Origin of the sequence: Pantoea sp. B270, from assembly GCF_018726825.1 — a bacterium.
GTDB classification, from domain to species: domain Bacteria; phylum Pseudomonadota; class Gammaproteobacteria; order Enterobacterales; family Enterobacteriaceae; genus Pantoea; species Pantoea dispersa.
Map to the genome: position 1 here is coordinate 3020435 of NZ_JAHCSX010000001.1, position 57671 is coordinate 3078105.

48 protein-coding genes, 1 tRNA gene and 1 pseudogene (2 of these 50 running past the window's edge) are annotated in these 57671 nt (G+C 57.6%); 27 read left to right on the plus strand and 23 right to left on the minus strand.

Annotation, left to right across the window (positions count from 1 at the left end; genetic code table 11):
* Window positions 1-1524, plus strand: partial view of a dihydroxyacetone kinase subunit DhaK gene (locus tag KOL70_RS14345; protein WP_132465776.1) — the 3' portion only. It extends 117 nt beyond the left edge of the window; 1524 of the gene's 1641 nt are visible here — the last part of the coding sequence; its start codon lies off the left edge, out of view; its stop codon occupies window positions 1522-1524.
* A gap of 121 nt (window positions 1525-1645) precedes the next feature.
* On the opposite strand, the gene sbmA is transcribed toward KOL70_RS14345, so the two are convergent.
* Complete coding sequence (gene sbmA, locus KOL70_RS14350; RefSeq protein WP_021507809.1) at window positions 1646-2881, minus strand: peptide antibiotic transporter SbmA; 1236 nt, start codon at window positions 2879-2881, stop codon at window positions 1646-1648.
* A gap of 294 nt (window positions 2882-3175) precedes the next feature.
* On the opposite strand from sbmA, the gene KOL70_RS14355 reads away from it, so the two are divergent.
* The 4 genes from KOL70_RS14355 to KOL70_RS14370 all read left to right on the plus strand — a co-directional run bounded on the left by KOL70_RS14355 (window position 3176) and on the right by KOL70_RS14370 (window position 10845).
* Window positions 3176-3913, plus strand: a complete 738-nt coding sequence (locus KOL70_RS14355) for a gluconate 2-dehydrogenase subunit 3 family protein (protein ID WP_215480807.1) — start codon at window positions 3176-3178, stop codon at window positions 3911-3913.
* 2 nt (window positions 3914-3915) lie between these two features.
* Entirely contained in the window at window positions 3916-5700 is a 1785-nt protein-coding gene (locus KOL70_RS14360) for a GMC family oxidoreductase (protein ID WP_021507807.1), read from the plus strand.
* Window positions 5701-5711: 11 nt separating this feature from the next.
* A complete protein-coding gene (locus KOL70_RS14365; RefSeq protein WP_021507806.1) occupies window positions 5712-7031 on the plus strand; it encodes a cytochrome c in 1320 nt (439 codons plus the stop codon).
* Between the two features lie 196 nt (window positions 7032-7227).
* The gene (locus KOL70_RS14370; protein WP_215480808.1) at window positions 7228-10845 is read left to right on the plus strand and encodes an Ig-like domain-containing protein; all 3618 of its coding nucleotides are present in this window, start codon (window positions 7228-7230) and stop codon (window positions 10843-10845) included.
* 139 nt (window positions 10846-10984) lie between these two features.
* On the opposite strand, the gene KOL70_RS14375 is transcribed toward KOL70_RS14370, so the two are convergent.
* The 4 genes from KOL70_RS14375 to KOL70_RS14390 form a co-directional block, all read right to left on the minus strand.
* Window positions 10985-12394, minus strand: coding sequence for an MFS transporter (locus KOL70_RS14375; protein ID WP_058774914.1), 1410 nt, complete (start codon window positions 12392-12394; stop codon window positions 10985-10987).
* 186 nt (window positions 12395-12580) lie between these two features.
* Window positions 12581-14101, minus strand: a complete 1521-nt coding sequence (gene abgT, locus KOL70_RS14380; protein WP_058759275.1) for a p-aminobenzoyl-glutamate transporter — start codon at window positions 14099-14101, stop codon at window positions 12581-12583.
* A 184-nt stretch (window positions 14102-14285) separates the two neighbouring features.
* Window positions 14286-15725, minus strand: a complete 1440-nt coding sequence (locus KOL70_RS14385; RefSeq protein ID WP_215480809.1) for a M20 family metallopeptidase — start codon at window positions 15723-15725, stop codon at window positions 14286-14288.
* Window positions 15722-17035, minus strand: a complete 1314-nt coding sequence (locus tag KOL70_RS14390) for an amidohydrolase (RefSeq protein WP_215480810.1) — start codon at window positions 17033-17035, stop codon at window positions 15722-15724. Before KOL70_RS14390 ends, KOL70_RS14385 begins: the two co-directional genes overlap by 4 nt.
* 113 nt (window positions 17036-17148) lie before the next feature.
* On the opposite strand from KOL70_RS14390, the gene KOL70_RS14395 reads away from it, so the two are divergent.
* Together KOL70_RS14395 and yjdN are read left to right on the plus strand one after the other, a co-directional pair.
* Window positions 17149-18048, plus strand: coding sequence for a LysR family transcriptional regulator (locus tag KOL70_RS14395; protein ID WP_058770043.1), 900 nt, complete (start codon window positions 17149-17151; stop codon window positions 18046-18048).
* Between the two features lie 71 nt (window positions 18049-18119).
* Entirely contained in the window at window positions 18120-18557 is a 438-nt protein-coding gene (gene yjdN, locus KOL70_RS14400) for a VOC family metalloprotein YjdN (protein WP_058774910.1), read from the plus strand.
* A 45-nt stretch (window positions 18558-18602) separates the two neighbouring features.
* On the opposite strand, the gene KOL70_RS14405 is transcribed toward yjdN, so the two are convergent.
* The 3 genes from KOL70_RS14405 to KOL70_RS14415 all read right to left on the minus strand — a co-directional run bounded on the left by KOL70_RS14405 (window position 18603) and on the right by KOL70_RS14415 (window position 21814).
* On the minus strand, window positions 18603-19469 hold the full coding sequence (locus tag KOL70_RS14405; RefSeq protein WP_021507798.1) for a nucleoside-specific channel-forming protein Tsx: 867 nt from the start codon (window positions 19467-19469) through the stop codon (window positions 18603-18605).
* Between the two features lie 330 nt (window positions 19470-19799).
* Window positions 19800-21158: a HAMP domain-containing sensor histidine kinase gene (locus tag KOL70_RS14410; RefSeq protein WP_058759279.1), complete on the minus strand. Its 1359-nt coding sequence runs from the start codon at window positions 21156-21158 to the stop codon at window positions 19800-19802.
* Window positions 21155-21814 carry a response regulator gene (locus tag KOL70_RS14415; RefSeq protein WP_021507795.1) on the minus strand — a complete coding sequence of 220 codons (660 nt, stop codon included), beginning with the start codon at window positions 21812-21814 and terminating at the stop codon, window positions 21155-21157. Before KOL70_RS14415 ends, KOL70_RS14410 begins: the two co-directional genes overlap by 4 nt.
* Window positions 21815-22003: 189 nt before the next feature.
* Between KOL70_RS14415 and KOL70_RS14420 the strand changes: the two genes are divergently transcribed.
* The 3 genes from KOL70_RS14420 to KOL70_RS14430 all read left to right on the plus strand — a co-directional run bounded on the left by KOL70_RS14420 (window position 22004) and on the right by KOL70_RS14430 (window position 24695).
* Window positions 22004-22372: a helix-turn-helix domain-containing protein gene (locus KOL70_RS14420; RefSeq protein ID WP_021507794.1), complete on the plus strand. Its 369-nt coding sequence runs from the start codon at window positions 22004-22006 to the stop codon at window positions 22370-22372.
* Between the two features lie 108 nt (window positions 22373-22480).
* A complete protein-coding gene (locus KOL70_RS14425) occupies window positions 22481-23371 on the plus strand; it encodes a LysR family transcriptional regulator (protein WP_058770045.1) in 891 nt (296 codons plus the stop codon).
* Window positions 23372-23483: 112 nt separating this feature from the next.
* A complete protein-coding gene (locus KOL70_RS14430) occupies window positions 23484-24695 on the plus strand; it encodes an MFS transporter (protein ID WP_132465797.1) in 1212 nt (403 codons plus the stop codon).
* Between the two features lie 78 nt (window positions 24696-24773).
* Here KOL70_RS14430 and KOL70_RS14435 read toward each other — a convergent pair whose 3' ends face one another.
* Window positions 24774-27161: a glucose/quinate/shikimate family membrane-bound PQQ-dependent dehydrogenase gene (locus KOL70_RS14435; protein ID WP_215480811.1), complete on the minus strand. Its 2388-nt coding sequence runs from the start codon at window positions 27159-27161 to the stop codon at window positions 24774-24776.
* 282 nt (window positions 27162-27443) lie between these two features.
* Window positions 27444-28043: a hypothetical protein gene (locus KOL70_RS14440; RefSeq protein ID WP_215480812.1), complete on the minus strand. Its 600-nt coding sequence runs from the start codon at window positions 28041-28043 to the stop codon at window positions 27444-27446.
* Between the two features lie 418 nt (window positions 28044-28461).
* Here KOL70_RS14440 and KOL70_RS14445 point away from each other — a divergent pair, with 418 nt between their 5' ends.
* The 6 genes from KOL70_RS14445 to KOL70_RS14470 all read left to right on the plus strand — a co-directional run bounded on the left by KOL70_RS14445 (window position 28462) and on the right by KOL70_RS14470 (window position 35723).
* On the plus strand, window positions 28462-29700 hold the full coding sequence (locus KOL70_RS14445) for an MFS transporter (RefSeq protein WP_031279748.1): 1239 nt from the start codon (window positions 28462-28464) through the stop codon (window positions 29698-29700).
* Between the two features lie 310 nt (window positions 29701-30010).
* The gene (locus KOL70_RS14450) at window positions 30011-31432 is read left to right on the plus strand and encodes a sodium:solute symporter family protein (protein WP_125311526.1); all 1422 of its coding nucleotides are present in this window, start codon (window positions 30011-30013) and stop codon (window positions 31430-31432) included.
* 1 nt (window position 31433) lies between these two features.
* On the plus strand, window positions 31434-32624 hold the full coding sequence (locus KOL70_RS14455; RefSeq protein ID WP_215480813.1) for an exo-alpha-sialidase: 1191 nt from the start codon (window positions 31434-31436) through the stop codon (window positions 32622-32624).
* On the plus strand, window positions 32621-33298 hold the full coding sequence (locus KOL70_RS14460; protein WP_021507786.1) for an SDR family NAD(P)-dependent oxidoreductase: 678 nt from the start codon (window positions 32621-32623) through the stop codon (window positions 33296-33298). The genes KOL70_RS14455 and KOL70_RS14460 overlap by 4 nt, the downstream gene beginning before the upstream one ends.
* 208 nt (window positions 33299-33506) lie before the next feature.
* Window positions 33507-34475, plus strand: a complete 969-nt coding sequence (locus KOL70_RS14465; protein WP_058770050.1) for a glycosyltransferase family 8 protein — start codon at window positions 33507-33509, stop codon at window positions 34473-34475.
* Window positions 34476-35723: an O-antigen ligase family protein gene (locus tag KOL70_RS14470; protein ID WP_371824659.1), complete on the plus strand. Its 1248-nt coding sequence runs from the start codon at window positions 34476-34478 to the stop codon at window positions 35721-35723.
* Between the two features lie 29 nt (window positions 35724-35752).
* On the opposite strand, the gene KOL70_RS14475 is transcribed toward KOL70_RS14470, so the two are convergent.
* Entirely contained in the window at window positions 35753-36682 is a 930-nt protein-coding gene (locus KOL70_RS14475; RefSeq protein WP_058770051.1) for a glycosyltransferase family 2 protein, read from the minus strand.
* A gap of 205 nt (window positions 36683-36887) precedes the next feature.
* On the opposite strand from KOL70_RS14475, the gene KOL70_RS14480 reads away from it, so the two are divergent.
* On the plus strand, window positions 36888-37982 hold the full coding sequence (locus KOL70_RS14480) for a YncE family protein (RefSeq protein ID WP_021507782.1): 1095 nt from the start codon (window positions 36888-36890) through the stop codon (window positions 37980-37982).
* Between the two features lie 75 nt (window positions 37983-38057).
* Here KOL70_RS14480 and KOL70_RS14485 read toward each other — a convergent pair whose 3' ends face one another.
* From KOL70_RS14485 to KOL70_RS14495, 3 genes are all read right to left on the minus strand, one after another.
* Complete coding sequence (locus KOL70_RS14485; protein ID WP_127833588.1) at window positions 38058-38348, minus strand: DUF1330 domain-containing protein; 291 nt, start codon at window positions 38346-38348, stop codon at window positions 38058-38060.
* Window positions 38348-39229: a glutathione-dependent disulfide-bond oxidoreductase gene (gene yghU / locus KOL70_RS14490; protein WP_021507780.1), complete on the minus strand. Its 882-nt coding sequence runs from the start codon at window positions 39227-39229 to the stop codon at window positions 38348-38350. Before yghU ends, KOL70_RS14485 begins: the two co-directional genes overlap by 1 nt.
* Window positions 39230-39330: 101 nt before the next feature.
* On the minus strand, window positions 39331-40350 hold the full coding sequence (locus KOL70_RS14495; RefSeq protein WP_021507779.1) for a LacI family DNA-binding transcriptional regulator: 1020 nt from the start codon (window positions 40348-40350) through the stop codon (window positions 39331-39333).
* Between the two features lie 100 nt (window positions 40351-40450).
* Here KOL70_RS14495 and KOL70_RS14500 point away from each other — a divergent pair, with 100 nt between their 5' ends.
* A complete protein-coding gene (locus KOL70_RS14500; protein ID WP_215480814.1) occupies window positions 40451-41461 on the plus strand; it encodes a Gfo/Idh/MocA family oxidoreductase in 1011 nt (336 codons plus the stop codon).
* A 115-nt stretch (window positions 41462-41576) separates the two neighbouring features.
* Here KOL70_RS14500 and KOL70_RS14505 read toward each other — a convergent pair whose 3' ends face one another.
* On the minus strand, window positions 41577-42461 hold the full coding sequence (locus KOL70_RS14505; protein WP_021507777.1) for a sugar phosphate isomerase/epimerase family protein: 885 nt from the start codon (window positions 42459-42461) through the stop codon (window positions 41577-41579).
* Between the two features lie 320 nt (window positions 42462-42781).
* Here KOL70_RS14505 and KOL70_RS14510 point away from each other — a divergent pair, with 320 nt between their 5' ends.
* Window positions 42782-43801 (plus strand): LacI family DNA-binding transcriptional regulator, encoded by a 1020-nt coding sequence (locus KOL70_RS14510; RefSeq protein ID WP_215480815.1) that lies wholly within the window; start codon window positions 42782-42784, stop codon window positions 43799-43801.
* Window positions 43802-43830: 29 nt separating this feature from the next.
* Here the strand turns inward: KOL70_RS14510 and KOL70_RS14515 are convergent, their stop codons facing one another.
* Window positions 43831-44001, minus strand: a complete 171-nt coding sequence (locus KOL70_RS14515; RefSeq protein ID WP_193751842.1) for a hypothetical protein — start codon at window positions 43999-44001, stop codon at window positions 43831-43833.
* On the opposite strand from KOL70_RS14515, the gene KOL70_RS14520 reads away from it, so the two are divergent.
* Window positions 44000-44923 carry a TIM barrel protein gene (locus tag KOL70_RS14520; RefSeq protein WP_215480816.1) on the plus strand — a complete coding sequence of 308 codons (924 nt, stop codon included), beginning with the start codon at window positions 44000-44002 and terminating at the stop codon, window positions 44921-44923. The two genes, KOL70_RS14515 and KOL70_RS14520, sit on opposite strands and share 2 nt — an antisense overlap.
* A 10-nt stretch (window positions 44924-44933) precedes the next feature.
* Window positions 44934-46103: a Gfo/Idh/MocA family protein gene (locus tag KOL70_RS14525; protein ID WP_215480817.1), complete on the plus strand. Its 1170-nt coding sequence runs from the start codon at window positions 44934-44936 to the stop codon at window positions 46101-46103.
* A 94-nt stretch (window positions 46104-46197) separates the two neighbouring features.
* On the opposite strand, the pseudogene KOL70_RS14530 reads toward KOL70_RS14525, so the two are convergent.
* Window positions 46198-46452 (minus strand): annotated as a pseudogene (locus tag KOL70_RS14530) (LysR family transcriptional regulator); the annotation flags it as partial.
* A 405-nt stretch (window positions 46453-46857) separates the two neighbouring features.
* Here KOL70_RS14530 and KOL70_RS23605 point away from each other — a divergent pair.
* Entirely contained in the window at window positions 46858-47223 is a 366-nt protein-coding gene (locus KOL70_RS23605) for a type II toxin-antitoxin system RelE/ParE family toxin (RefSeq protein WP_256445332.1), read from the plus strand.
* Entirely contained in the window at window positions 47210-47509 is a 300-nt protein-coding gene (locus KOL70_RS14540) for a helix-turn-helix domain-containing protein (RefSeq protein WP_058774900.1), read from the plus strand. Before KOL70_RS23605 ends, KOL70_RS14540 begins: the two co-directional genes overlap by 14 nt.
* A gap of 84 nt (window positions 47510-47593) precedes the next feature.
* On the opposite strand, the gene KOL70_RS14545 is transcribed toward KOL70_RS14540, so the two are convergent.
* From KOL70_RS14545 to aspA, 5 genes are all read right to left on the minus strand, one after another.
* Window positions 47594-47669: transfer RNA gene (locus tag KOL70_RS14545), tRNA-Phe, on the minus strand.
* A gap of 108 nt (window positions 47670-47777) precedes the next feature.
* Window positions 47778-48356, minus strand: a complete 579-nt coding sequence (locus KOL70_RS14550; protein ID WP_021507771.1) for a transcriptional regulator — start codon at window positions 48354-48356, stop codon at window positions 47778-47780.
* A 66-nt stretch (window positions 48357-48422) separates the two neighbouring features.
* Entirely contained in the window at window positions 48423-50120 is a 1698-nt protein-coding gene (locus tag KOL70_RS14555; protein WP_215480819.1) for a protein-disulfide reductase DsbD, read from the minus strand.
* Window positions 50121-50206: 86 nt separating this feature from the next.
* Entirely contained in the window at window positions 50207-51508 is a 1302-nt protein-coding gene (locus tag KOL70_RS14560) for an anaerobic C4-dicarboxylate transporter (protein ID WP_104187997.1), read from the minus strand.
* 114 nt (window positions 51509-51622) lie between these two features.
* Window positions 51623-53059 carry an aspartate ammonia-lyase gene (gene aspA, locus KOL70_RS14565; protein WP_021507768.1) on the minus strand — a complete coding sequence of 479 codons (1437 nt, stop codon included), beginning with the start codon at window positions 53057-53059 and terminating at the stop codon, window positions 51623-51625.
* A gap of 375 nt (window positions 53060-53434) precedes the next feature.
* Between aspA and KOL70_RS14570 the strand changes: the two genes are divergently transcribed.
* The gene (locus KOL70_RS14570; protein WP_010616464.1) at window positions 53435-53893 is read left to right on the plus strand and encodes an FxsA family protein; all 459 of its coding nucleotides are present in this window, start codon (window positions 53435-53437) and stop codon (window positions 53891-53893) included.
* 1 nt (window position 53894) lies between these two features.
* On the opposite strand, the gene KOL70_RS14575 is transcribed toward KOL70_RS14570, so the two are convergent.
* Window positions 53895-55103, minus strand: coding sequence for a CDP-glycerol glycerophosphotransferase family protein (locus tag KOL70_RS14575; protein ID WP_215480820.1), 1209 nt, complete (start codon window positions 55101-55103; stop codon window positions 53895-53897).
* 241 nt (window positions 55104-55344) lie between these two features.
* Between KOL70_RS14575 and KOL70_RS14580 the strand changes: the two genes are divergently transcribed.
* The 3 genes from KOL70_RS14580 to KOL70_RS14590 all read left to right on the plus strand — a co-directional run.
* Window positions 55345-55638, plus strand: coding sequence for a co-chaperone GroES (locus tag KOL70_RS14580; RefSeq protein WP_021507766.1), 294 nt, complete (start codon window positions 55345-55347; stop codon window positions 55636-55638).
* Between the two features lie 46 nt (window positions 55639-55684).
* Window positions 55685-57340, plus strand: a complete 1656-nt coding sequence (gene groL, locus KOL70_RS14585; RefSeq protein WP_021507765.1) for a chaperonin GroEL — start codon at window positions 55685-55687, stop codon at window positions 57338-57340.
* 195 nt (window positions 57341-57535) lie between these two features.
* On the plus strand, window positions 57536-57671 hold the 5' portion of the coding sequence (locus tag KOL70_RS14590; RefSeq protein ID WP_021507764.1) for a DUF4156 domain-containing protein. Its footprint extends 212 nt past the window's final position; the window shows 136 of its 348 coding nt (coding positions 1-136); its start codon is at window positions 57536-57538; the stop codon falls past the right edge of the window.

A 57671-nucleotide genomic window follows, 5' to 3' on the forward strand; every position in this document is an offset into this window, starting at 1 on the left:
GTGGTGGTGCGTTCGGACTGGGATAAAAGCAAAGTCGCACTGATTTCCGGCGGTGGCTCCGGCCATGAACCGGCGCACGCGGGCTTTGTCGGCAAAGGGATGCTGACCGCTGCGGTGTGCGGCGATATCTTCGCCTCGCCGAGCGTTGATGCGGTGCTGAACGCCATCGTTAACGTCACCGGTGAGGCGGGCTGTCTGCTGATTGTGAAGAACTACACCGGTGACCGCCTCAACTTTGGCCTCGCAGCGGAGAAGGCGAAAAATCTCGGTTACAAGGTGGAGCTGGTGATGGTGCAGGACGATATCGCGCTGCCGGAGAACCCGCAGCCACGCGGCATTGCCGGCACCGTGCTGGTACACAAAATCGCTGGCTTCGCCGCGGAGCACGGCCAATCGCTCGACGAGGTTAAAGCGCTGGCGCAGCGCACCATCGACGCCACGTCCTCCATCGGCCTGGCGTTTGCCACCTGTCACATTCCGGGTGAAAAGCGCGACGATCGCGTGGCAGCGGGCCACAGCGAGCTGGGGATGGGCATTCACGGTGAGCCGGGCGTGATCACGCTGGATACGCAAAACAGCCGCAAAATTACCAGCATCATGACCGATCAGCTGGCGCAGGCGCTGCCCGACGGCAAACAGGCGCTGTTGATGATCAACAATCTCGGCGGCTTTTCCCAGCTGGAGCTGGCGCTGCTCACGCGCGAAGTACTGCAGTCGCCGCTGGCGGCACGCATCACCCATTTAATTGGCCCGGCAACCCTGGTCAGCGCGCTGGATATGAAAGGGTTTTCGCTGACGCTGCTGGCGCTGGAAGAGGCGTTTTTCGAGGCGCTGCATGCGCCGGTGCAGGTGCTGGGCTGGACGCCGATGTACGACTTTGCGCCCATCAGCCTGCAGCGCGCTGAACGCATCGGCAGCGTGCTGGATTTCGATCCTTCTGATAACGCTGAAGTGGCGCAGGTGGTTGAGCACGTGACGCAGACGCTGATCGATCTGGAGAGCGAGCTGAATGCGCTGGACGCCAAAGTCGGCGATGGCGATACCGGCTCGACCTTTGCCGCCGGCGCGAAGAAAATCCAGCGCGGCCTGCGTGAACAGCAGCTACCGCTGGATGAGTTGCCTACGCTGCTGGCGCTGGTAGGCGAACAGCTGGCGACGGTGATGGGCGGATCGAGCGGCGTGCTGATGTCGATTCTGTTTACTTCGGCCGGACAGCAGCTGGAGGAGGGCAGCACGCTGCCGCAGGCGCTGATGCACGGGCTGGAACGGATGAAGCACTACGGCGGCGCGCAGCCGGGACATCGTACCCTGGTGGATGCGCTACAGCCGGCACTTGAGGCGTTAGCGGCCGGAGAGTCGCTGGCTGCTGCTGCGGCGGCGGCGCAACAGGGTGCCGACGCGACGGCACAGATGCAGAGTGCGAAGGCAGGTCGTTCGGCTTATCTGAATCAGCAGAGTCTGGATGGCGTGAAAGATCCGGGCGCGTACGCCATCGAGAAGGTGTTTGCGGTGCTGGCGGGCTGAAGATGGGGCGGATGGGTGCGGGGTTCGCCCTCACCCTAACCCTCTCCCGCGGGCGGGAGAGGGGACTGTCCGGAGCGATGTCGGCGTACAGCGCGCGCTCCTGCCCCTGAGCCTTTTCCGCTTACTCCGAGGCTTCGCGCAGCATCTCGTCGTGTGGAATATCCTGCAGAATCTGCTCGAAGCTGCGCAGACGTTTGTAGATCGACATCAGCGTAATCAGCGTGGACCACGAGGTGATCAGATACTGGAAGGAGGAGCGCACCTGGTCGAACACGTTGGTGATCTGGTTAAGCAGCCCCAGCGTGATGGTGCCCGCAACAATCGAAGGGAACAGCACGAACAGCCCGAACACATTGTCCACCTGCAGATACAGAATGCGCGTGATGTTGAAATAGAGATAGTGGAAATAGAGGCGGAAATAATTGTGACGCACGCGGCTGAACAGCTCCTGCACCGTAGGCGGCGCGGCGCGCTGCGGATCGTCCTCGCCGTACACCAGCTCTTTACGGTACGCGGCTTCCACCCGCTGATTGCGGAACTCCAGCCCCGGCAGTTTAATTCCCACCAGCGCCAGCAGCGCGGTACCAAACAGCGACCACAGCAGCGCGGCGATCACCAGCGCATAAGGGATATTGCCGAGGATCGGCACTTCTTTCACGTGATGCGATAGCGTCACCAGCACCGGCAGAAACGCCACCAGCGTCATGATGGCCTGAATAAAGCTAATGCCCCAGTCCTGCAGCGTACTGGCGAAGCGCATGGTGTCTTCCTGCACACGCTGTGCGGCACCTTCTACCAGACGCAGGCGCTGCCAGTTATGCATGTAGTAGTTGTTCATCGCGGTACGCCAGCGGAACACCCAGTGGCTGACGAAAAACGAGTTCATCACGCCGATCACTACCGCGATCAGCGCAATGCCGAGAAACGCCAGTACCTGCACATAGAACTGATTGATGCTCACCGAGCCAGCTTTGGTCAGCGCCTGCTGAATCATGTCGTAAAACGGACCATACCAGGCGTTAACGCCGACGCCAACCTGCACGCCAAACCAGGTGACAAAGATAATCAGTAACGATCCCCATACCGACCAGCGCTGCCACGGATGGTTGTCGATGATGCGCCACACCAGCGCAAAGGCGCCGCCCATGATCCAGTAGTAGGCATAAAACCACAGCTGGCTGGCGTGGATAAAGCGGCTGGCGTTGGTCGGCAGCGGCTGCTGCATCGCCGCCTGCAAAGCGGGAAAGCGCGCCGGAAAATCATTGAAAAAGCCAAACCAGGCAAAAATGGCAATCAGGCTCCAAATCGCGGCCGAGCTGAAAAACAGCGCCGGCCGCGGAAAATAGGACTTAAACATAGGCACTCCGCTGTTGTGTGTACTCTTTATACCGCTTCCGGCATTTATCTGTCTGTTGTCTGTTGTATCCGACGATGACAGCATCGCCGCATTTATGTAAAGCGGCAGAGTTAGTTGTTAAGTTTTTTGTGCTCATTTGTTTCGGGAAACTAAATTATTAACGGCGATGGTGTTACACTACGCCAACTGTTACCGGTAACAGTCTTGCTGTATCCCTTAAAACGCCAATAAAAATCATTACAACGCAACTACTTAACTTTCATGCCGCATTATATGCGGTAATGAGGCAATGTCATGTCAGAAGAAAAAAAGGGTCACACTCGCCGGGATTTCCTGCTGAGAACCATCACCCTGGCGCCGGCAATGGCGGTAGGCAGTACGGCGATGGGCGCACTGGTCGCGCCGATGGCCGCCGGTGCGGCAGCGTCGTCGGCCGCTGCGCCGCAGCAGGCGCGCGAATATCAACCGGTGTGGTTTACCGCCGAAGAGTTTGCCTTCATCAAAGCCGCCGTGGCGCGCCTGATCCCCAACGATGAACGCGGACCTGGCGCGCTGGAAGCCTGCGTACCGGAGTTTATCGATCGCCAGATGAATACGCCGTATGCCACCGGCAGCAACTGGTATATGCAGGGACCGTTCAATCCGGATCTGCCGAAAGAGCTCGGCTATCAGCTGCCGCTGGTGCCGCAGCAAATCTACCGTCTCGGCCTGTCCGATGCCGATGGCTGGAGCAAACAGCAGCACGGCAAGGTATTTGCCGAGCTGACGCCCACGCAGCAGGACGCGCTGCTGAGCGCCTTCGAAAACGGCAGCGCGCAATTCCCGCAGGTGCCGGCCAAAACCTTCTTCGCCTTTCTGTTGCAAAACACCCGCGAGGGCTACTTCAGCGATCCGATCCACGGCGGCAATCAGGGCATGGTGGGCTGGAAGCTGATCGGCTTCCCTGGCGCACGCGCCGACTTTATGGATTGGGTAGAGCGCGGCGAACGTTATCCGTTCCCGTCAGTTGATATTCGCGGCGAGAGGGCGTAACCGTGGCAAATGCGTTAAAAAAAGTGGATGTGGCGATCGTCGGTTTCGGCTGGGCCGGGGCGATCATGGCGAAAGAGCTGACCGAGGCCGGTCTGCATGTGGTGGCGCTGGAGCGCGGGCCGCATCGAGATACCTATCCGGATGGATCCTATCCACAGTCCATTGATGAACTGACTTATAACATCCGCAAAAAGCTGTTCCAGGATCTGTCAAAAAGCACCGTAACTATCCGTCACGATGCCTCACAAACCGCCGTACCGTATCGTCAGCTGGCGGCATTCCTGCCGGGCACCGGCACCGGCGGCGCCGGCCTGCACTGGTCGGGCGTGCACTTCCGCGTCGACCCGGTCGAGCTGAACCTGCGCAGTCACTACGAGCAGCGTTACGGCAAAAACTTTATCCCGGAAGGCATGACCATTCAGGATTTCGGCGTCAGCTATGACGAGCTGGAACCGTTCTTCGATCAGGCGGAAAAAGTGTTCGGCACCTCCGGCAGCGCCTGGTCAATCAAGGGCAAAGTGGTGGGCAAAGAGAAAGGCGGCAACCCGTATGCGCCGGATCGCTCCAGCGACTTCCCGCTGCCGGCGCAGAAGCGCACCTGGTCGGCCCAGCTGTTTGCCCAGGCGGCGGAATCGGTGGGCTATCACCCTTACGATATGCCGTCGGCCAACACCTCCGGTCCCTACACCAATACTTACGGCGCGCAGATGGGGCCGTGCAACTTCTGCGGCTACTGCAGCGGCTACGCCTGCTACATGTACTCCAAAGCGTCGCCGAACGTTAACATTCTGCCCGCGCTGCGCCAGGAGCCGAAGTTTGAGCTGCGCAACAACGCGTATGTGCTGCGCGTCAATCTGACCGACGATAAAAAACGCGCGACCGGAGTGACCTATCTGGACGGTCAGGGACGTGAAGTGGAGCAGCCGGCGGATCTGGTGATCCTCTCCGCCTTCCAGTTCCACAACGTGCACCTGATGCTGCTGTCCGGCATCGGCAAGCCGTACAACCCTATCAGCAACGAGGGCGTGGTCGGCCGTAACTTTGCCTACCAGAACATCTCCACGCTGAAGGCGCTGTTTGATAAAAACACCACCACCAATCCGTTCATCGGTGCCGGTGGCGCCGGCGTGGCGGTGGATGATTACAACGCCGATAACTTTGACCATGGTCCGTATGGCTTTGTCGGCGGTTCACCGTTCTGGGTCAACCAGGCGGGCACCAAGCCGATCTCCGGCCTGCCGACGCCAACAGGCACGCCGAACTGGGGCAGCCAGTGGAAAGCGGCGGTGGCGGATACCTATAACCATCACGTGTCGATGGATGCGCACGGCGCGCACCAGTCGTATCGCGCTAACTACCTCGATCTCGATCCCAACTACAAAGATGCTTACGGCCAGCCGCTGCTGCGTATGACCTTTGACTGGCAGGACAACGACATCAAAATGGCGCAGTTCATGATCGGCAAGATGCGCAAAATCACCGAAGCGATGAATCCGAAGATGATCATTGGCGGCGCGAAAGGGCCGGGTGCCCATTTCGATACCACCGTGTACCAGACCACGCACATGAGCGGCGGCGCCATCATGGGCGAAGATCCTAAAACCAGCGCGGTGAACCGCTATCTGCAGAGCTGGGATGTGCCGAACGTGTTTGTCGCCGGCGCTTCTGCCTTCCCGCAGGGACTGGGCTACAACCCCACCGGCATGGTGGCGGCGCTGAGCTACTGGTCCGCCAAAGCGATTCGTGAACAGTATCTGAAGAACCCCGGCCCGCTGGTACAGGCATAAGGAACATGGCGATGATCAAAAGTTTAACAGCCCTGTTGCTGGGCACCCTGTCGTTCGTCGCGCTGGCGGAGGACACCGCCGCCGATGCGCTGGTGCAGCGCGGTGAGTATCTGGCGCGTGCCGGTGACTGCGTCGCCTGCCACAGCACCGCAGGCGGTAAACCGTTTGCCGGCGGCCTGGCGATGGCGACGCCGATTGGCACCATCTACTCCACCAATATCACGCCGGATAAGGCAACCGGCATTGGTGACTACAGCTATGACGACTTCCAGAAAGCGGTGCGTCATGGCGTGGCGAAAAACGGCGACACGCTCTATCCGGCGATGCCGTATCCGTCTTATGCGGTGGTCAGCGATGACGACATGAAGGCGCTGTATGCCTACTTCATGCACGGCGTGGCACCGGTGGCGCAGGCTAACAAAGAGAGCGACATTCCGTGGCCGCTGTCGATGCGCTGGCCGCTGGCGATCTGGCGCGGCCTGTTTGCGCCAGATGTGAAGGCGTTCCAGCCGGCCGCGCAGGAAGATCCGGCGCTGGCACGCGGTCGCTATCTGGTGGAAGGACTGGGCCACTGCGGTGCCTGCCACACGCCGCGCAGCTTCACTATGCAGGAGAAGGCGCTGAATAACGGCCAGGGCAATGATTACCTTGCCGGCAGCAGCGCGCCGATTGACGGCTGGACCGCCAGCAACCTGCGCGGTGACAATCGCGATGGTCTGGGGCGCTGGAGCGAAGCGGATCTGCAGCAGTTCCTGCGCTATGGCCGTAACGATCACACGGCGGCGTTTGGTGGCATGACCGAGGTGGTGCAGCACAGCCTGCAGTATCTCAGCGATGCGGATATCAGCGCGATTGCCCGTTACCTGAAATCGCTCGGCGCGAAAGATCCGTCTCAGGCGGTGTTCCGTGAGGATGACGCAGTGGCACGGGCGCTGTGGAAAGGTGACGACAGCCAGCCGGGTGCCGGCGTGTATGTCGACAGCTGTGCGGCGTGTCATAAAACCGACGGCAGCGGCTATCAACGCTTCTATCCGGCACTGCGCGGGAATCCGGTGGTGATGGCAGAGGATCCGACGTCGCTGATTCACATCGTACTGGTAGGCGGCACGCTGCCGGGCGTGAAAGGCGCACCGACCGCGATCACTATGCCGGCGTTTGGCTGGCGTCTGAACGACAGCCAGGTGGCTGATGTGGTGAACTTTATCCGCAGCAGCTGGGGCAACGGCGTGCAGACCAAAGTCACGGCGAAACAGGTGGCGAAACTGCGCCAGGATGACAGCGTGCAGCCAAAACAGGGCAGCGCGGATATCCGGGTGCTGGAAAAGCAGTAAGCCTGTCTTAAGCATTTCCTTCAGGTCATGGCGCGGTTCATGGCCTGAAGGGTGCGAAAAATCCCACTAAAATTCATTATCTTAGATTTTCCTTTCAGACGTTTCTTGTAAGAGATTTCTCCCCCACGTTTAAAAATCCCTGCCGCTTATTAAGCGTTACTTTAACGATATTAACTCTGGCGAAAAGGATGACCATATGTCTGTAGGCTATTACGACCCGACCAAACCGGGGCAGGAGAACTACGTCAATTCACCTTATCAATACTGGAAAGGGGTGGTTGAGGATAAGAGCGTCAGCTATATCGAATTTGCCATTAACGGCCAGCTGTTTACCACCCAGGTTCAGGCCGATGGCAGCTGGGAGTATCAGCTGCCGCTGCGGCTGGAAGAGGGGAGCCATAATCTCACCATCCGCTTTTTCGACCGGGCCGGCAACGCCGGGATTCCGTTCCAGACGCGGCTGGAAGTCGATCTCAGCCCGCCCGATATGCCGGCGATTATGCGCGTACTGGATGATTTCGGACCGGTGCAGGGCCCGGTTGGCAACAAAGGCTTCACCGATGATAAAACGCCAGCCATTTCCGGTTATGCCGAGCCGGACAGCATTGTCCGCCTGTACAGCAACGGCGTGCTGGTTGGCAGCGTGCAGGCGGCGAAAAACGGCCAGTGGACCATTACGCCGGAACTGAGTGACGGTGAACAGCGCCTGTACGTCACCGCCACCGATAAATTCGGCCAGGTCAGTTTTGATTCCCCGGTCTATACGCTTTACGTCAATTCGCCGCGCATCGATAAGCCGCAGCTGCTGGAAGTCTATGATAATGAAGGGGTGAACACCGGTGTGATCAAAGCCGGTAGCGAAAGCGACGATCGCAGCCCGCGCCTGAGCGGCAACGCGCCGCTGGATGCCGAAAGTGTAGTGATTTATATCAACGGCGAGCGGGTAGGCATCGCGCCAGTGGTTGATGGCCAGTGGCACTGGGAAAGCAACATTGATCTCCTTAACTTCGGCAATAATACCATTACCGTCCGCGCGCAGAATAATCGTGGCGAATTGAGTAATGAAAGCGAACCCTTTACTTACAAAGTGATTCCAACGCCGGAAGCTAAAATTGATTATGCATTCGATAACGAAGGCCTCTATCAGGGGCGCCTGGATAGCGGAGCGCTAACCAATGATTTCAGTCCTATTCTGAAAGGCAGCGCAGAAGCCAACAGTGTGGTGTATGTCCACGCACAACGAATCAATGGCTACCGGGAGCTGCTCGGCAGTGTGCGTGCTGACGCTCAGGGTAACTGGGAGATTGAGACGAATAAGCTGACGCAGGGGGACGGTGATTATGAGTTTCAGGTTGGCTATTTCACGCAGCCAGATACCCAGGCAGAGAAGTTTAGCCTGACTATTATCAGCGGCGAAACCGTTATGCCCGTGATTGAATCCGCCTTTGATGACGTAGGTTCATCCACCGGCGCGCTGAAAAATGGAGCTGTGACTGATGATTACACACCGACGCTGAGCGGTCGTGCCGAAGCCAATTCGATCGTTTATTTCTTTGATAAACACGTCAACGGTACCTGGGCACGGCTCGGCAGTGTTAAAGCCGACGCGCAGGGGAACTGGACCTTCACTACGCCAAATCTGGGGGGGTATCTCGGAGAGCATACTTTCCAGGTCAGCAACAGCGAGAAACGTTACACCAATGGCAGCACGTATCAGCTAACGCTGCAGCCGGAAAAACCGAATATCAGTAACGCTATTGATAATGAAGGCGGTATCCAGGGCGAACTAAAAAATGGCGACTATACCGATGATTTCACTCCAACACTCACGGGCTGGGCAGCATCAAACAGTTTAGTGTATGTGTATGCTCAGCACGACAATGGCAACTGGCAGTTACTTGGCAGCACGCGCGCCAGCAACTTCGGGGCCTGGAATTTCACTACCAGTAACTTATCCGGTCAGCACGGCGAATATCAGTTCCAGGTTAGTAGCAGCAGCACGCGCGATCCGTCCGCTAATATTTTCAAGCTGGAAATCAACGATAACGCGGTAAGAGTGGGCGATGAAGGGCTGGCCTGGGACTTTGATGATGGCACGCTGCAAGGCTGGATGCCTGCGGGGCTGTACAAAAAATATAACCAGCTGAAAACCACCGAATGGAAAGGCGCCGACGGTTCTAACGTGCTTGGCTCAATGACTGACTTCGTCGAGGGGCGTGATTACAGCGGTGACGTGGTTTATCGCTATATTGAAGTCGAGGCGGGTAAAACTTATGAACTGAATTTTGATGGTTACCGTCTGAATCAGGGTTGGGTTGCCCCAGTAATTGGCATGGAAGTGGACGGTAAAACGGTAATTAAACCCGAGGCGTTAACGTCGTCATGGCAGCATAAAAGTGGCACCTATACCGCAACCGAAACCAAAGTGGTCAAAGTCGCGGTCACTAATGCCACCGCCAATGGCTACGGCAATGATTTCCTGCTGGACAATCTCGGTATGAAGCCGGTCGAAGTTACGCCGGTGGATAGACAGGGACTCGACTGGGACTTCAACGATGGCACGCTGCAGGGCTGGATGGCTGCGAGGCTGTACGAAAAATATAACCAGCTGAAAACCACCGAATGGAAAGGCGCCGACGGTTCTAACGTGCTTGGCTCAATGACTGACTTTGTCGAGGGGCGTGATTACAGCGGTGACGTGGTTTATCGCTATATTGAAGTCGAGGCGGGTAAAACTTATGAACTGAATTTTGATGGTTACCGTCTGAATCAGGGTTGGGTTGCCCCAGTAATCGGCATGGAAGTGGACGGTAAAACGGTAATTGAACCCGAGGCGTTAACGTCGTCATGGCAGCATAAAAGCGGCACCTATACCGCAACCGAAACCAAAGTGGTCAAAGTTGCAGTCACTAATGCCACCGCCAATGGCTACGGCAACGATTTCCTGCTGGATAACCTTGGGGTAAAGCCGGTCAACGTAACCAACGTGGGGAAACAGCGGATCGACTGGGACTTCAACGACGGCACATTGCAGGGCTGGATGGCTGCAGGGATATATGAAAAACTCAACCAGATTAAGACCACTTACTGGAAGGGCGAAGATGGCTCCAATGTTTTAGGTAGCATGACAGATGCCAATAATTCCGGGCGTGATTATAGTGGTGAGGTTGTTTATCAATATATCCAGGTTGAAGCGGGTAAAAGTTACACGCTGGGCTTCGATGGTCAACGGATTAATAAAAGCTATGCACCTCCAGTCATTGGCATCCAGGTTGATGGAGCAGATATTGTTGCCCCTGCCACCCTGACGCAAACATGGCAGCATTTTAGTGGCGTTTACACAGCAACTGAAACTAAAGTCGTGAAAGTGGCCGTGGTTAATAGTACGTCAAATGCCTATGGCAATGACTTCCTGCTGGATAATCTGTTTGTACAGCCGCAAAATAATAGTGTTACCAAAGTAATCGCAACGGAAAGCATACTGACAGAAATGCTTGCCAGCGGTGAAGAAGCCGCGGTAATCGACATGCTCGGCAACGGTAAAAATACGCTTAGCGTTAGCGTGGCGGATGTTCTCAGTGCTGGCAGCAAAGACCTGTTTATTGTTGACGGCAAAACCCAGCTGCTGATCAAAGGCGATGCGCAGGACGTGGTGAAACTGGATGACATCCTCGGCGACGGCGGTGACGTGGGCGATTGGGTGAAACAGCAGGGCAGCACCACGGTGGCTGGCGTGAAGTATCAGGTTTACAGCCACAGCGGCGTCGATGCCGACGTGCTGATCCAGGAAGGGGTGAAAACCGAACTGGTGTAAATCTGGCGGGGGCGGAAACGCCCCCAAAGGTTTGCACCAGGACGTAGCGGCGCGATTTATCGCGCGATGAATCGTGCCGCTCCAAAGGGTGCGCATTGCCGGGCTGAACCGGCCGCCGCCCACCCTGCGCCCATCCGGTTTAAATGTTCTCCAGATCCAGCCCCCGCGTCTTCGGCCCGTAAATCCCGACCGACAGCATCACCATCAGCATGCTCAGCACGATAAACACGATCACGCCCTGACTGCCGGCATACTGCAGAATCAGGCCAATCAGAATACTGCTGAAAGCGGTCGACAGCCGGCTGAATGAATAGCAGAAGCCAACGGCGCGTGCACGAATGTGCGTCGGGAAGATCTCAGTCTGATAAGCGTGATAGCTGAAGGTCAGCCAGGCGTTGCTGTAGGTGATCAGGAAACCGCACACCACCATCAGCAGCGGGTTGCTGGTCAGCGCGAACAGCGTGCCGAACACCACCGTCATCAGTGATGAAAAAACGATCTGCCATTTGTTTTCCAGCCGGTCGGCGTAGCGGCTGCAGATCAGCGAGCCGAGCGGATAGGCCAGCGTGATGAAAAAGGCGTACAGCAGGCTGTGGGTGACGGTGGCCCCCTTGCCGGACAGCAGCGCCGGTAGCCAGTTACCGAAGCCGAAGAAGCCAATTGCCTGGAAGAAGTTCATTACCACCAGCATCAGCGTACGCTGGCGATAAGCCGGTGCCCAGATTTCGCTAAAGCGCCCTTTTTTCGGCAGCTGTGCCGCCGCATCGCGCTGAGAGAAATCGTCTCCCGGCGCAATGCCGCAGCGTTTTTCCATCTCGCTCAGCACCCGGTGCGCGTCCTGATGCCGCCCCTGCTGCGCCAGCCAGCGCGCCGACTCCGGCAGGTTTTTCCGGATAAACCAGATCACCAGCGAGCACAGCGCACCGGCGATCACGACCCAGCGCCAGCCTTCGAGGCCGAGCAGGGTTTGCGGTACCAGCCACCATGACATCAGCGCTACCGTCGGCACCGACAGGAACTGAATGAAAAAAGAGAAGGCAAACGCGCGGCTGCGCAAATGGGCCGGCACCCACTCCGACAGATAGGTATCTATGGTCACCAGCTCGACGCCCAGACCGATCCCGACCAGAAAGCGGCACAGAATAATCATCTCCGCGCTGTGCTGGAACGCCATCAGCAGTGAGAACGCACCGTACCACGCCAGCGCGCACATAAAGGTCAGGCGACGGCCGAAGCGGTCGGCATAGGGCGTCAGCAGGCTGGCACCGACAAACAGGCCGAGAAAGGTCGCCGAGGCGAACGCCGCCTGATCGGCGATACCAAACACGCCAGCGGTGCCGGTGTGGAACACGCCAGCGGCGACCAGCCCGGCGCTGATGTAGCCGGTTTCAAACAGATCGTACAGCTCAAAGAAGCCGCCGAGCGCCAGCAGCGTAATAAAGCGCCACAGCCCGGCGGAAGAGGGCAGAGCGTCGATGCGCCCGGCCAGCGTCTGGCGTTCGGTCGCGATGCGATCGGTCGCCACCCCTGTCGAATAGGTGGTTGTCATTATGATTGTTACCTCGGTGTTTGCAGGATCCGCCCGGTGGTGGTTTGTCAGAAATCATTAACCGTTAGCAAGCGAAGAAATAGCAGAATAATCAATTCGTCCGGGGTTGCCGAGAGGCGCAGCGGTGACATTTTGGCAACGTGCGTTGCAGTTCACAGAAAGCGGTACGCCGTCCATGGCGCCAGGTCAGGGCAGATGCGGATAAACGCCCGGACCGATGGGCAGGCCCAGCAGATACCACACCAGCAGCAGCGCGATCCACGTCACAAAGAACACCAGCGGATACGGGAAGATCAGCACGTAGTAGGTGCCGAGCTGCGCGTCTTTTTGATAGCGCTGCAGGAAACCGAGGAACAGCGGCAGAAACGGCGACATCGGCGCCAGCGGCAGCACGGCGGAATCGGCGATGCGGAAAATCATCTGGGCAAACGCCGGGTGAAAGCCGAGCAGCATAAACATCGGCACAAACACCGGCGCGAGGATCGACCAGATCGCCGAGCCGCTGGCGATAAACATGCACAGAAATGCCGAGAGGAACATCAGGCCGAGAAAGGCCGGCGCACCGCTGATGCCGGCGCTCTCCAGCATATCGGTCAGGCCGATGGCCATAAACTTGCCCATGTTGCTCCAGTTGAAGAACGCTACGAACTGCGACAGCGGAAACACCATGACGATAAAGCCGGCCATGCTCTTCATCGGATCCACCAGCAGTCGGGGGATGTCGTCAGCGCGGCGAATCTGCTGCGTCACCGCGCCATAGGCAATCGCCACTACAAAGAAGAACAGGATGATGATCGGCACGATGCCCTGAATAAACGGCGAAGGGATGATGCCGCCGGTTTTCGGGTTGCGCAGCGGCGCATGCTCCGGCACCACCAGCAGCGCCATCACGCCGATGAACACCAGCGCGGCGAGACCGGCCGCCTTCAGGCCGCGATTCTCCTGCGCCGTCAGCGGTGGCAGGCGATCGTGGTGGCCGCTGTTCCAGACGGGCAGGCGCGGTTCGACAAATTTATCGGTCAGCAGCGCGCCGGCCACGGTCAGTACGATGACTGAGCTGGCCATAAAGAACCAGTTATCGATCACGCTGACGTGGACCGTGTCGCTGACCGCTTTGGCGGCCTCTGTACTGATGCCGGAGAGCAGTACGTCGGTGGTGACGATCAGCAGATTCGCGGTAAAACCCGATGCGACGCCGGCAATCGCCGCCAGCAGGCCCGCCACCGGATGACGCCCGACGGCAAGGAAGATCAGCGCGCCGAGCGGCGGCATCACCACCAGTGCGGCATCGGAAGAGATATGGCTGAAGAACGCGATAAACAGCACCATATAGCTGGCGTAGCGACGGCTGACGCGCGACGCCATCTTCACCATCAGCGACTGCAGCAGCCCGACTTTTTCCGCCAGCCCGGCCCCGATCACCAGCGCCAGAATGGAGCCCAGTGGGGTGAAGCCGCTGAAGTTTTTGATGATGTTGGGCAGGATCCATTGAATGCCCGCCACGCTGAGCAGGTTATTGACCCGCACCAGTTCGCCATTGGCCGGATTTTTAACAGCTACATCAAGGCTGCTGAGAAGCGCGGTGGCGATCATCAGCACCACGATCAGGTAGACAAACAGTAAGAACGGGTTGGGCACTTTGTTGCCGACCCGCTCAATCCAGCTGAACAGCTTGCCGGGGCTGCGATTTTCAGTCATCACTTCCATCGGTAGATCCTCGTCATGTTGTATTTGCATGCCCGGAAGGGCTGTTATTTTTTATTTTTTTATTTACTGCTTCCGCATGTGTTGCGGAGTGACCTTTCACACCGGCCTGTAGCGGCGCAATTTATTGCGCGTCTTGTTAAACCCGCGCGATTAATCGCGCCGCTACGGGCCAGTGCGCTTCGCTTTATAATGTCGATGGCTGCACGCTGGCTGGAATCGGGCACACGTACGGCTGCTCAAGGCGCACGCGGTCAAACTCTTCACTACAGCGCGCCAGCGCGGCATCATCGTGCAACAGCGTCAGCGCGGTGGCGGCCAGCACTTTGGCGGCAAGGCACATCCCTTTGTGGGCAATCGGCGTGCGGCCCTGTGCCACCAGCTGCCAGGTGTGCAGCGGCGTGCCGAAGGCAAAACAGGGGGCAAAACACTGCGCCGTCGGCGTTACCCAGCTCACATCCCCAACGTCGGTTGAGCCGTACAGCAACTCGCGCGTGACCGCATACGGCGCTACCTCATCCATCAGCACTTTATCCCCCAGCGCCTCAGCCCAGGCGATACCCGCTTCGCCGCCGGTGCGCGCCGCATTCAGTCGCGCGTTACGCAGATCGTCTTTGCTCAGCGTGGCGCGGATCTCTGCCGCAAACGCCTGTTCCTGCACGCTGTAGTGCGGCAGACCAAAAAGGTGCAAATTACGTTCCATCACCGCTTCCAGCGCGCGGTTGGGCACATAGTTGGAGCAGGCTTTATCAAAACGTACCGTCATCTGCGTATCGGTCATCAGCGCCGCGCCTTTGGCGATGTTGATTACGCGCTGGTAGATATCCTGGGCCTGGTCGAGCTGTGGCGCGCGAATCAGATACAGCACTTCGGCATCGGCCTGCACCACGTTGGGCGATACGCCGCCGGTTTGGGTGACCGCATAGTGCAGGCGCGCCTCCTGCACGATGTGCTCGCGCAGAAAATTCGCGCCGGTGTTCATCAGCGTCACCGCGTCCAGCGCGCTGCGCCCGAGATGCGGCGAGTTAGCGGCATGCGCAGCCACACCTTTGAAGTGAAACGCCGCCTGAATATTGGCGAGGGTGCTGAGGTTGAACATGCCGCTGAAGCCTTCCGGGTGCCAGGTCACGGCAGCATCGACATCATCAAACAGCCCCTCGCGCACCATAAAGGTTTTACCCGAGCCGCCCTCCTCGCCAGGGCAGCCGTAAAAGCGCAGCGTGCCGCGTCCGCCCTGTTCTGCCCACCAGGCTTTGATGGCGAAAGCGGCGGCCAGGCCGGCGGTACCGAGCAGGTTGTGGCCGCAGCCGTGACCGTTGCCGTTTTCCACCAGCGGCTCAGGCGTGGCGCAGCCCGCCTGCTGGCTCAGACCGGCCAACGCATCAAACTCGCCGAGGATGGCGATCACCGGCTGGCCGTGGCCGATTGAGGCGATAAACGCGGTGTCGAGACCGCCGACGCCGCGCTCGACCTCAAACCCCTCCTGCGCCAGCGCATCGGCCAGCAGCGCAGACGATTGCGTCTCTTCGAAACGGGTTTCCGGCACGTCCCAGATGGCATCGCTGAGGGCACTGAAGCGCGCCTGATGCTGGTCGATGTAGCGATCGATAAAGTCGTGTGCGTTCATCGGGCACCGCCGAACTGCGCCTGGTTAAGCGCCAGCGTGGCCAGCATCTGCACGGCGGTGGCCATCACCGCTTCATCAAAGTCAAACCGCGCATTGTGATGGCCCGCCGCCAGCTCGCAGCCGAAGATGACGTAAGACGCCTGGCCGCCGCGCTGCTGCACGCGCTCCATCATATAGGTGGCATCTTCGGAACCGGCCGCCTGCTGTTTGCTGTCTATCACCGAACTGAACAGACCCAGCGCTTCGGCCTGCTGATGGATAAAACTGACCCACGCCGGGCTCGGCGTGCAGCTGCGTGCACCGCCCATCAGCGTGACCTCGTGCTCAACGCCGTACATCGCCGCGGCACCGGCAATCACGCGCAGCGCCTGCTGATAGATATCGTCATTAACCTGATTACTCGCGCCGCGCGTTTCCACCTTCATCAGCGCAACATCCGGCACTACGTTGCGTCCGCTGCCGGCCTGTAAGACACCAACGTTAACGCGCGCCACGCCGCCGCTGTGCTGCGGCAGAGTGTGCAGCGCCAGCGTAGCCTGCGCCGCCGCCAGCAGTGCGTTGCGTCCCTCTTCCGGTTTGCCACCGGCATGCGCGCCGACCCCGGTAAAACGCACGTCCAGTTTGGTCGTGGCGAGAAAGCTGTCGCTGCCGCAGACGATCTCGCCCGGCGGCACGCCGGTTCCAAGGTGAATGGCGGTGAACAGATCGACATCATCAAGCACGCCCGCGGCCACCATGGCTTTGGCACCGCGTACGCCTTCTTCCGCCGGCTGAAAAATGAGTTTTATGCGACCGCTCAGCTGGTGCTTCATCGCCATCAGCACGCCCGCCAGCGCCAGACCTATGGTGGTGTGACCATCGTGGCCGCAGGCGTGCATCATGTCGGGATTGCACGAGGCGAAGCCTTCGCGCGTCGGCAGGTGATCGGCGGCGGCGCTTTCCGTCTGATCGAGCGCGTCCATATCAACACGAAAGCCCATCACCGGACCGGGACGGCCGGTGTCCAGCGTTGCCACCACGCCGCAGAAACCGCCGGAGAAGTGGGGCAGCCACTGTGGCAGCGCGCCCTGCTGCAGCGCACGCGCTTCCTGCTGCGCCAGCACTTCAGCAGACGGCAGACCCATGCGCGCATCGGCATCAATCACCTCACGGCCCAGCTGCAGCTGATAACCAAGACGATGCATCTCTTCCGCCACCAGCGTGGCGGTGCGGAACTCCAGCCAGCCGGATTCAGCATACTGGTGCAGGTCGCGGCGCCATGTCTGCATCTGCGGTATCCGCGCGTTGACGAGGTCGGAAAGGGTGTTCATCGGCTGTTCCTTAGTGTTGGTTTTTTATGCATTCAACCGAATCTACACAATGGTATTGGGGCGCATAAGATGCGAATATCTTGTGACCGATAGACAACGGTTATCACCTGATCATGGCGGCCAATCTCAAACTTCATCAGCTGCGCGCCTTTGTTGACGTGGCGCGCCAGGGCAGTATTCGCGCCGCCAGCCGGCTGTCGGGCCTGTCGCAGCCGGCATTAACCAAAGCGATTCAGGAACTGGAGCTGGCGCTGGGCGCGCGCCTGTTCGAGCGTCGTCAGCAGGGCGTGATGCTGACCGATGTCGGTGAAACCTTTTTTCGTCATGCCTGTCTGGTGCTGGAGGAACTGCGCGTGGCGCAGGAGGATATCCAGCAGCGGCTCGGTCTGGCCGGGGGCAAAGTGAATATTGGGGTGGGCGGCAGCATTGCGCGTACCGTGATGCCGCAGGTGATAACCCAGTTTCATCGTGAATATCCACTGGTGAAAGTGCGTATCGTGGAGGGGCAGCTGGTGTCGATGGTGCATGAACTGCGTCAGGGCGCGCTGGATTTCACCATCAATACCTACGACCGGCATCACTTCGATCAGGAGCTGATTTTCGAGCGGCTGATGCAGCGCGAGTATCAGGTGGTGATGCGTAAAGGGCATCCGATGGCGCATGCGCGCTCGCTGGCCGAGTTGCAGCACTGCGACTGGACTATGCCGACACCGCAGGGCAGTTATTACCGACTGCTGCATGACCTGTTCGGTGAGCGCGGCATGGCACCCAAAATCGCGGTGACCTGCGAGACCTTTATGGCCTGCACCAGCCTGGTGGCGAAGAGTGATTTTGTCAGCATCATTTCGCGCGACGTGATTGAAGACCCTACGCACGGCGGGCAGCTGATCGCGCTGGATCTCGACGATCCGCTGCCGAAAGCCACCTTTTATTTGATTCAGCGTAAAGACACCGCGCTGACGCCGATGAGCGCTTACATGGCGCAGCTGTTCCGCCGCTACTGCCAGCCGTGACGGGCGAAAAACTGCATCGTCTACACTTTAGGTGTACGACACGCGTTAACGCACTCTCAACGGAGGTTACGATGCAGGTGAGTCCTTATTTATTTCTCTACGGCCGCTGTGAAGAAGCCATTGCCTTCTATCTGGAAGCCACCGGCGGCGAAATTCTGCAAAAAATGACGTTTGGTGATATGCCGGAGCAGGGCGAGCAGGTGGGCGATCGGTCGGCGCCGCCGCTGCCGCCGGAAAAGATTATGCATGCGCATCTGCGCATTGGTCAGGGCGAGCTGATGCTGAGTGATGGCAATACCGCCCAGCCACCGGCGTCCGAGCATGCCGGTTATGCGGTGAGCCTGGCCACGCCAGATGAAGCGGAGGGTAAAGCCTGGTTTGATAAGCTCTCTGCGGGCGGCAAAGTGACCACTGAATGGCAGAAAACCTTCTGGTCGAACGGCTTCGGGATGTTTATCGATAAGTTTGGCATCCCATGGCGCATCAACGTGGTGAAGCCACAGGCGTAACCGACTGGCGTGGCCGCGATCGCAGGCGGCCACGCCGGAAGCGGTTTAGAAGTTGTAACCCACCACCAGGTAGTAACCCCAGCCGGTCGATTTCACTTCAAACGGACCGTTGCCGAAGTTCAGCTCCTGGCCATCAGCCCACTGGCCGCCGTTGTGGAAGTAACGCGCCACGGTAGAGACATGCCAGTGATCATAGTTCAGCGACAGAATGTGGCTGGAGGCAATCGAGTTGCTGGTACGTGAGCGGTCAGACTTGTCACGCAGATCGGAGCCCCAGTCAAAGTTGGTGAAACCGATGTAGCTCAGCTTGCCGCCCCACAGGTCGGTAATCGGTACAAAGTATTTCACCTTGAAGCGATAACCATCCCAGCTGTTTTCGTTCGCCGCACCGTAGTTTTCCCACTGGTATTTCGCGTACACGTTCAATGACAGGCCGATATCGCTATGGGTATCGATGTCCGTACCCAGACCCATGTACCAGGTGTTCTGACGGCTGTCGCTGTTGCGACCCATGTCGTAGATGTAGTTGTTAGCGAAGTACCACTCTTTGAACGGTCCGAACGCCAGGCTGGTGCCGGTCAGCTTATCGATAGAGAAGCGTGGCTCAATTTCCATGAACATCGGCGAACCGTGGTCAAAAATACCGTTGGCATTGCTGTTACCCACGCCAAAGAAGTTGGTCAGGTCAAGGTAGCCGTAGAAATCAAACCAGTCCTTTTTAGTAAAGGCTTCGTATTCGAGATACACATCATTGTTGAACTGAGGTCCGAAGCGGGTGTGATAACTGCCTACCACGTTCACGCTCTGATGCCACCAGTCAGAAAGGTACTGCGGATCGCTTTCCGCCGCCTGTGCGGCGCCGGTCCAGCTACTGGCCAGTAAGGCCCCTGCTATCAACGTTTTAAATTTCATTATTTTTTAACCACTTGCTCGTGATCGCCGCGCAAATGCTGCGATCGGGTGAAATCGATCCCAGGGGATGGGCAGTGTGCTGTTGTCGCCGGTCTGACGCGCCGGATTTTCAGGCCCGCGTAATGTGCCTGTAACAGAGCGATAGAAAATAGATTTTGATCACGTTTGTCAAAAAGTGTTGCATTTGGATTCAGTAAATATGTGAACTAGATCACATAAAGGCCGTGTAACGAACGGAACCCCGCAACCGTTTACGTTGTCGGGATACGCAGAGAACTGGCAGGAGAAGAAAATAGCCGGCGCGGATTATCGCGCCGGAGAGGAAAGACGTCAGGGAAGGGTTACGCGTACCTGCAGGCCACACACTTCACCCTGCGGGTTAAGGCAATTCGACAGCGCCACCTGCATCTGATGCTTCTGCGCCACGCTGCGCACGATCGATAATCCTAAGCCGCTGCCCTGCGCCTGGACATCCGGCGAGCGGGTAAAGCGATCGAAGGCGCGCTCGATAAACGACTCCGGCATGCCGGGGCCGTTATCGACAATATCCACCACCGTATGATGACCGACGCGATGCAGCAGCACATCCACCAGGCTGCCCTCCGGCGTGTGCAGCATGGCGTTGCCGATCAGGTTATCGAACAGGCTGCGCAGATCGGAGCGGCTGGCGTGCAGACGATAGTGCGCGGTGCCGTTGAAGCCGATATCAATGCCGCGCTTGTCCGCTACCACCATCAGCTGCTCAATGCTCTCCTTCAGCAGGTCATCAAGCTCAATGGTCTCGACGCTGGCGACCACGGACTGATCCTCCTGGCGTGAGATATTCAGCAACTGCGTCACCAGATGGCGCGTGCGCGTGACGCCCGCTTCCAGCTGATCAAACTGGCGGCTGGCTTCGCCCGGCAGGATGTGCTGACGCAGGTTCTCCAGTTGTAACGTGACGGCGGTGACCGGCGTGCGCAGTTCATGCGCGGCATCCTCAAGGAACTGGCGCTGTGACGACCAGGCCGCGCGTAGTTTATCCAGTAGCGAGTTATAAGCATCGACCAGCGGCAGCACTTCGTCCGGCAGACCGTCCGGCGACACGCTGTGCGGATGCAGGGTTTCCTGCGCCGCAATCTGGCGCGACGCCACGCGCAGATCGCGCGTAATGGCCCGCACCACCAGCCAGATCACCAGCAGCGACAGCGGCATCATCAGGATGAGCGGAATGATGGCGGAGAGTACGCGTTTCACCATCAGGCTCTTCATGTAGCCGACGTTGTGCAGCACCTGAATATTGCCGATCTCGCTGCCCAGCTCGCCGGGACGGGTGTAAACGCGCCACTGGCAGTCATCGCCGCAGTCGCCAACTTTTAAATCTGACCAGCCTTTTTTGCTCTGCAGGGGCGCATGTAGCGCTGGCCAGGAACTGGCGCGCAGGTGATTATTGGTGTCCCAGAGCTGAACGATATAGGTACTTTTCAGCTTCTCCTGCTGCATCACCATCGGCATCAGTGCCGGCATGCGCTGGCTGCTTGACCAGGCATCGGCAATTTTGGCGAGCTGGTCGTCCTTCATGGTGCCCATCATGTCGCCATAGCAGTGGTAGAAATACCAGGTGACACCGCCGATCATCGCCAGATGCAGCAGCACCAGCGTGGCCAGCAGTTTATTGCGCAGCGACCGCATAAACGTAAAGGATCTCATATTGCCGGCACCCGCCACCCCAGACCGCGTACGTTGCGAATCACTTCGTTATCGAGTTTGCGCCGCATGCCGTGAATCAGCACGTCCACGGCGTTGCTGGTGACCTCTTCGCCCCAGCCGTAGATGCGGTTTTCTAACTGCTCACGCGACAGGATCGCCCCTGGGCGTTCCAGCAGCGCATAGAGCAGGGCGTATTCACGTGCGGTTAGCTGCTCGCGCTGGCCTTTGTACAGCACTTCACGCGTCATCATATCGAGCTGCACGTCGCCGTTGCCCAGCAGGGAGTCCGCCGCACCGTGGCGGCGTCGGGTGATGGCTCGCATACGCGCCAGAACCTCTTGCAGATCAAAGGGTTTGAGTAAATAGTCATCGGCACCGCTGTCGAGCCCCTGAATGCGCTGCTGCACGGTATCACGCGCGGTCAGCACCAGCACCGGCGTCATGTCACCGCGCGTGCGCGCACGCCGCAGCACATTGATGCCATCTTCACGCGGTAAACCGAGATCGAGCAGGACGCAGGTGTAACCGCCTTCCTGCCAGGCGTTGCTGGCAAATACGCCGTCACGCACCCAGTCCACCGACCAGCCGGCGGCCTCCAGCGCCTGCTGCAGGTTGGCGCCGATCATTTCATCATCTTCTACCAGCAGCACACGCATGATGCCCTCCTGAATAACTTGTCGCAGTGTAGCGCCCGATAATTAGCGCAGAATTAACCTGGTGCGCTGTTTCGTCGGGAAAGCCGTTTTTTTGCTTGCTAATTCTGCGCTAATTTTCTGCTAATTAAGGGATAAATTTAACGCGCTACAGTGACGTCACTGGACATTTTACCGACGCCGGAGGAAGTCATGAATCAGCGCGAATTTATCCGTAGTTTGCTGGAGTGGATTGAAAAAAACTTAGGGCACGATCTGCATCTGGATGAAGTAGCACGCCGCTCGGGGTATTCCCGCTGGCATCTGCAACGTCTGTTCCGTCAGCACACCGGTTTTTCACTGGCAGAATACATTCGCCAGCGCCGGCTGACTGAGTCAGCGCTCACGCTGATCAACAGTGATGAGGCGATTCTGCAGGTAGCGATGAGCTACGGCTTTGATACCCAGCAGGCTTACACCCGCACCTTTAAAAATTATTTCCGCGTCACGCCAGGCCAGCTGCGGCGTCAGCGTCGCGTCGAGCCGGACCGCCTGCTGTTTCCGTTAGCGGTGGCGGTGTGACATCCCTCGCCCGATTTCCCGTGGCCGCTGCGTAACGGGAAATCGGGTGCGCATTCGCGTTTTTGCTTTTAAGCTGCGGTTCTCACTCTTTCGAATCATCCAGAGAACATGGACAACAGCGATAATCTCACCGCCATGATGCTGTTTGCACGCGTCGTTGAGCGGCAAAGCTTCAGCGAAGCGGCCCGTACGCTGGGGGTATCAAAATCGCACGTCAGCCGCGAAATTGCCCGGCTGGAGGTGCGGCTGGGTATCAAACTGCTGCAGCGCACCACGCGCAAAGTGGCGCTGACCGAGCTGGGTCAGGCTTACTATCCGTTCTGCACCCGCATGCTGGAAGAGATGCATCGCGCCGACGCGTTTGTGCAGCAGGTGCATCAGCAGCCTGCCGGCAACGTGCGGCTGCAGGCGCCGATCACCTTCGGCTGCCAGTGCGTGGTGCCGACGCTGAACACCTTTATCCGCCGTCATATTCACATCAACGTCGATCTCGAACTGACCACCAGCGACGATCCGCAGCCCAGTGCGGACGTGGCGATTGTGATCCGCGCGCGTGCGCCGGAAGTCGCAAACTACCGCGAACTGAGCAGCATTGACTGGGGACTGTATGCGTCGCCAGCGTATCTGGCCGCGCATCCGGCCATCGATCATCCCGAACGTCTGATGCGCCACGATCTGCTGCTGTTTCACGGCCCGGCACACACGGCGGCGTTGCCGTTTCGCCGTGATAAGCAGCGCCTGGCGCTGGATGTGCACAGCCGCTTTCGCGCGAATAACAGCATGGCGCTGCTTAATGCGGCCCTGGCCGGAACCGGCGTGGCGTATCTGCCCGCCTATATGACGCAGGAGGCGCTGGCGCGCGGCGAGATTCAGCAGGTGCTGCCGGAATGGCAGATGGATCGCCTGCACAGTTACCTGCTGCTGAAAGAGCAGCCGCAGCCCTCGTCACCGATCACCTTACTCTGCGACGCGCTGATCACCGCGCTGGGTGCGTCATGATTGTTGTTTTATGGCAACAATAGCGCGCTGGCTGGCAAATATCCGCTTCTCCCTGTTTTCTGTGTGCTACCGCTGATAGCCTGCTAAAAAAGCCAAAAACAGGGATAACACTATGTCGCACTCTTCTATCGCGTTAGCGCCTGAGCAGCAACACTGGCGGCGCAATTTGTGGGTTTGCGTGCTGGGCTCGTTCAGCACTATCGTCGCCATGACCCTGCTGCTGCCCTTTCTGCCCCTTTATGTGCAGCAGCTGGGCGTGCAGGAACCGGCCGCGATTGCGCGCTGGTCAGGCGCCGCTTATGGTGCCACCTTTCTCAGCGCGGCGCTGACGGCACCGCTGTGGGGCAAACTGGCGGATCGCTATGGCCGCAAGCTGATGCTGATCCGCGCCAGCCTCGGAATGGCCGTCGCCATGTCGCTGATTGGTATGGCCACCGCGCCGTGGCAGCTGGTAGCGCTGCGCCTGCTGGCCGGTCTGCTCGGCGGCTATGCGTCGGGCTCCACCATTCTGGTGGCGGCGCAAACGCCGAAAGCGCAGACCGGCTGGGCGCTGGGCGTGCTGTCCTCCGGCATCATGGCCGGTAATGTGGTCGGCCCGCTGCTGGGCGGCGTGCTGCCACCGCTGATCGGTATCCGCCACACTTTCTGGCTCACCGGCGCGGTGATTTTTCTTGCGTTTCTCGCCACCACTTTTCTGCTGAAAGAAGCGCCACGTGCGGCGAAGAAAGCCGCAGCCGGGGAGGGGGATGAGCCGGAGGCGTCGATCAACCGGCCAGTGGTGCGGCTGATGTGGCTGTCGGGCATGCTGCTGATTTTTGCCAATATGTCGATTGAGCCGATTATCACGCTGTATATCGCGCAGTTTGTGCACGGCGATCACGCGGTGACGGTGACGGCCGGGCTGGTGATGGCGGCCGCCGCGCTGGGCAGCATTCTCTCCGCGCCGCGCCTTGGCCGGCTGGCCGACCGCATCGGACATGCGCGCGTGCTGATTTATGGCCTGCTGTTCTGCGCGCTGCTGCTGATTCCGCAGGCATTTATTAGCGCGGCATGGCAACTGGTGGTGCTGCGTTTCCTGATGGGGATGGCGCTGGGCGGCCTGATGCCCTGCGTGACGGCGTTGATTCGTCATAATGTGCCGCAGCGGCAGGTCGGGAAAATGCTGGGCTATGCGACCTCAGCCCAGTATGTCGGCCAGGTGAGCGGCCCGCTGTTCGGTGGCTTTATCGGCGGCGCGTTTGGTATGCGCCCGGTGTTTCTCGCCACCTGCGTGATTATGGCGCTGTGCGCGCTATTGAATGCGCGGGTGCTGCGTAAAGCTTAACCGCAGGATCGAGCGTAATGCCTGACCGGCGTGAAAAAAAAGCGGGCATTGCCCGCTTTTTTACTTCAGTGCGAAAAATTACTTCGCATCTGGCAGCGCATAGGCAATCACGTAATCGCCCAGCTTGGTACCAAACGAACCGTGACCACCGGCCGCGATGACAACGTACTGCTTGCCATTCACTTCATAGGTCATCGGCGTAGCCTGGCCACCCGCTGGCAGACGCGCCTGCCACAGCATCTCACCGGTGTTGGTATCGAACGCACGCAGGTAGTTATCTGCGGTCGCACCGATGAAGAACACGTTACCGGCGGTGGTGATTGGGCCACCCAGCATTGGCATACCCATTTTGAACGGCAGCGGAACCGGTGCGCTATCGCGAACGGTACCGATACGTTTCTTCCACACGGTTTCGTTGGTCTTCAGGTCGATCGCTGAAACGTAACCCCAGGCCGGCTGTTTACACGGCAGACCAAACGGCGACAGGAACGGGTTCAGCTCGACGCCAAACGGCACACCGTACTGCGGCTGAATGCCGGTTTCGGTACCGGAACCGCCTTCTGCGCCCTGCGGTGGCTCAATCGGGTTGCCCGGACCGCGCGGAATCAGCTTAGACACAAACGGCAGCGCCATTGGGTTAGCAATCGCGATCTGACGATGTGGATCAACCGCGATGCCGCCCCACTCGAACATACCGAGGTTGCCCGGGAACACCAGCGTACCCTGCTCAGACGGCGGCGTGAACGGACCTTCGTAGCGCAGACGCTTGAAGATCACGCGGCACACCAGCTGGTCATACATCGTCGCGCCCCACATGTCCTTGTCCGTCAGATTCTGTTTCGGACGGAAGGTCAGTTCGGAGTACGGCTGGGTCGGTGCCACGTGGTCACCTTTCGCCGCGCCCTGCGGTACCGGCGTCTCCGGTGCAGGCACGACCGGCTTGCCGGTACGACGATCCAGCACAAAGATGTTACCGGTTTTCGCCGGGGCATAAATCACCGGTACGGTGTTGCCGTCTTTGTCCGTGATATCGGCCAGCGTCGGCTGTGACGGCAGGTCCATATCCCACAGATCGTGGTGCACGGTCTGATACGACCACACCAGCTTACCGGTGGTGGCGTTCAGCGCCAGAACGCTGCTCGCGAAGCGCTCCTGCTCTGGTGTGCGGTTACCGCCCCAGATATCCGGGGTGGAAACGCCCATTGGCAGGTAAACGGTATCCAGTTTTGGATCGTATACCGCCGGCGCCCACGAGTTCGGCGAGTTCATGGTGAAGGTGTGTTCATCGGCCGGAATCGCGTTAGGATCTTTCGCGCCCGGGTCGAACACCCACAGCAGTTTACCGGTGTTGACGTCAAAGCCACGGATGGCACCAGACGGCTCACGGGTAGAGTAGTTATCGGTGACCGCACCAGCAATGACGATGGTGGTGTCAGTGATAACCGGCGGTGACGTAGGCTCATACTGGCCTGGCGTCTGTACCGGCTGCTTGTGCTGCAGATCCAGCTCACCGTTGTTGCCAAAGGATGGGCAACGGGCACCGGTATCGGCATCCAGCGCGAACAGACGACCGTCGTTCACTGGCAGATAGATGCGGCGTGAGCACAGCGCAGGCTGGCTGTTGGCGGCATCGGCAGCGGCAGGCACTTCATGGTATGAAACACCGCGGCAGGTCACGTGCTGGAAGGTAGGATTCGGCTTCAGGCCCGGATCGAATTTCCACTTCTGCTTACCGGTCGTCGCATCCAGCGCAAACAGAATCTGGTGTGGCGAGCAAAGGTACAGCGTGTCGCGGATTTTAATCGGCGTCACTTCGTCAGTGATTTCACCCGGATCGTTGGCGGTTTTGAGATCGCCGGTCTGGAACTGCCAGGCAACCTGCAACTCTTTCACGTTGCTGGTGTTGATCTGCTTCAGCGGCGAGAAGCGAGTGCCCTGCTGGTCACGCGCGTAGGCTGGCCAGTCAGCATCGTTGATGTTACTCAGCGGCTGGGCCTGTGGGACGTTAGCGGCTTCCGGCAGGTTGCCATTCAGCTCCTGCGGATCGTGGAATACTGCCCACGCCAGCACCAGTACGCTGGCTACCAGCGCAACGGCCATCGCACCCAGCGCACCTTTACCCGCATGATTCAGGCCGCGATACACAAACGGCAGAATCAGCCAGATACCGAAGATCACCAGCACGTCGGTACGTGGGGCCAGCGCCCAGAAGTCGAAGCCGACTTCCCATACGCCCCACACCAGCGTTGCCAGCAGCAACAGGGCATACAGCAGCAGTGCGGAACCGCTACGGCGCCACAGCAGAACAGCGGTGATCAGCATAATCACACCGCCAATAACGTAGTACCAGGAACCTCCAATGGCGGCTAACCAAACGCCGCCAATCAGCATAAATGCGCCCGTCAGCAGTGCAAACAGCACCGTCAGGAAGCGAATTACGCCAAAAGATGAGGAAGCTTTCCCCATAATATTGACCTCTTTCTTTGCCATAAAATCAAAGGAAACAACCGATTAGGCTGTATCCCGACATAGAGTACGAAGTGACTTAAGGTGTTCTGTCAGTGCTTTTCCGTTAAGCAGGATGATCCCTTTGCGTTAAATTTTATCTTAAAAACGTTAACAGGTTTGATTTTTTTAGCGCTTTGCTCTTTTTATCAGGCAGTGACACGACATTTTATGAGGATATTGCACCATCCTGTCCGGCGTAATCGGGTGATAACGCCGATGCGCAGAATTTTGTGTAAACGTTTACCCCGGGAAGAGCGGATGACAGCTCCGCTGCGTTTGCCAGCCGCTTAGCTGTAAATGCAGGTAATCTTCGGCCGGTAATTTGAGCTGAGGCGTACGTAATATTACCTCTGCTTGTGTTTCCCGCAGCGAAGCGAGCAGAAAAGGAAAGCTGAACTTGAGATAATTTTCACGGAAGAAGTCATCGCTCAGAACAATACCGCTGAAGGGAAAATCGGTAATATTTTTCCACTCGGTTCCCGGCGGCGCGAGATCGTAAAGCCAGAAGGAAAAACGAGACGCCACAGCGCGTAAGGCGGATCCTGCCTGACGTAAAGTGGCATAGTTGATCGCCAGCCTTACATTCTCATGTTGCAGGCTGGAATAATTATCCACGTCATGCAAAAAGGACATCACACTATTTCCCGCCAGTGGAATAATTATTAATCCCGCAGCATCCGCTGACTGATAATGTTGGGTAATTATCTCGCCTTCATGAAGTAATGCATCACGCTCCGGCACGCAATGCATTAAGGACGCTGAATAGCATGCGCCGATAGGTGTGCCGTCGAAGCGACAGACACGCTCAGTGACATAAGGATGGTATGAATTGTTTTCCATTTATCTCTATGAATAAATTAATGAACGATAGCGTCTTAATTATTATAAGGACGGGAAGACTGCTGTGATTATCACAGGGGGCAATATAGATCGATTCGCCGGCAAAGATCACCTTTTTTAGCTGTTTCTGATAAAGAGATAAAAAGGATTGGCCAGGCATTAATTAACGCTTTACTGAATTATCTGGAATGATTCGGCTATTTTCAAAGTAAAACAATCAGTCTGCTAATATTCAGAACGCCATGTTTAACTGTCAATCCGGATAAGCACCTGTTTTTACAGCGCACATCCAGCCATTGCCTGCCCCGGTCAGTTATCGCACTCTATGACGTGAAAAACATAAGGAAAGCCGATGGTGGCTTTTCACCAGGCCGGTGCCATGACGCCGGCCGGTTCTGCTTCAGGATGGGATAAAACTATGGGTTCACCGGTCACCGCAGCGGAAGATTCGCTGCTGCGACACAGGTCGTTCGTCGCCTTCTGGCTGGCACGTACCTGTTCATCGTTTGGTTTTCAGATGTTCTCCGTGGCCGTCAGCTGGCAAATCTATGCGCTTACCCACAGTGCTATGGCGCTGGGCATGATCGGTCTGATGCAATTTTTACCTTCGGTATTGCTGGCGCTGCCGGCGGGTCACCTTGCGGATCAGTATGACCGTCGCCGCATCGTGCTGCTGGGGCAGCTGATTGAGTGGCTGGCGCTGCTCGGGCTGGTGGCGCTGACGCTGCTGCACTGGGCGGGCCGGATTGAAATCTGGGGACTGGTGTTCCTGATTTCGCTGGCCAAAGCGCTGGAGTGGCCGGCAATCACCTCAATGCTGCCAGCGTTGGTACCGCCGCCCATCCTCGCGCGCGCCATGGCGGCCAGCTCGGTGGGCGGTCAGGCGGCGGTGATTGTCGGTCCGACGCTGGGCGGCTTACTGTACGTGGCCGGGCCGGAGGTGGTGTACGGTGTTTCGGCGCTGTTCTATCTGCTGTCGATTGTGCTGGTCAGCCGTTTGCGCTACGAACGACCGCCGCAGGCACGTATTCCGGCCAGCCTCAGCACCATGTTTGCCGGTGTCCGCTTCATCCGCGAGCGCAAAGATGTGCTTGGGGTGATCTCGCTCGATCTGTTTGCCGTGCTGCTGGGCGGCGCCACGGCGCTGCTGCCGATCTTCGCCCAGGATATTCTGCATACCGGTCCGTGGGGGCTGGGCATGCTGCGCGGTGCCCCGTCGGTCGGGGCGCTGCTGGTCGGTGTGTGGCTCAGCCGTCACAAGCTGGAAAAGCACGTGGGCATGATCATGTTTGGCTCGGTAGCCGGTTTTGGTCTGGCTACGCTGGTATTTGCGCTATCGACGCAGCTGTGGCTCTCGCTGCTGGCGCTGGCGGCACTCGGCGGCTTCGATATGGTGAGCATGGTGATTCGCGGCGCGCTGGTGCAGCTGGACACGCCGGATGAGATGCGCGGGCGCGTCAACGCGGTCAACGCCATTTTCATTAATACCTCTAACCAGCTGGGGGAGTTCGAATCCGGCCTGTTGGCCGCATGGTTCGGTGCGGTGCCCGCAGCGGCGATTGGCGGTGTCGGCACCCTGGTGGTCGTGGCGCTGTGGATGGCGCTGTTCCCTCATCTGCGCAAACGGCAGAAACTGGAAAACGACAGTCTCGCCTGACGTTCGCGGCTGCCCGGCGCGGTGGCCGTGGCCAGGCACGCAGTCTGCCTCGCTATCTCACACAGCCAGGTTTGATTATTATTAATCACGTTTGACTGTTTGTGAGCATGATCAAACTAATTAAGCGCCAGTTAATCTATAAATTGCCCTGCCTGTGCGTAAATTTATTCATTTTTGAGTGAAGTAAATCATTTTGCACGGTGCGGGGTAGCCAGCGCAGCGACGCAACAACAATAATCATGGCCGCCTCATTAACGGTGCGTGTGAAGCCCGGCACGCACCACGACCCTACGTTATCAATGAGGCGAACATGAAACAGTTCTCTGCAGAAGGGATGGTGATTATTGTCGGGATTGTCATTGCCTACATCCTGTTCACCACCTGGCTGACCTGGCGGTTGCGCAGTAAAAACAGCGGCGACTTTATGGCGGGTTCAAACGTGATGCCAGCGTTTGTGGTCGGCGTGATGCTGATGTCTGAATACATTGGCGCCAAGTCAACCATCGGTACGGCGCAGGCGGCCTTTGAGGATGGCTTTGCCGCGTCCTGGTCGGTGATCGGTGCCGCTATCGGCTTTCCGCTGTTTGGTTTTTTGCTGGTCAAACGCATCTACAACACCGGCAAAATTACCATTTCCGGCGCGATTGCCGAGCGCTATGGCAACTCCACCAAAAATATTATTTCTATCATCATGATCTACGCGCTGCTGCTGGTGAACGTCGGTAACTATGTCAGCGGTGCGGCGGCGATCTCTACGGTACTGAACCTTGATCTCACCACGGCGGCGGTGATCACCGCGCTGGTCAGCACCTTCTATTTTATGTTCGGCGGCATGAAAGGCATCGCCTGGGTGACGCTGCTGCACAGCGGCCTGAAATATATCGGTATTCTGGTCATTCTCGGCGTGGCGCTGCACATGACGGGCGGCGTCAGCCCGATGATCAAAGAGATGCCGCACTTTTACTGGACCTGGGACGGTAACGTGGGCGCCAGCACCATTTTTGCCTGGATGATTGGCACCATCGGGTCGATCTTCTGCACCCAGTTTGTGATTCAGGCTATCGCCTCGACCAAAAGCGCGGCGTCTGCGAAGCGCGCCACCTGGGTCGCCTTCTTCTTCTGTATGCCGATTGCCATCGCCATTGCGCTGATTGGCGTGGCGGCAAAGTATCTGCATCCGGAGATCAACAGTCTGTACGCGCTGCCGGTGTTCCTGCAGGACATGAGCCCGTGGCTGGCAGGGATTGTCACCACCTCGCTGGTGGCGTCGATTTTTGTCAGCGTCAGCACCGTGGCGCTGGCCATCGCTTCGCTGGTGGTGAAGGACTTTTATGTGCCATATCGTAATCCGACGCCGGAACGCGAATTTCGCATGACGCGCTGGCTGTCACTGCTGATCGGTTTTCTGCCGCTGATCTTCGTGCTGTTCGTACCGGAAGTGCTGAAGCTATCGTTCTTTACCCGCGCCATCCGCCTGTCAATTTCGGTGGTGGCGATCATCGCTTTCTACCTGCCGTTTTATAAAAGTACGCGCGGCGCGAACGCCGGCCTGATTGGTGCCTGCGTCATGACCTCGCTGTGGTATCTGCTGGGCGATCCGTTCGGCATCAACAATATGTACGTCGCGCTGGTCACACCGGCGGTGATCATGCTGATTGACCGCCTGATCCCGTCACGCCAGCCGCAGCGCAAAAATGCACCTGATTCATCAATGCAAAACAGTGGAGCCTGACATGACCGACTCAACCATTACCGTCGAACGTAACGGTAAGCTTCATCCGCACGCGCAGGACGCGCAGCAGCTCACGGCGATGCTGCCTTCGGTCTGTCCGCAGAACCACGCCGCTAATCTGCTGCCGTTACCAAACGGCGACCTGCTGTGCGTGTGGTTTGGCGGCACGCAGGAAGGCATCGCGGATATTTCGGTGTGGTGCTCGCGGCTGGCGCAGGGCAGCGCGCAGTGGAGCGATCCTCAACAGTTATCCGACGATCCGGCGCGATCGGAACAGAATCCGGTGCTGTTTCTCGATCCGGATAACGTGCTGTGGCTGTTGTGGACCGCGCAAAAGTCCGGCAATCAGGACACGGCAATTGTGCGCTATCGCCAGTCACACGATTTGGGTCACAGCTGGAGTGCCATCGATACGCTGCTCGATCAGCCGGGCACGTTTATCCGCCAGCCGCTGGTGGTGCTGCCGAACGGCAACTGGCTGCTGCCGGTGTTCTATTGTCGCACCCAGCCGGGAGTGAAATGGGTGGGCAATGATGACATCAGCGCGGTGAAAATCTCCAGTGACAAAGGACAGCGCTGGCGCGATGTGGCGGTGCCGGACAGCCTCGGCTGCGTGCACATGAACATTACGCTGCTGCAGGATGGCAGCCTGCTGGCGCTGTATCGCAGCCGCTGGGCTGATTATATCTACCAGAGTCGTTCGGACGACGGCGGTGAAAGCTGGAGCGCGCCGCAGGCAACCGATCTGCCAAATAATAACTCATCGATTCAGGTGACTACGCTGCACAACGGCCATCTGGCGCTGGTGTTTAACGCCATGAGCGCACGTGATGCCAGCGAGCGTCGCCTGTCACTGTACGACGAAATCGAAGACGAAGATGACGCCGCGGTGGCCGTGGCGGCGCAGCCGGTGGTTCAGGGCGCACACACCGCCTTCTGGGGGGCTCCGCGCGCACCGATGACGCTGGCTATTTCTGCCGATGGCGGAGTGAGCTGGCCTTGGCAGCGTAATCTGGATGAGGGGGACGGCTACTGCATGACCAACAATTCACAGCAGAAACTGAACCGTGAGTTCTCCTATCCCAGCATTAAGCAGAGCGCGGACGGCGCACTGCACATTGCCTACACCTATTTTCGCCAGGCCATCAAGTACGTGCGCGTGGAGGAGAACTGGGTGAGGGACAAAGCATGAGCCGCCATGCGCTGGTGACCGGTGTCAGTTCCGGCATTGGTGCGGCGATTGCCGATGAGCTGCTGACGCAGGGCTGGCAGGTCACCGGTTTTAGCCGTACGCCGGTGGAGAAAGATCATCCGGCGTTTACCTCCGTCAGCGTCGACCTGTTTGACGCCGGTCAGCTGAAACGGGCTTTGGCCGGGCTGGCGAAGGTGGATGCGCTGGTGCACGCGGCAGGCATGATGCTGGCCGCGCCGCTGGGTGAGCTGGAGGAAGAGCAGGGGGCGCGGCTGTGGTATCTGCACGTGCAGGTGGCGCAAATCATGGCCAACACCTTGCTGCCGCAGATGGGCCACGGCGATCGTATCCTGCTGCTCGGCAGCCGCACGTCACGCGGCGCGGCGAATCGCAGCCAGTATGTCAGCACCAAGGCGGCGATGGTGGGCATGGCGCGCAGCTGGGCCGCCGAACTGGCTCCGCAGGGCATTACGGTCAACGTGATCGCCCCCGGTGCCACCGCCACGCCGATGCTGCTGCAGCCGGACCGCGCCAGCTCGCCGCCGAAACTGCCGCCTATCGGACGCTATATCCATCCCGAAGAGGTGGCCGCGCTGGCTGGTTTTGTGCTGTCGCCGGCTGCCGCTGCCATTACCGGACAGGAGCTGGTAATTTGCGGCGGCGCGTCGCTGTAGTTTTATTCTCCAGCGTGCTTCTCCCATCGTAAAAACAGGATGGGAGAGGCTGATTATGTCTCGTCTGCGAAAACTCCTGGCTTAGCGTGCTACGCTTTCTTTGGGTTTACCAAAATGGTAATCTTTTCACCGTTTTGGTAAACCCAATTTTATTGTCTACATATTAAGTGGTTACGGAGTGTAGCGCTCCGCAGCAGAGAAGCGCGCAATGAATCATGATGTTCTTCAGGAAATAAACGCCGAACCACTTTTTCTGGTACAGAGCGATCAACATATTGTTTTTGGCGTTGACGGAAAGTTTAAAGCGCATGCGCTAATCACGATTCTGTCCATCATGAAACACGCCGGAGACCGCGTTTATCATTTCCATCTGATCTCTTCAGAACTGACACCGGCCGATAACCCCCGGCTCGCCAGGCTGTTTCAGGGATCGCGCCACGGCGTGACGCTGCATCATCTGCCGGACCAGCTGTTTGCCACGCTGCCGGTCACCGAACTTTTTACCCGTGCGACCTACTATCGCTTTCTGGCACCGCTGATTTTGCCGCAGGCGGAAAAACTGCTCTATCTTGATGCCGATATGGTGTGCATTAATCCGCTCAATGAACTGTGGCAGATCCCGACCGGCCCCGAGGCGGTTGCGCTGGTGGTCGGTGAAATTGCCTCGCTGCAGCCGGTGCTGGCGAAGAATGCCGGCTTGCGCGGCGAGCGCTATTTTAACGCCGGCATGATGCTGATTGATGTGGCGCAATGGCGCGCTGGCAATATCAGCGAACGCGCGTTTACTTTACTGTCCGAACACGGGCGAAACTTCCAGTATCTCGACCAGGATGCGTTGAATATTTTACTGGAAGATAAAGTGACCTTTGTTTCTCCTCGCTTCAATACCCTGACCATGCTGGCCCATGACGATCGTGGCTATACGCTCGACGTGCCGGCGGAAACCTGCCTGATTCATTATGCCGGTGCGGATAAGCCCTGGCAGGTATGGAATCAACAGTTTGTGGTTCACCACTATCGCGATATTTATCAGGATTCACCGCTGTCCACCATGGCGTTTGACCAGCCAGCCAATGCGCAGCAGGCAAAAAGAATGTATAAGTCGCTTTTTCGTCAAAAAAGATGGTGGCAGGCCATGCTGTGGCGCCTGAAACATATCAAGATGAGGTATTGTTAAGTGCAAGCTCACGCTTTTCGCCAGCTGATGACGGGAAAAAATATTTACCAGCTCTGTTTTGTGCTGCTGAGTATCGCGCTGGCGTCGTCACTGGTGGTTGAAGCCTTACCGCGCAAAATATTCTATTTTTCCAGTTATCTGGTGGCTCTGTATTTAGTAATTCTGGGGGTGAAAAAACAGTGGCTAACAGATAAAACGGCCATAACGGTAGCGCTTCCGCTGCTGTTCATTGGGCTGGTCAGGCTCATCTGGGCAAAGATGTTTTCCCACGCTGAATTCAGTGACGTGGTGAATAACTACTTCCAGGGCGGTAAGCTGTTTATTATCGCGGCTTTTCTCAGCTATTTTATCATCGCCTGGCGCCACTATCTTAGCCGTCCACTCCTGATAACCTGCAGCGCCATCTTATTTGTCGGGCTGCTGGTGACGTTAGGTTTCGCTATCAGTGAACACGCAAAAACGCTGACCCGCATCAGATTGCTGACCGATTCCGCCGGTACCGTCTCTTATCTGATTACCGCGCTGGCGCTCTGTACTTTGTACACCGGCCACCGGGTCATCACCCATCGCGGCGGACAAATGATCTTATTCAGCGCGGTTTTTGTCGTGAATATGATGCTGATGATTCTGACCGAGTCACGCGCCGGCGTATTAACACTGCCACTGATTTATCTGGCCTGGTTTTATTTTACCCATCGCTGGGCGGGTAAAATTTCGCTGGTGGTGTTAGCGCTGTTTATTATCGTGGGCGCTTTATTTATGCCGGGAAGCGTCTGGCAGCGCTTAGACAGCATCCACAATGAAGTTGATACTTATCAGACCAACAATAACACCTCGATTGGCGCCCGTTTCTCTATCTGGAAAGGCGGCTGGCACAGCGTTTCGTGGTCGCTGCCGGGGCAAAGTCCGGATCAGCGCACGGCAAAAGCGCGGGAATACATCACGCAGCATGAGCGCCACAATCCCGAAGCGTATAAAAACGTCATGTATCACCTGCACGATGATTTCCTTGAAACGCTTTCGCTGCAGGGGATCGCTGGCGCACTTTCCCTGCTGATTTTTTACCTCGTGCTGCTGATAGTAGCCGCACGCCGCGGCGTCGCCGGATTAACGCTGCTGCCGCTGTCAATTATCATCTTTGGGCTGACCGACACGGTGTTAATTCAGAGTGGTTCGGTGCTAATCCTGGTGATGGCGATTATCATCAGCTATGCCATGATTCATCCGCCTGAGAAAGCATCGTCCTGATAAACCGGCGCCGGCATAGCGCCCGGTTATTACAGCGGTTTGTTTAACTTCAGAGCCAGATATTTCTTTTTAAAGCTGGTTCTGATTTTACTATCGAAAAGAAAAGACAGTGGCCTGATTTTAGTGATCGCCTCAATAACCTGCTTCCTGTCGTCAGGATTATCCAGGGCTTGCCGATGTTTATGTGCAATATTAATCCAGTGGCAGGATAGCAGATTACGATAGCGCTCCTGCAACACCTCATCCATATGCTGCGTTGCGCTCACTAAGAGTGAAATTTTGTGTTTATCCAGCTGGCTGGATAAGCTGTTGCCGCGTTTAAAATAGAGATAAGGGCTCTGGCGGCTATAAGCGATTGCATCACTGCTGACCAGGATTTCCGGGAAAAGCCAGGCGTCCTCGTAGCAGGTATAATCCGGGAAGGGATGTGCCAGCAGCATGGTGCGCTTAATAAACTGACCGATAAAGTGCGCCTGCAAATCGCGATGGATCAGGAATTTTTCAATGGCCTGATGCCGTGACAGTGTTTCCGCCTGCAGGCCCTGCCACGTGATGTGCTGAGGCCGGGATTCGTATACCTCATTAAGCGCCGTGAACAGTGCGTCGGGACGATGGCTTTTCAGGTAGCGGACAATATCGGTGAGGGCGTCGGCCAGCAACTGATCGTCGCCATCCAGCATCGTAATATATTCACCGCTGCACTGCTGAACGCCAAAATTACGCACCCGGCCAATGTTGCGGTAATCAATATTAAATACTTTCGCCTGCGGATGCCGCCGGGAAAAATCATCGATTAACGCTGCTGTGTTGTCGACGGATGCGTCATTGATAAGAATAAATTCAATATACTGCTCAACACCATGACAGGCCTTTTCTAAACTCGCCAGCGTGTCAGGCAGAAATTTTTCACTGTTATGGGCCGTTAGCAACACACTGATTAAATAGTCAGGAACCATCATTTTTTAAGTCAACATCTGAGGCAGGAATGCCGTCAAGCATACTACAAGTGGCAATTTGAGGGGAGGGCATTGACGCAGCGCAGCTCTGCGCCTGCTGCCGCCGATCAGGCACATTTACGACTGATACAATAATGCGTATGATTCTCATTCCTTTTTATGCTTCCTGCTCGCGCAGGTAACCCATCAGTCCTTACCGGAGACAGCAATGACTTCATCATTACGCCCGCGCGCCACCGCGCTGGCTCTGGCGCTGCTGGCAGCCATGAGCCTGAGCGCCTGTCAGGCGCCGGCTAAAAAATCAGTAGCGCCTGCCGCCGCGGCTAAGCCAGCGGCAGCGGAGAAGGTACAGCAGCGTGAACTGGGCGACGGCCTGTATGAAATGGCTTATGTGCCGGGCGATCCGGCTGCGCTGTATGTGGCCAGCGCGCAGGCGTTTAAAACCGTCAACGGTGGCGTGCTGTATCGCCTGGATGCCCGCACGCTGGCGACGCTGGGCGAAACCCATACCGATCTGAAAAACTTTGGCATGACGGCTTCACCGGACGGCAGCGTGCTGTACATTACCAACACGCTGGACGGTGGCGTGACGAAAGTGGACGCCAGAAGCGGTAAAGTGCTGCAGCGTCTGCTGTTTGGCCTGAAAAACGACAAAGGCAATCCGGTTGGCGCGCGTGAAATCCTGCTGCATGACGGCCTGCTGTACATCGGTGCGATTGAGAATCCGGCGATGATTTGGGTGGTCGATGCGAATACGCTGCGGCTGAAAACCACCATCAAAAACGCCGGTAAGTGGGTGACAGGGTTGCTCTATTCGGCGTCAACCGACCGTATTTACGCGGCGAACGGCAGTGGCGAAGTGCTGGTGATTAATCCGCGCAGTCACAAAATTGAGCAGCGCTGGACGCCAGGCGATGGCAAGGAGTATCTGCTGTTAAATCTGGCCGAAGATGCCGCCAATGGCCGCCTGTACGTCACTGACAATTCTAAGGGCAAAACCACGCTGGTGTTCGATGAGCGCAGCGGTAAGGTGATCAAACGCCTGGATGTCGGCGATTCGCTTGGCATCAAATTCAATGCGAAGCGCAACGAGATTTACATCAGCCAGCGACTCGGCGGCAAAGTGCTGCAGCTGGACGCGACGACCTACGCAGTGAAAAATAGCTGGACGCTGCCGACCCACCCTAACAGCCTGCTGGTGTCGCCAGATGGTCAGACGCTGTACGTGACGGTGAAGCAGGGACTCAATAAAGATCGCTCGCCGCAAGGGCCGGATAGTGTGGTGCGGATTACGCTGGATTAACCGCGCTGGGTTGAATCGCGGCGCGAGGGATCGCGCCGCAGATAACCCGTGCTTAGCAATGGGTTACGTCATCCATTACGCCACGCCGTTCACCAGAAGTACGCGGTAGTTGGCGCCTTTCAGGCGATGCGCTTTGGCTTCCTGGTAGGCCGGGCTGAAGTACCAGGCTTTGGCGGCCTCGACATCTTCAAACTGCAGCACCACCACGCCTTCAGCATCGCGCCCTTCCAGTACCTCCAGATCGCCGTAGAAAGCCAGTGGCGTGATGTGGTGATCGCCACGCGCCGCGCCGGCTTTCTGCGAATAGGTGGCCAGCTCATCTTTATCCAGCGTTTCGTCTTTAATCATAACGACATATGCGGCCATTATTGTTCGCCTCGCGCCTGACGCTTGTCTTCAGTATTGGTATCAAAATCGCTCGCATCGTGCCGTTCCAGCAGCTGATCCTGCGGCTCGGCGCCAAATGCCCGGTTCACTTTACGCCCGCGGATCACCGCCGGACGGTCGGCAATCTCTTTTGCCCAGCGCACCACATTTTTGTACGACTGCACATCGAGGAATTCGCCGCCGCCGTACTGGTTATTCAGCACCAGATTGCCGTACCACGGCCAGGTCGCGATATCGGCAATGGTATATTCGTCGCCGGCGAGGAAACGGTGGTCCGCCAGCTGGCGATCCAGCACATCAAGCTGACGTTTGGCCTCCAGCGTGAAACGGTTAATGGCGTATTCAATTTTTTCTGGCGCGTAGTGATAGAAGTGGCCGAAACCGCCGCCAAGGTAGGGCGCGGATCCCTGCAGCCAGAACAGCCAGTTCAGGGTTTCAGTGCGGCCCGCCACGTCAGAGGGAATAAAGTGGCCGAATTTATCTGCCAGATAGAGCAGGATATTGCCGGATTCAAACACGCGCAGTGGCGGCGTGATCGAGTGGTCGCGCAGCGCCGGAATTTTTGAGTTGGGGTTAACCTCAACGAAGCCGCTGGAGAACTGATCGCCGTCGCCGATGCGGATCAGCCAGGCGTCATACTCCGCTTCCTGCACGCCGAGCGCCAGCAGCTCTTCCAGCAGAATGGTCACTTTCTGGCCGTTTGGCGTCCCCAGCGAATAGAGCTGCAGCGGATGCTTACCGACCGGCAGCGTTTGCTCATGCGTCGGCCCGGCGGTTGGACGGTTAGTCTTTGCTCCGTTACCTTTGGCTTCCGGGTCCCAGGTCCAGACTTTCGCGGGCTGATACTGATTTTCCGACATAATGCGTTCGCCTTGTTATGAGAAGATTTTTGCTGCTACTGAGTGTAGCAGCACGCTATCACGCCGATTTAACCGCGCTGGCGATAAAAGACAAAGTCGAATCAGGCAAAATTCTCTTGCGTAAACAGCATAAAGTCGACTTTGCCGGGCTGATAGGTCTCTGGTTGCTCACCCTCTTCCAGATGTCGCAGCAGCAGCGTCAGCGCCAGTTGTGCGTGACGCAGGGTGTTTTGATCGAGCGTTAGCGTCAGCACGCGTTTGGCCAGCAGCTCACGGGTGGTTTGGTAAAGTTCGTGCGTCACATACACCACCTTGCCGCACAGCCGATGGCGCGCCAGCGCTTCGTGAATCTGCGTGTTGCCCATGCCGGTATTGTACAAGCCGACAATCTGCTGCGATGCGGCCAGCGTTTTCTCCAGCAGCCGGCTGATGCGCTCGCGCTCGTCCTGGCCTGCGATGATCTCCCGCAGCCGCAGATGCGGGAAACGCTCCGCCAGCACTGCCTGAAACCCTTCGATGCGCAGACGGTGCGCGGCGTAATCAGCGCGACCGCTAACCAGCACCACATCTCCCGCCACAGGCAGCATGCTGCCGAGCATCAGCGCGGCGGTGCGTCCGGCCTTCAGCTGGTCAATACCGACATGGCACAGGCGCGGCGCATCAGGCAGATCGGCCACCAGCGTGATGACCGGTACGCCACGCGCTTTACAGGCCTCAAGCGCCGCGTAAATCAGCGGATTTTCATGGGCGAAAACAATCAGCCCGTCCATCTTTTTGCTGCTGGCTTCGATATGCGCCGCCAGCTTTTCGGGCGCATGCTCCGGAATCAGCGTGCGGTGCAGCCGCAGGCGACGATAGCCGAGCTCATCCGCCAGCCGGGCAAAATCCTGCGCCAGCTGTTGAAAGAAGAAGGAACCGTTACCGCTCAGCAGCACCTCTATTTGCCATGCGTGGCGGTGTTCCTCCGGCAGGATGCGTTTCAAACCCGCTTCGCGCGCCGCCAGTAAAATCTTTTTCGTCATCGCGGGCGACACGCCGCCCCGGTCGTTCAGCACCCGATCCACCGTGGCGACGCCCACGCCCACCCGCTTAGCCAGTTCGGCCAGCGTCATTGTTTTCATCTGAGTGAATTCCATCAAAAACCGCGTTCAGACAGCCTGCCAGAAAGCGATATTTTGACAAGACCGACGATGCCGAAGTGTGAGCAACAGGAGCGTTATCATGCGCAGTGCGCAACGTTTTGCCTTGATTGGCTGTGGATTTATTGGCCAGGTGCATGCCGCAAACCTGGCGCGCCATCCCGGCGTTGAGCTGGCGCTGGTGTGCGATATCGACGCCGCGCGCGCCGCTGCGATGGCAGAGCAGTTTGGGGCGCGGGCCGCCAGCGTGCCGCAGGCGCTGAGCAGTGAGGCCATTGATGCGGTGCTGATTGCCAGTGCGACGCCGACCCACGCACCGCTACTGGAGCAGGCGGTGCTGGCGGGCAAAGCGGTGTACTGTGAAAAACCGATCGATTTGTCGCTGTCACGCGCCCGGGAAGTAGTAGCCAGCATCTCCCCGCTGCAGGTGCCGGTGACGGTAGGATTCAATCGGCGTTTTGATCGCAGCCATGCACAACTGAAAGCCCAGCTGCAGCAGGGCGTGATTGGGCGCAGCGAGCTCATCCAGATGGTGTGCCGCGCCTCTGAACTGCCGCCGCTGAGCTATCTGCAGGCGTCCGGCGGACAGATGCGCGACCAGGCCATCCACTTTTTCGATCTGCTGCGCTGGTTAACTGAGGATGAAGTGGTCACCGTGGGCGCGCTCGGTGCCGCGCTGGCGATGCCGGCGATCCGCGACATTGACGTCGATACCTCAGTGCTGATTATGCGCCTGCAGCAGGGCGCGCTGGTGCAGCTCGATAATGCCCGTCGTACCGCTTACGGTTATGACGAGCGCATCAGCGTGATGGGCAGCCTGGGCATGCTGGCGTCGGAAAGCCAGGCGGTGCACGGTGCAACGCTGTATCAGGGGCAGCACATCCGCCAGCCGGGGCTGTATGCGGACTGGTTCAGCCGGGTACAGGAGACCTATTACAGCCATCTCGATGCGTTTGTGCGCCATCTTGGCGGCGAGAAAGTGGCCGGTCTGCCGGGGCTGATTGACGGGCTGCGCGCGCAGGCCATCGCGGAAGCAGCGCAGCTGTCGCTGACGCGCGGCGAGTTTGTGGAGGTGGAGTGGGTGACGGTTTGATGGGGAGTGGGCGATGGCGTTTGCCCTCACCCCAACCCTCTCCCGCAGGCGGGAGAGGGGGCTGATGGTGCGCCCATCTGTCATTGGCGGGAAAGGGGCTGATTGTGCATGCAACTTACAGATTCAGCAGCTCGCGCTCAATCAGCTCGCGGGTTTCCACCGCCTGATACTTCATCTTCTCCGGATAGCCAAACAGCGCGGCGGAGATAATCGACTCGCCGCCCACTTTATAGTGGCGGTTAGCGAAATCCATCTCGCGCAGCGCTTCGAACAGCGCGTCGAAATTCACCTCACCTTCGCCAACGGCCACGTGCTGGTGGATGGTGGCATCGACGCCCGGCGGGTTAACGATGTAGCGACAATGTTTGGTGTGGTTCATGGTATCGGCAATCAGCATGTGCGACAGATCGTCGCCAGCGTAATGCAGCATGCTCTTCACGTCGCCTTTGCCCTTGTCATAGTAGAACGTATGCGGTGCGCTGTAGATGTATTTGACGTTGTCGCTGCGGAACGACTTGACGATATCGGCCGTTTCATTGCTTTCTTCGCAGAAATCCCACGGATGCGCCTGAATTTCCACGCGAATCCCCTCACGCTCGAAAATCGGCAGCAGCTCGTCCATTGAGCGATAGAACATCTCTTCGCAGATTTCGGGCTCGTTCGGGTTACCGGAAAGTTCGGTATTGATCACCTGCACGCCCATCTCCACGGCAATCTCAATCATGCGCTTCCAGTTTTTCACCGCCGCCTGGCGCCGCAGCTCATCCGGTCCCGACCAGCGATAGACGGTGATAAACGAGGAGATTTCCAGTCCGGTAGCGTTGAGCGCATTTTTGTACTCGCGCATGATCTCCCGGCTGGCTTTTGGGTGTTTATAGAACGGATTGATCTGCGGATGCGGCGACTGTTCAATGTATTTATAACCCCACTCCGCGACCTGATGCACCATACGCGTGATGCCGAGATCGCGGATAACATCCACATCAAAAGCGATTTTCATTGTTGTTCTCCTGCGCGTTACGTTACCCACCACCGCAATCGGCGGCTGGTGTCGCGTCAACTATAAAAACAGCCCGGCACCAGCTCTAATGCTTTGCTGATGCATTTCCATCAGTGCCGGCGGCCCGCTGCGGCAATCTTTTGCCAAATAATTATTCTATTTGCGTGAGAAATGAAACGAATGATGGTGTTTGTGCGACAGCGATCAAAAGAATGAGAGGATTTACTCATTAATTGAGGGATAACGACCGGCTTATATGGCGTGAAAGCATAACATCAGGCATTATTTTTGATAGTTTATTATCATTAAAGGGCTTAACGATGAGCAAAATTACCATGAGCGCGATTGCCGCCGCTGCCGGGGTGGGGATCGCCACCGTGGACCGGGTGCTCAATCGCCGCGCGCCGGTGCGGGCGCAGACCGAACAGAAAGTACTGGCAGCGGCGCACCGGCTGGGCTACCGCAGCAGCCACGCCCCGCTCAGCACGCAGAGCGACGGCGTGACGCTGCGCATGGGGTTTATCCTGCTGTCGGCTTCGTACTCTTTTTATCAAACGCTAACCGATGCGCTGCGCCAGCAGACGCAGCCATTTCATCCGGCCGGCAGCGAGCCGCTGTTTGTCTGGCACGAGATTGATGAGGTGGCAGCGGTGGTGGATTCGCTCTACCGGCTGGCTGAGCAGGTGGAGGCTATCGGCGTGGTGGCGCTGGATCATCCGCTGATCCGCCACGCGATAGCACATGTTTCGCGTCAGGGCGTGCGCGTCTACGCGCTGTTTTCTGACTTTTCGCCCTGTGGGCATGCTGGCTATTTCGGCCTGGATAATCAGAAAGCCGGGCGCAGCGCGGGCTGGATCGCCAGCCATCTGCTGCATCAGCCGGGTCCGGCGGGCGTGCTGCTGGGGGATCACCGCTTTATCTGTCAGGAGAACTGCGAGAGTGGTTTTCGCTCGTATCTGCGCGAGCAGGACAGTGCGCGGCGCGTGCTGGAACCGCTCAAAACCCACGAATCGATTGCCGGTGGTTATCAGGCGACCCGCCAGCTGCTGGAGCAACATGCCGATCTGGCGCTGATTTACGCGCCGTGCGGTGGCATTGAAGGGGTCGTTCAGGCGCTGCGTGAGCGGCCGCAGCGGAAGGTGGCGCTGATTTGTCACGGCCCGGTCAATGACGGCGACCTGGCGCTGATAGATGGCACCATCACGGTGATGCTGCGCCATCAGATCGCTGACATGGCACGACAGCTGGCGCAAACCGTGCTGCAACGTCACGCTGAGCGCAGCGACCATTTTTCTCAGGTCACCCTGCCGTTTGAGATCGTCATGCGGGAAAATGTCTGAGGCGTTGCGCAGTCACCCTTTGTTATCGCTCACCGGGCGACAGCCACGCCAGCGCGCATGACGACAGCATTTGATAAAAAATTATCAAAAATTTGATAATTAAATTTATGATCGCTATCAAAGAATGAAAGTTCCATGATTGAGGTTGGTGAAATATCTATTTGATACTGACGCCAGCCCTCATCATAAGGAACCATCATGACCCTACATATTGCCAATGCGCCCTGCAGCTGGGGCGTAGACGATCTTGACAATTCTTTCCTGCCACCATGGCAAACGGTGCTGCGCGAGGCGGCCCAGGCCGGTTACCGCAGCATTGAACTCGGGCCGTGGCGCTATCTGCCGACCGATGCCGCCGAACTGCGCCAGCAGCTGGAAGCACATCAGCTGTCGCTGGTGGCCGGCACTATTTTCGATGATTTGGTCAGCGAGGCGAATTTCCCGGCGATGGTTGAGCTGACACACAACATCTGCCGCAACCTGTCGCAGGTGCCGTGCGCGGCACGCACGCACGGTGATAACCGGCCCGCGCCCTATCTGGTGATTATCGATTTCGGCAACCCGCAGCGGGCGCAATTTGCCGGCCAGACGGAGAAAGCGCCACGTCTGGCACCCGCGGACTGGCAGCGCATGATGCAGCACATCACTCAGCTCAGTCACATCGCCTGGCACGATTACGGCGTGCGACCGGTGATTCATCCTCATGCCGGTGGCTGCATTGAGTTTGCTGATGAACTGGAACAGCTGGTACAGGACATCCCGCACGAGGTCGCCGGACTGTGTCTCGATACCGGCCATCTTTTTTATTCCGGCATGGATCCGCAGACCTGGCTGCAACGCTACTGGTCGCGCATCGACTATCTGCATTTCAAAGACATTAATGCGGCCGTCTGGCGCGATGTGATTGCGCGCGGCGTCGACTTTTTCACTGCCTGTGCCGAGGGCGTGATGTGCCCGCTTGGCCAGGGCGCGATTGATTACCCGGCGCTGCGGGCGTTTCTCGCTGAACGTCACTATCAGGGCTGGATCACCATCGAGCAGGAGCGCGATCCGCGCAATGCCGCCACCAGTCTGAAGGACGTCACGGCCAGCCTGCACTACCTGCATTCCATCGGATTCTGAGGAGAACAGCATGATTAACGGGAGCAAAGTACTGGATCGCGCGCTGCGCTGGGGCATGGTGGGCGGCGGCGGCACCAGCCAGATCGGTTACATCCACCGTTCCGCTGCTTTACGCGACGGCAACTTCACCTTAGTGGCGGGTGCGTTTGATATTGATGCGGAGCGCGGACAAGCGTTTGGTCGCGCGCTGGGCGTGGCGGCCGAGCGCTGCTATAGCGATTACGAAACCCTGTTTAAAGCGGAAGCCGCGCGTGCTGATGGCATTGAAGCCGTCTCCATCGCCACGCCAAACAATACGCATTTTGCTATCTGCCGCGCTGCGCTCAGCGCCGGGCTGCACGTGGTGTGTGAAAAACCGCTGTGTTTCACCTCCGCTGAAGCTGAGGAACTGCAGCGACTGTGTAAAGCGCAGCAGAAGATCATCGGCGTGACCTACGGTTATGCCGGGCATCAGCTGATTCAGCAGGCGCGCACCATGATTGCTGACGGGCTGCTGGGTGAGATCCGCATTGTGAACATGCAGTTTGCTCACGGCTTTCATCACGAAGCGGTCGAATTACAGAATGCCAGCACCAAATGGCGCGTCGATCCGCGTTTTGTCGGCCCGAGCTATGTGCTGGGCGATCTGGCCACCCATCCGCTGTTTATCGCTGAAACCCTGTTGCCGCAGTTGCAAATAAAACGTCTGCTGTGCAGCCGCCAGAGCTTTGTGGCCTCGCGTGCGCCGCTGGAAGATAACGCCTTCGTGATGATGGAATACGACAACGGTGCGGTCGGTACGCTGTGGGCGTCAGCGGTGAACTGCGGATCGATGCACGGCCAGAAAATTCGCGTTGTGGGGGCCCGAGCCAGTCTGGAGTGGTGGGACGAACAGCCAAACCAGCTGCGCTATGAAGTGCAGGGCGAGCCGGTGCAGATTCTTGAGCGCGGCATGGGTTATCTGCACGCCAGCGCGCTGGCCGATGACCGTATTGGTGGCGGCCATCCCGAAGGATTATTTGAAGCCTGGTCGAATCTCTATCGCCGTTTTGCGCTGGCGATGGACGCCACCGACCGCGGCGATCACGCCTTCCTGCAGGACTTCTGGTATCCGGACGTGCACGCCGGGCTGATGGGGGTACGCTGGGTGGAACAGTGTGTCAAATCGGCGGATGCCGGTGCGGTGTGGGTTGAGTGCTAATTAGCTGACGAAATTTAACCGGAGTGCGAGGCAGCGGGGCGGCATCCGTGCTTTATTGGGAGCCGCTGCGCATGCCTTCTGCAGTTGCTGCGGCGATCTGGTCAATGGCGCGCTGTGCCTGTTCGCACTGATGCAAAATAGTGAAGGCATGATGGTAAAGCATTTTCCCCGCTTCGGTAGGCGTTACGCCGCGTTTGGTGCGGATCAGTAACTGCTGATTCACTTCTCCCTCCAGCGTGGCAAGCTGCTGGCTTAGCGCTGGTTGCGCAATATGCAAACTTTCAGCGGCCTGCGTCAGGCTGCCCGCGTCGACGATTTTGATGAAATATTTAAGGCGACGAAGGTTCACGATTACTCCCTCTGGCGACACGATTCGGTGTATCAAAAGCGTCCGGCACGGTGAGATGCAGCAGACGCAGAGTTAAGAACAAAAGCCACGACGGCAGGCAGGTACTAAGATTAACATTTTTTTAACATCGACACGCGCAACGCGGCGTGACCGGTGGCGCAATTCGCTGGAAAGGTTTGGGCGCAATCGCAAAAGTGTGCGACGCGTCGCGCAAATGGGGCCGAAGCAGTCAGGGTCGTAATGGAGCTAATCGATATTGCATGGGATTGCAGTTTTTTCAGGTACTCCGCACAAGCTGAGCACGTCCACAGCGATGCTGGCATCCGGCATGATACAGGTCATCTTTTCAATATAACTTCCGGTTTATATCAGAGCGCTATAAACTACAGGTTATATGAGGTGATTTTGAACAGCTGGAAGGTAGAAACCACCGCGCGCTTTGCCACATGGCTGCAGGCGCAGGATGACGCGATGATTGAGGATGTGTTGGCCAGCCTGGCGGTTCTCAGGGAGTTCGGGCCCACGTTAGGGCGGCCTGATGTTGATACCCTCGTCGGGTCGCGTTTTTCCAATATGAAAGAACTCCGTGTTCAGAGTAATGGCCGGGCGATTCGTGCGTTTTTTGCCTTCGATCCGGTCAGACGGGCCATTGTGCTCTGCGCGGGAAACAAAACCGGAACGCATCAGCGGCGCTTTTATCAGGCGATGATTAAACTGGCTGACCGCGTGTATCAACAGCATCTGGAGGAGATGAATCATGCCAAAACTTGAAGACCTGATTGCTCAGCGTTCGCCTGAATCACAGGCGCGCATCAGAAATAAGGCGGCGGAAAAAATCATCGAGATTCGTCTGCGCCAGCTGCGGGAAGAACTGGCGCTTTCACAGGTACAACTGGCTGAAAAGATGGGTGTTTCGCAACCTGCTATTGCAGCCATCGAGGCGCGTGGTGACGAACTGAAACTCTCCAGCCTGAAAAAATACGTTGAGGCGTTAGGCGGAAAATTGAGTGTAACCGTTGAACTGCCAGCCGGTGACGGGCGGATTTTCCAGCTTTAAGAGTTTCTGCCAGGCTGCAGGGTGAGCGATTCTGCCGGCGCAGAAAAGCAAAAACCCAGCCATAAGGCTGGGTTTTCTGAATAGTGGTGCCCGGACGCGGAATCGAACCACGGACACGGGGATTTTCAATCCCCTGCTCTACCGACTGAGCTATCCGGGCAACGGGGCGCATTAAACCCTAATGGCTCACAGCCGTCAACGGGTTTCGTAAAAAAAGCGTAGCAATCGTGACTGATTGCCTGCTTTTCAGGCAGGGTGAACAAAAAGCCTACGCCAGCGCGCCGTTTTGCCGGCACAGCGCGATGCTCAGCACATCTTCAGCCAGACGCCGCGCGGTAGCGACATCCTGCACGTTGCGCTTCACCAGCAGCTTACTCAGACACCCTTCGAGGATCAGCTCCATCTGATCGGCCACCATGCTGGGGTTGTCCAGCGCCAGGTCGACGAGGATTTCATGGGTGAACTGCCAGGAACTGCGCTTCTGCTGTTCGGCGAGCTGGTGCACCGGCTGATCCGGCTGGGGATAGAAACTGCAGGCGGCAATAAACAGGCAGCCAGGAAAGCGGCCTTTACTGACGTGCTCTGCCAGCACGTCGTAACGCGCCAGCAGCTTTTGTGCCGCACTGAGGCGCTCATCCAGTTGCACCTGGCGGCGCCAGCTGTCGATCTGCTGGCCGTGAAAGCGCAGCGCGTCATACAGCAGGGCATCGCGATCGGGCCAGTAGCGCTCCAGCTGATCGCTGGCGAGGCCGCTTTCGCCAGCCAGCTGCTGCAGCGAGGTAGTCGCGGCCAGGCCGCTCTGTTCGAGCACATTCAGCGCATGCTCAAGGATCTGTTCGCGTTGCAAAAGACTCTCCTCCGGAATGCGGGCCCGAACGCGTGCGCCCGGGCAGTGTCGTGCAACCAGTTTCGTTTAACGCGGCAGATTGTGCAAATGGGCGCGGAAATCCGCGGCGTTAAGGAAGCCGGTGACGCGTGAATCGGCAATCTCTTTGCCCTGCGCATCGAAGAACAGGATGGTCGGCAGGCCAAGCACCTGCAGATGCTGCAGCAGCGCATTATCCTGCGCGTTATTGGCTGTCACGTTAGCCTGCAGCAGCTGCACGTTGCTCAGGGCGCTGCGCACGCCGTCATCGCTGAAGGTGTATTTTTCAAACTCTTTGCAGGCCACGCACCAGTCGGCATAGAGATCGACCATGGTGATACGGCCCTGCGCCTGCTGTAATGCGCTGTCCAGCTGCTGGCTGCTGCTGATGCGCTGAAACGGCAGGTGCGCGACGCTTTGCGTACTGCTGCTGCCAAATGCCCAGTCCTGCAGCGGGCGCGCCACCACCAGCGCGGCCGCCAGCATGATGATCGGCAGCACACGCGCTGTGCCGCGCGCGCTGAGACTCAGGCTGAACGCCCAGGCAAAAAATGCCACGCCGAGCAGACTCCACAGCCGCAGTCCCCAGATATCGCCCAGCACGCGCTCCAGCAGAAACACCGGCAGCGCCAGAATCACAAACCCAAAACCCTCTTTCACGCTCTGCATCCACGGACCGCTTTTCGGCAGCAGCCGGTTGCCGAACATCGTTACAGCAATCAGCGGCAGTCCCATGCCGAAGGCGTACAGCCACAGCGTGCCGGCACCGGCCCACAGATTACCGCTCTGCGCGATATACAGCAGGATAGCGCTGAGCGGCGCGGTGGTGCAGGGTGAGCAGATCAGGCCTGCCAGTGCGCCCATCATCAACACGCCCGCCAGCGAGCCGCCTTGCTGACGGTTGCTCCACAGCGTCAGACGCGTCTGAAGGCTGGCAGGCAGCTGCAGCGTGAACAGGCCAAACATCGACAGCGCCAGCAGCACAAACAGCACGGAGAGGCCGATCAATACGTAAGGATGCTGCAGCGCAGCCTGGAAACGTAGCCCCGCCGCTGCCACCACCATACCGAGCAGGGTGTAAGTCAGCGCCATGCCCTGCACGTAAACCAGTGCGAGGGCGAACAGCCGGCCCAGCGAGTAGCGGCGCTGGCCACCAAGAATGATGCCGGAGATCAGCGGATACATCGGCAGCACGCACGGCGTAAAGGCCACGCCGATGCCAATCAGCAGCGCCCACAGCGGCGAAAACGGCAGCGGCGTGCGGTGAGCGGCCGGTGATGCCGCGATTACCGGCGCGGCGCTATCGGCAGCCATCGCCGTCAGCGGCACCGAGCGGGTCTCCGGCGGATAGCAGAAACCGGCCGCGGCGCAGCCCTGATAGGTCACGCTGAGCGTTGCACCGGCATCGGCCTGGCGCAGGGTGATCGGCAGCTGTACGTCCTGCGGATAGATTTCGCTCTTGCCGTAAAACTCATCTTCGTGCGGCTGGCCCGCCGGTAGCGTGACCGGCGCCAGCTGCGCGTGTTGCGCGCTGATGTGGAATTGCTGGCGATAGAGGTAATAGCCGTCCTTCACTTTCCAGCTCAGCGTCAGCTGATGGCCCTGCTGGCTGAAATCAAAGCCAAAGGCCTGATCGACCGGCACAAAGCGGTTATTGGTAGTGGGCGAGAACAGGCTGGCCTGTGCCGACAGGCAAAACAGCAGTGCCAGGCACAGGCTTAGCAGGCGGGAAAATCGAGCAGCCATGACGAATTAATCAGCTCCGGTGGCGAAGAAGCCGCGATGATAACACGGCCGCTGCGCCACGAGGTTTTCAGGATGTAACCACGACGCTACAGGATCAGGCTGCCGAACAGGAAGCCAAACGCCACCGAGAAGGTAATTGCCAGTACGCCGGGAATGATAAACGAGTGGTTGAACACGTACTTTCCAATGCGGGTCGAGCCGGTGTCGTCCATCTCCACCGCGGCCAGCAGCGTCGGGTAGGTGGGCAGCACGAACAGCGCGGACACCGCGGCGAAGGAGGCGACCGCCGCCAGCGGCGACACGCCGAGCATCAGTGCCGCCGGCATCAGCGCTTTGGTGGTGGCCGCCTGCGAGTAGAGCAGCGTGGCAGCAAAGAACAGCACCAGCGCCAGCATCCACGGATAGCTCTGCAGCATGTCGCCGGCCAGCGTCTGGATGTCGCTGAGGTGCGCTTTGACAAAGGTATCGCCCAGCCAGGCGACGCCCATCACGCAGATACAGGCGCTCATGCCGGATTTAAACGTGCTGGCACTGAGGATTTCACCGGTTTCCACTTTGCAGGTCAGGCAAATCAGCGTAGCAACCGTCAGCATAAACACCACAATGGCTTCGTTACGCGGCAGCACCGGATTGCTGATCAGGCCCACGCTGTCGCTGATTGCCGTCGCGTACAGCACCACCGCCGCAATACCGATCAGGAATAGCAGCACCGCGCGTCTGGCTCCCGGCTTGATGTGATAAACCTGCTCACCGCGCAGCGTCACTTCACCTTTCGCCAGGCGCGCCTGGTAGACGTCATCTTCTTTGAGCTCTTTGCCGAGGAAGTTGGTGATCACGGCGGCACAGAAAATGGCCAGCATGGTGGCAGGCAGCGCGACGCCGAGCAGCGCCAGATAACTGACGCCGCGCGGTTCAAGAATCGAGGCAAAAAATACCACCGCGGCCGAAAGCGGCGAGGCGGTGATGGCGATTTGCGACGCCACTACGGCTATCGACAGCGGGCGCGAAGGGCGTACGCCTTGCTCTTTGGCGACTTCCGCAATCACCGGCAGAGTTGAAAAAGCGGTGTGCCCGGTACCCGCCAGCAGCGTCATCACATAGGTCACCAGCGGCGCGAGGAACGTGACATAGCGCGGATGGCGGCGCAGCAGGCGTTCCGCCAGCCCGACCAGATAATCCATGCCGCCGGCCACCTGCATCGCGGCGATGGCCGCAATCACCGCCATAATGATCTCGATGACATCAAACGGGATCGCGCCGGGTTTCATGCCGCAAACCAGCGTCAGCACCAGCACGCCTAAACCGCCGGCAAAGCCAATGCCGATGCCGCCGAGGCGCGCACCCAGCCAGATCGCCAGCAGGACGATGAGCAATTCCACCACTACCATAGTTTCACTCCCTGAAGTGCCGCCACACGCAGCCACTTTAGTTATAGACGTCAAAATAAAAAAGCACGCCGTATTGTATACAGGCGTGCTTCAGACGACTTGATCCGGAACGGATTACTGTTCGTTTTCGTCGGTGTAGCGTTTGGCTTTGTATTCCGGGTGCATCAGGTTCTGGATGGAGAAAATATCGTCCAGCTCGGCTTCGGTCAGCAGACCGCGTTCCAGCACCACTTCGCGTACGCTCTTACCGGTTTCAGCACAGATTTTCCCGACGATATCGCCGTTGTGATGGCCGATGTACGGGTTGAGGTAAGTGACGATACCGATGGAGTTGAACACGTAGGCTTCACAGACCGCTTTGTTGGCGGTGATGCCGTTAACGCATTTTTCCAGCAGGTTGTAGCAGGCGTTGGTCAGGATGCTGATCGACTCAAACAGCGCCTGGCCAATCACCGGCTCCATCACGTTGAGCTGCAGCTGACCGGCTTCAGAAGCCATGGTCACCGTGGTGTCGTTGCCAATCACTTTAAAGCACACCTGATTGACCACTTCCGGTACCACCGGGTTAACTTTGGCAGGCATGATTGAAGAACCGGCCTGCAGCTCCGGCAGGTTGATTTCGTTCAGGCCAGCGCGCGGACCGGATGACAGCAGGCGCAGGTCGTTACAGATTTTCGACAGTTTCACGGCCAGGCGCTTCAGCGCTGAGTGCACCATGACGTAAGCGCCGCAGTCTGAGGTGGCTTCAATCAGATCTTCGGCGGGCACTACCGGCAGGTTGCTGACTTCCGCCAGGCGCTGTACCGCCAGCTGCTGGTAGCCGTCCGGTGTGTTGAGGCGGGTGCCGATCGCCGTGGCGCCGAGGTTAACCTCCAGCAGCAGTTCGGCGGTACGCAGAATGCTGCGCGTCTCTTCGTTCAGCAGTACGTTGAACGCGTGGAACTCCTGACCGAGTGACATCGGCACCGCGTCCTGCAGCTGGGTGCGGCCCATCTTCAGGATGTTTTCAAACTCCACCGCTTTGCGCTGAAAACCTTCGCTCAGCTGGCCAATCGCGTCGAGCAGTTTGAGGATCGAGGCGTAAACCGCAATGCGGAAACCGGTAGGATAAGCGTCGTTAGTGGACTGACACTTATTCACGTGATCGTTTGGGTTGAGATACTGATATTCACCTTTCTGGTGACCCATCAGCTCCAGACCGATATTAGCCAGCACCTCGTTGGTGTTCATGTTGACCGAGGTGCCCGCGCCGCCCTGATAGACATCAACCGGGAACTGGTCCATGCACTTACCGTTATTCAGCACTTCATCACAGGCCTGAATGATAGTGTTGGCGATGTGGCGCGGGATGGTTTGCAGCTCTTTGTTGGCGAGCGCGGCGGCTTTTTTCACCATCACCATGCCGCGAACAAACTCAGGGATGTCGCTGATTTTACTGTTACTGATATAGAAGTTCTCAATCGCACGCAGAGTATGAACACCGTAATAGGCATCTGCCGGAACTTCACGCATGCCTAACAGGTCTTCTTCGATACGAATGTTGTTCGCCATGATTACCTTCTTATTATTGCTGCTGTGTTACTGCCGGGCATCCGGAATGGATGGGCGGCGAATAACGTGCAGGTGAAGCAATTATATTGTCGTGGAATACCAGTGCCGACATTTTATCCATCTTCGGGCTGGCGAGCACGATCATATTCTGTCACTGCAGAAATGCTTGTGCACAGATCACTTTACGGACATTTGCTGGCCCAGCGGTAATAACGATATGTGATGTACTTCGCAATTTTAAGTCAGTGGCATAAATTTAACAGCGGCGGTTGAATTTCCCCGGCCGCGTGCCCATCTCATACGTTATGGTCATGCTGACCCTTCAATTTTGCTGCCCCGCACGCTGCGTGGCGGCGCGACTCACAGGAGATATCGGTGCGCTGGTTACCGTTAGTGATTTTTTTTGTTCTGGCCTGGATTGAGATCTCGATTTTCATCCAGGTGGCGCACGCGCTCGGCGTGCTGCTGACCATGCTGCTGGTGATTTTTACCTCGTGCATTGGTGTGTCGCTGGTGAAAAATCAGGGCATGAAGAACTTTATGCTGATGCAGGAGAAGCTGGCGCGTAACGAGAGCCCAGCGGCGGAGATGATCAAAAGCGTGTCGCTGATCATCGCCGGTTTTCTGCTGCTGCTGCCGGGCTTCTTCACCGATTTCCTCGGCCTGCTGCTGTTGCTGCCGCCGGTGCAGAAGCACCTGACGCTAAAACTGATGCCGCACCTGCGCGTATGGCGCGGCCCGGGGCAGGGTCCGGATAGCGGCGTCACCATGGACGGCGAGTTTGAGCGCAAAGATCAAGACCGTATTGAACACCACGATCGCCACGACCGTTAATTTAAAACACCTGCAGTTGAGGGCTCTGGCACCTTTCTTCCAGCATTTTTACGACTTTATACGCCAGGTCTGCATTGGCCTGGCTGCTGTCACAGGCAAAAATTTGCGCCAGCATTTCTTGTCGCGCAAATTGTTTATCATCCTGATGCAGCGCTGAATGCAATACTTCCACCAGATTGTCCGGTGTAAAGCGATAGCGCCAGTTATCGTTGCCGGGAACCAGTCGATAATCCGGTTCGAAGTTGTGATGCTTGCCAGCCGGAATGTCCAGCGTCAAAATGGGTTTTCCTGTCAGCAGGTAATCAAACATGATTGAGGAATAATCCGTAATTAGCACATCGAAATGGTTAAGCCATGGATAGATATCAAGTTCCATGGGCAAACTGTGCAGGTTTGCCACTTTTCCGCTGGCAAACACATTGTCACCCTTATGGTAAGGATGAGTCTTAACGAAGACGTTAATGTCGTGATGCAGGGCGTAGCGCATTAGTTTCAGCATAAAGCTGCTGCTGGTAAGACTGGTTGCTTTGTTGCGCTGCCACGTTGGCGCGAGGAATATTTTTCGCCCCGGTTGCTGCATCGCCTGCTGTGCTGCAGGTGGAAGCATTGCGCCTGTCATCTCCTCTGGCATTGGTGTCCGGGTAATGACCTCATTGCGCGGAAACGCGCCGCGCAGCAGCTGCTGGCAACCGAAGGTTTTTGCCCAGAAAGCATCAAAGTAAGGTGCCGTGCTAAGGACATAATCGGCGCGTGTGGCCCAGCTCATCGGCAGGATGTGTCCCGCCTCGCTCATATCCAAATGGCTGATCAGGCTCAATTGCAAATGTTTAACTGATACACCGTGCCAAAGCTGAACATGTTTTGCGCCTTCAAGGCATGCTGCATAAATTGGCTGGGCGCCAAGGCTTTGCCAGGGGTTGACACAAAATATGGCGATAGCGGCTTCCAGCATTAATGACAGGGTTTCAGGAGTAGCATGATTGATATCATGATACGGCAGGCCCGCTCTCTTGAGATCGTTAATCACGCCAGGTGTATAGCTGCACCAGATGATCTCGAATTGTGGATAGTGTTTCAGCATGTGCAGATACAGGTATTTGCTGTTATCAGCGAAGGCTTCCCGGTCAAAAAATAAGATGCGGGGTTGCTTGGTGTTTTTGCGTGATATTTGTGCCAGATAATCGGCAGCGCTCTGCTGAGTCGTCGTCATAATTTGTGCCTTTAAAGTCAGTGCAGACTAAAGGCGACAGGAATGGTCTCATTATTAAGATAGCGAAGCGACGCACCCATGGTACAAATTTTAGCCAGTTGCATTAAAGTAAAAAAATTTCTGTTTTGCCCCTTGAAAGCCCCTTTTCTGCCCCTATCTCTCTCTCCACGAGGCCGGAACCCTCAAGCCCGGCGTTCAACCCAAAAATGAATGATTGGACTTCTCAAAGGAGAGCTATCAAATGAAAATTCGTCCGTTGCACGATCGCGTTATCGTCAAGCGTAAAGAAGTTGAAGCCAAATCTGCTGGCGGTATCGTTCTGACCGGCTCTGCAGCAGGCAAATCAACCCGCGGTGAAGTACTGGCTGTTGGCAATGGCCGCATCCTGGAAAACGGCGACGTGAAGCCGCTGGACGTGAAAGTGGGTGATCTGGTGATTTTCAGCGAAGGCTATGGTGCCAAGACTGAGAAAATCGACAACGAAGAAGTTCTGATCATCTCTGAAAGCGACATTCTGGCGATTGTTGAAGCGTAATTTACGCGTAATTCACTGAACGAAACGAATTTAAGGGATATTTGAAATGGCAGCTAAAGACGTAAAATTCGGTAATGACGCACGCGTAAAAATGCTGCGTGGCGTGAACGTACTGGCAGATGCAGTAAAAGTTACCCTGGGCCCGAAAGGCCGTAACGTGGTTCTGGATAAATCTTTTGGTGCACCGACCATCACTAAAGATGGTGTTTCTGTGGCACGTGAAATCGAGCTGGAAGACAAGTTCGAGAACATGGGTGCGCAGATGGTGAAAGAAGTCGCTTCTAAAGCCAACGACGCAGCAGGCGACGGCACCACCACCGCTACCGTTCTGGCACAGGCTATCGTCAACGAAGGCCTGAAAGCCGTCGCGGCGGGCATGAACCCAATGGATCTGAAGCGCGGTATCGATAAAGCCGTTGCCGCAGCCGTTGAAGAGCTGAAAACCCTGTCTGTACCATGCCAGGATTCCCGCGCTATCGCGCAGGTAGGTACCATTTCTGCCAACTCCGATGAAAGCGTCGGTACCCTGATCGCTCAGGCGATGGACAAAGTGGGTAAAGAAGGCGTGATCACCGTTGAAGAAGGCACCGGTCTGCAAGACGAGCTGGACGTGGTTGAAGGTATGCAGTTCGACCGTGGCTACCTGTCTCCATACTTCATCAACAAGCCAGAAACCGGTGCAGTGGAGCTGGAAAGCCCATTCATCCTGCTGGCTGACAAGAAAATCTCTAACATCCGCGAAATGCTGCCAGTGCTGGAAGCTGTGGCGAAAGCCGGCAAACCACTGCTGATCATCGCAGAAGACGTGGAAGGCGAAGCGCTGGCTACGCTGGTGGTGAACACCATGCGCGGTATCGTGAAAGTGGCTGCGGTGAAAGCACCGGGCTTCGGCGACCGTCGTAAAGCGATGCTGCAGGATATTGCTATCCTGACCGGCGGTACCGTGATCTCTGAAGAGATCGGTATGGAGCTGGAAAAAGCGACGCTGGAAGACCTGGGTCAGGCAAAACGCGTGGTGATCAACAAAGATACCACCACCATCATCGATGGTGTGGGCGATCAGGGCGCAATCTCTGGCCGCGTGACGCAGATCCGTCAGCAGATCGAAGAAGCGACGTCTGACTACGACAAAGAGAAACTGCAGGAGCGCGTTGCAAAACTGGCAGGTGGTGTAGCCGTACTGAAAGTAGGCGCAGCGACTGAAGTTGAGATGAAAGAGAAGAAAGCACGCGTTGAAGATGCCCTGCACGCTACCCGTGCTGCGGTTGAAGAAGGCGTGGTTGCCGGTGGTGGTGTTGCGCTGGTGCGTGTTGCGGCGAAAATCGCAGCATCTGGCCTGAAAGGTCAGAACGAAGACCAGAACGTCGGTATCAAGGTTGCTCTGCGTGCGATGGAAGCGCCACTGCGTCAGATCGTTTCTAACGCCGGTGAAGAGCCATCTGTGGTTGCTAACAACGTGAAAGCGGGCGACGGTAACTACGGTTACAACGCGCAGACCGAAGAGTACGGCAACATGATCGACTTCGGTATCCTGGATCCAACCAAAGTGACCCGTTCTGCGCTGCAGTACGCGTCTTCTGTGGCCGGTCTGATGATCACCACCGAAGCGATGGTCACCGACCTGCCGAAAGGCGACGCACCTGACTTAGGTGCTGGCGCTGGCGGCATGGGTGGCATGGGCGGTATGGGCGGCATGATGTAATTGCCCTGAACGTCTGAGCTGTTGAGAAACCCCCGATCGGAAACGGTCGGGGGTTTTTCTTTTGCCGGCGAACAAGGTATAAGTAAGGGCGCAATACTTCGGCTTTGCGGGTTTAGGGCAATGAATGTTCAGAAAAAATGTGCGCTTTTCTGCTACGCTGCCGCCCGACACTGATGATAATAAATGGGGATTATAATGCGGATTAACCTCTCGCTCGGACTGGCAGTCGGTACCTTACTGCTGGCGGGCTGTAGCACCTCCAACCAACTGAGTGCCGCCGGCGAACGTGTCACCTTTGTTGATCAACAGCCAGGCAGCCAATGTCAGCTGC

What these genes read in the sequence shown, in the direction of transcription:
- sbmA (WP_021507809.1), bottom strand. Translation starts at nt 2,881, where the DNA reads ATGTTTAAGTCCTATTTTCCGCGGCCGGCGCTGTTTTTCAGCTCGGCC.
- KOL70_RS14355 (WP_215480807.1), top strand. Translation starts at nt 3,176, where the DNA reads ATGTCAGAAGAAAAAAAGGGTCACACTCGCCGGGATTTCCTGCTGAGA.
- KOL70_RS14365 (WP_021507806.1), top strand. Translation starts at nt 5,712, where the DNA reads ATGATCAAAAGTTTAACAGCCCTGTTGCTGGGCACCCTGTCGTTCGTC.
- KOL70_RS14370 (WP_215480808.1), top strand. Translation starts at nt 7,228, where the DNA reads ATGTCTGTAGGCTATTACGACCCGACCAAACCGGGGCAGGAGAACTAC.
- KOL70_RS14375 (WP_058774914.1), bottom strand. Translation starts at nt 12,394, where the DNA reads ATGACAACCACCTATTCGACAGGGGTGGCGACCGATCGCATCGCGACC.
- abgT (WP_058759275.1), bottom strand. Translation starts at nt 14,101, where the DNA reads ATGGAAGTGATGACTGAAAATCGCAGCCCCGGCAAGCTGTTCAGCTGG.
- KOL70_RS14385 (WP_215480809.1), bottom strand. Translation starts at nt 15,725, where the DNA reads ATGAACGCACACGACTTTATCGATCGCTACATCGACCAGCATCAGGCG.
- KOL70_RS14390 (WP_215480810.1), bottom strand. Translation starts at nt 17,035, where the DNA reads ATGAACACCCTTTCCGACCTCGTCAACGCGCGGATACCGCAGATGCAG.
- KOL70_RS14395 (WP_058770043.1), top strand. Translation starts at nt 17,149, where the DNA reads ATGGCGGCCAATCTCAAACTTCATCAGCTGCGCGCCTTTGTTGACGTG.
- yjdN (WP_058774910.1), top strand. Translation starts at nt 18,120, where the DNA reads ATGCAGGTGAGTCCTTATTTATTTCTCTACGGCCGCTGTGAAGAAGCC.
- KOL70_RS14405 (WP_021507798.1), bottom strand. Translation starts at nt 19,469, where the DNA reads ATGAAATTTAAAACGTTGATAGCAGGGGCCTTACTGGCCAGTAGCTGG.
- KOL70_RS14410 (WP_058759279.1), bottom strand. Translation starts at nt 21,158, where the DNA reads ATGAGATCCTTTACGTTTATGCGGTCGCTGCGCAATAAACTGCTGGCC.
- KOL70_RS14415 (WP_021507795.1), bottom strand. Translation starts at nt 21,814, where the DNA reads ATGCGTGTGCTGCTGGTAGAAGATGATGAAATGATCGGCGCCAACCTG.
- KOL70_RS14420 (WP_021507794.1), top strand. Translation starts at nt 22,004, where the DNA reads ATGAATCAGCGCGAATTTATCCGTAGTTTGCTGGAGTGGATTGAAAAA.
- KOL70_RS14425 (WP_058770045.1), top strand. Translation starts at nt 22,481, where the DNA reads ATGGACAACAGCGATAATCTCACCGCCATGATGCTGTTTGCACGCGTC.
- KOL70_RS14430 (WP_132465797.1), top strand. Translation starts at nt 23,484, where the DNA reads ATGTCGCACTCTTCTATCGCGTTAGCGCCTGAGCAGCAACACTGGCGG.
- KOL70_RS14435 (WP_215480811.1), bottom strand. Translation starts at nt 27,161, where the DNA reads ATGGGGAAAGCTTCCTCATCTTTTGGCGTAATTCGCTTCCTGACGGTG.
- KOL70_RS14440 (WP_215480812.1), bottom strand. Translation starts at nt 28,043, where the DNA reads ATGGAAAACAATTCATACCATCCTTATGTCACTGAGCGTGTCTGTCGC.
- KOL70_RS14445 (WP_031279748.1), top strand. Translation starts at nt 28,462, where the DNA reads ATGGGTTCACCGGTCACCGCAGCGGAAGATTCGCTGCTGCGACACAGG.
- KOL70_RS14450 (WP_125311526.1), top strand. Translation starts at nt 30,011, where the DNA reads ATGAAACAGTTCTCTGCAGAAGGGATGGTGATTATTGTCGGGATTGTC.
- KOL70_RS14455 (WP_215480813.1), top strand. Translation starts at nt 31,434, where the DNA reads ATGACCGACTCAACCATTACCGTCGAACGTAACGGTAAGCTTCATCCG.
- KOL70_RS14460 (WP_021507786.1), top strand. Translation starts at nt 32,621, where the DNA reads ATGAGCCGCCATGCGCTGGTGACCGGTGTCAGTTCCGGCATTGGTGCG.
- KOL70_RS14465 (WP_058770050.1), top strand. Translation starts at nt 33,507, where the DNA reads ATGAATCATGATGTTCTTCAGGAAATAAACGCCGAACCACTTTTTCTG.
- KOL70_RS14475 (WP_058770051.1), bottom strand. Translation starts at nt 36,682, where the DNA reads ATGATGGTTCCTGACTATTTAATCAGTGTGTTGCTAACGGCCCATAAC.
- KOL70_RS14480 (WP_021507782.1), top strand. Translation starts at nt 36,888, where the DNA reads ATGACTTCATCATTACGCCCGCGCGCCACCGCGCTGGCTCTGGCGCTG.
- KOL70_RS14485 (WP_127833588.1), bottom strand. Translation starts at nt 38,348, where the DNA reads ATGGCCGCATATGTCGTTATGATTAAAGACGAAACGCTGGATAAAGAT.
- yghU (WP_021507780.1), bottom strand. Translation starts at nt 39,229, where the DNA reads ATGTCGGAAAATCAGTATCAGCCCGCGAAAGTCTGGACCTGGGACCCG.
- KOL70_RS14495 (WP_021507779.1), bottom strand. Translation starts at nt 40,350, where the DNA reads ATGAAAACAATGACGCTGGCCGAACTGGCTAAGCGGGTGGGCGTGGGC.
- KOL70_RS14500 (WP_215480814.1), top strand. Translation starts at nt 40,451, where the DNA reads ATGCGCAGTGCGCAACGTTTTGCCTTGATTGGCTGTGGATTTATTGGC.
- KOL70_RS14505 (WP_021507777.1), bottom strand. Translation starts at nt 42,461, where the DNA reads ATGAAAATCGCTTTTGATGTGGATGTTATCCGCGATCTCGGCATCACG.
- KOL70_RS14510 (WP_215480815.1), top strand. Translation starts at nt 42,782, where the DNA reads ATGAGCAAAATTACCATGAGCGCGATTGCCGCCGCTGCCGGGGTGGGG.
- KOL70_RS14520 (WP_215480816.1), top strand. Translation starts at nt 44,000, where the DNA reads ATGACCCTACATATTGCCAATGCGCCCTGCAGCTGGGGCGTAGACGAT.
- KOL70_RS14515 (WP_193751842.1), bottom strand. Translation starts at nt 44,001, where the DNA reads ATGATGGTTCCTTATGATGAGGGCTGGCGTCAGTATCAAATAGATATT.
- KOL70_RS14525 (WP_215480817.1), top strand. Translation starts at nt 44,934, where the DNA reads ATGATTAACGGGAGCAAAGTACTGGATCGCGCGCTGCGCTGGGGCATG.
- KOL70_RS14540 (WP_058774900.1), top strand. Translation starts at nt 47,210, where the DNA reads ATGCCAAAACTTGAAGACCTGATTGCTCAGCGTTCGCCTGAATCACAG.
- KOL70_RS14555 (WP_215480819.1), bottom strand. Translation starts at nt 50,120, where the DNA reads ATGGCTGCTCGATTTTCCCGCCTGCTAAGCCTGTGCCTGGCACTGCTG.
- KOL70_RS14560 (WP_104187997.1), bottom strand. Translation starts at nt 51,508, where the DNA reads ATGGTAGTGGTGGAATTGCTCATCGTCCTGCTGGCGATCTGGCTGGGT.
- aspA (WP_021507768.1), bottom strand. Translation starts at nt 53,059, where the DNA reads ATGGCGAACAACATTCGTATCGAAGAAGACCTGTTAGGCATGCGTGAA.
- KOL70_RS14575 (WP_215480820.1), bottom strand. Translation starts at nt 55,103, where the DNA reads ATGACGACGACTCAGCAGAGCGCTGCCGATTATCTGGCACAAATATCA.
- KOL70_RS14580 (WP_021507766.1), top strand. Translation starts at nt 55,345, where the DNA reads ATGAAAATTCGTCCGTTGCACGATCGCGTTATCGTCAAGCGTAAAGAA.
- groL (WP_021507765.1), top strand. Translation starts at nt 55,685, where the DNA reads ATGGCAGCTAAAGACGTAAAATTCGGTAATGACGCACGCGTAAAAATG.